The following is a 56,468-nucleotide window of genomic DNA, read 5'->3' on the forward strand; positions in this document are numbered from 1 at the left end:
TCGATCCCCTTCAGCACCTCGGCGGTGCCGAAGCGCTTCCACACGCCGCGCACGTCGATGATCGGGCGGGAGTTGGTCGCGTTGTCTGCGGTCATGTCCGCCCCTTCAGCTCTGGCTGCGCAGCATGAAGCGGCCGACCCGCTTCTCCAGCCGCCGCGCCGCCGCCGTGACGATTTCGAGGAAGGCCCAGTACACCAGCGCCAGGAACAGCAGCGTCTCGGCGAAGGCGAAGGTGGTGGAGCCGATCGACTGGATCACCGAGGTCAGCTCGTTCACGGTGATCACCGACAGCACCGCGGTTTCCTTCGACAGCAGCACCGTCATGTTGGCGAGCGCCGGCAGGATGATCACCAGCATCTGCGGCAATTGCACATGTCTGACGATATCGAGCCGGCCAATGCCCATCATCCGCGCCGCCTCGATCTGGCCGGGCGGCACCGAGAGGAAGCCGGCGCGGAATATCTCGGAGAAATAGGCGCCGCCATAGAGCGCCAGCCCGGCGATGCCGGCGGTGAGCGGCGTCAGATCGAGCCCGAAGAACGGCCCACCATAATAGATCACGAAGAGCTGGATCAGGAACGGCGTGCCGCGCATCACCGCGACATAGAGCGCCAGCGGCGCCGCCAGCCAGCGATTGGTGAACAGCTGCACCACCGCCACGGCGAGCCCGACCGCGAGGCCGATGGCCGTGCCCGCCGCCCAGATCAGGATGGTCAGCGCCATCCCGTCGAGGATCTCGCGCCAATTGTCGGTGAGGATGGCGAGGTTGAAGCTCATCGCGCCGTCTCCAGCCGGAAGCGGCTTTCGGCAAGCTGGCCGAGAAGGGTGATGGCGCCGTTGATCACGAAATAGATCGCCCCGGCGGTCAGGTAGATCTCCAGCGGCTGGAAGGTGGAGGTGGCGATGTTCTGGGCGAGCCGCGTCAGCTCCAGCACCCCGACCACCGAGATCAGCGACGAGGCCTTCACCATCATCGTCGTCTCGTTGACGAGGGCGGGCAGCGTGAGGCGCACTGCCAGCGGCACCTCGATGCGGGTCAGGATCTGCCGGCGCGAAAGCCCGACCATGCGCGCCGCCTCGATCAGCCCCGGCGAGATGCCGAGGAAGCCGCCGCGCAGGATCTCGGCGAGATAGGCGCCGGTGCACAAGGCCAGCGTGCCCACCGCCGCCACCGAGGAGGGCACGTTCACCCCGATCAGCGGCAGGCAGTAATAGGAGATCAGCAGCTGCACCAGCAGCGGCACGCCGCGGAAGAAGCTCACATAGAAGGCAGAGATGCCGCGGCCGAGGCGGGAAGCCGACAGGCCCGCCGCGCACATCAGCGTGCCGATGCAGAAGCCGATGGCGACCGAGGTCAGCGAATAGACCACCGTCCACACCGAGGCTTCGAGCAGCATCGGCAGCGATTTGATGATCAGGTTGAAATCGAACATTCAGTTTCTCGGACAGCGGCGGCCACGGACCGGGAGGCGCGGGGACGAGGAAGATCCCGCCCGTCCGCCGCCGGCGCCGCTGCTACGTAGCAAAATGCCCGCCAACTGGATATTCGTCCCTCGCCTCACCCGCGCACGGCTCCGCCAAGCTGGCGGCGCGCCCGGGCATGACGGTTCTCCGGCACCGGCAGGCCGAGGCTGTCGCGCAGCGTCGACCCTTCATAGTCCTCACGGAACAGCCCGCGCCGGCGCAGCTCCGGCACCACCAGCTCGGTGAAGTCCTCCAGCGCCGCCGGCAGCGTCGGGCACATCACGATGAAGCCGTCGGCAGCACGGCCCTGGAACCACTCCTCCATGAAATCGGCCACCACCGCCGGCGTGCCGGTGATGCCGTTGCCGGTGTGCTTCTCGCTGAACAGCTTGATCAGCTCGCCCACCGTGTGGCCCTTCATCACGAAGTCGGTCAGCTCGTCGAACAGCGCCTTGGAACCCTTGGGCGCCGCCGGCAGCCGGTCCTTCGGGAAGGGCTCGTCGAGCGGCACGCCGGAGAGATCGGCCTCGAGGAACTCGGCCAGCATCGCCCGGCCGACATCGGGGTGCATCTTGCCGGCGAGATACTCCACCTTCTCGCGCGCCTCCGCCTCGGTGCGCCCGACATTGATCACCACGCCCGGCATCACCTTCAGCTCGTCGGGATGGCGGCCGAACGCGCCCATCCGGTCCTTCAGCGTCGCGTAGAAATCCTGGCTGCGCTTGAGGTTGGAGGCCAGCGAGAACACCACTTCCGCCGTCTCGGCGGCGAGCTCGATGCCCGCCTCCGAGCCGCCGGCCTGGGCGATCACCGGCCGGCCCTGCGGGCTGGCTGCGATGTTCAGCGGCCCGCGCACCTGGAAGTGCTTGCCCTTGTGGTTGAGCGTATGGAGCTTGTCCTTGTCGTAATAGACGCCGGTCTCGCGATCGAGCTTCAGCGCGTCCGGCTCGTAGCTGTCCCACAGCCCGAACACCACGTCGACGAACTCCTTGCCGCGCTCGTAGCGCAGCGCGTGCGGATCGAGCCCCTCGCGGTTGAAATTGTAGCCGGTCTCGTCATGGTCGGAGGTGACGACGTTCCAGCAGGCCCGCCCGCCCGACAGATGGTCGATGGAGGCGAAGATGCGGGCAAGGTTGAACGGCTCGTAATAGGAGGTCGAGGCGGTGGCGACGAGGCCGAGCTTCGAGGTGGAGACCGCCAGCGCCGAGAGCAGCGACAAGGGCTCGAAACGGTTCATCTTGGTCGGGAGGCGGCACAGCGCCTCCGGGTCGCCAATGGCGGCGGCGGGCGAATCCGCCATGAACATGAAGTCGAACTTCGCCGCTTCCGAGATCTGCGCCACCTTGAGCAGATGGCGGAAATCGTTGGCTCCGTTGACGTCGCTACCGGGATGCAACCAGCCGGCCGGGTTGTAGCCGAAGGTGTAGACGAAGGTCCCGAGCTTCAACTTGTCCGAACGCGCCATGCCGGCCACCTCCCTGTGTGCCGCCATCTTATTTGTATAGACGTATTTGTCGAGATTGCAGGCGCCTTCCCCACAACCGCGCATCGGCCGGCTCCGCTCGCCGCGCCCCCCGGCGGCCGGGCGCGCCAGAAGAACCGGCGCGCTGCGATAGCATGCCGGCGCCCGGCGCTGGAAGTCGGGGTGTTTGCGCGACCACCCACGCCGGAAACGCAAAAGGGCGGCCCGGAGCCGCCCTCTCGCATCATCTCGGATATTGCGGGCGCCGGCCCCGTTCAGATCAGCTCGCCGAGTTTTGCGAGGCGCGCCTTCTCCACCGCGCGGGCGGCGAGCGCCTCGTCCAGCGTGACCGACTGGAAGCGCACCGGCTGGTGCGGCTGCAATTGGCCGATCAGGTCCATATCGGCGGAGATCACCGTGCCGATCATGAAATAGCCGCCGCCCGACACCGCGTCGCGATGCAGCACGATCGGCTCGGTGCCGCCCGGCACCTGGATCGAGCCATAGGGATAGCAGCTGTCGACGATGTTGGACGGGTCGGAGCCGGCGCCGAAGGGCTGCTGGCGGGGCACGAAGTCGAGCTTCTTGCCGCCGCGGAAGCGGTAGCCGATGCGGTCCGCCTCCGGCGCCACCTTCCAGGTGTCCTCGAAGAAGCCGGCCTGCGCCTCTTCGGTGATGCGATGCCAGTAGAGGCCGGGCACTACCCGGATCTCCACCCCACTCTCCTGCGCAGGGCGCCGGCCTTCCTTCGGCAGGCTCGCGCCCTCGCGGCCGGTACCGGTCGGGGCGCCGAGCGGCACCACGTCGCCGGCCTTCAGCGCCCGGCCCTCGAAGCCGCCCAGCGCGCCGAGTGCGTAGGTGGAGCGCGAGCCCAGCACTTCCGGCACGTCGATACCGCCGGCAATGGCGATATAGGCGCGGGCGCCGCCCTTGAGGAAGGCGAAGGACAGCACCTGCCCGGCCTTCACCGCGAAGGCGCTCCATAGCGGCTGCTCGACGCCGTCGAGCTTTGGCGGCAGCTCGGCGCCGGTGATCGCCACCAGTGCGTCGGCAGAAAAGCGCAGCTCCGGGCCGAGGAACACCGCCTCCAGCCCGGCGGCGCCGTCCGGGTTGCCGACCAGCCGGTTGGCGGCGATCAGCGCGAAGCGGTCCATGGCGCCGGAAAGCGGCAGGCCGAGATGGTAGTAGCCGGGACGGCCGAGGTCCTGCACGGTGGTGGCGAGGCCGGGCTTGACGACCTCGAAGGAGCGCTCAGCCATTGAGGGCCTCCAGCAGCTTGGCGTTGGTGCCGGCGGGATCGGCGGTGAAGGCGTCGAGCGAGAACGTCACCGGCACGATCTTCGGCACGAAGGTGCCGGCCTCGATCGCCGCGACGGTGGCGTCGTATTCCTCGCGCTCGATGGGTCGGAACTTCAGGATGTCGCCTGGGCGGAAGATCATCAGTTTCTTGAGATAGCTGATCTTTCCCGCCGGGTCGTAGATCGGCATCGGGGTGACGCCGAACATCTGGTAGCCGCCGGCGCCGCGCACCGAATAGATGCAGCCGAAGCAGCCGCCATGGCCGATGGTCAGGCGCGGCGTGTCGGTGCGCGGGCGAAGATATTTCGGTACCTCGATCTGCTTGTCGCGCTCCACCAGCTGGTAGGTGAAGGGCAGGCCGGCGACGAAGCCGACCATCGAGACGAACCACGGCGAGGCGGCGTGCGCGGCGATGAAGCTGGCGACGTCCGGGTAGTTGTTCACCCGCGCGGCATATTCGAGGTCGGTGGCGTCCGGGTCCTGGTGGCGCTCGCGGAAGCGCATCAGCGTCTCGCGCGTCCACGGATCGTCATAAAGTACGGGAATCTCGATGATCCGGGTCTCGATGGTCTTCTCGGCGCTCTCGGCCGCCGCCTCGAAGCCCTTCAGCCTGTCCATCAGCACCTGCGGCGCGATCACGTCCGGGTCGAACTTGATCTGGAACGAGGCGTTGGCAGGGCAGATCTCGGTGACGCCGGCGATGTCCGCCTCGCGCACCGCGGTGGTCATGGACAGGCTCTTGAAGAAGGCCTCCAGCGACATTTCCTCGTCGACCTCGACGAAGATGTGCTCGTCGCCGCCGAATGAATAGCGCGTCTGCATTCCGGGCGGTCCTCAGGCTGATGTGGCGGGTACGGGCGAAACGGGAGCGACGAGAGGCGTGGCGGCCAGCCACTCCTCCAGCCAGCGCGTATGCACGGCGCCGGCCAGCACCGCCGGATCGGCGGCGAGCGCGCGGTGCAGCGGCGCGGTGGTTGGCAGCCCCTCGACCTTGAGTTCGCCGAGCGCGCGGTCGAGCCTGACGATCGCCGCCGCGCGGGTCTCGTCATGGGCGATCAGCTTGCCGAGCAGCGAATCGTAGAAGGGCGGCACCGTGTAGCCGGCATAGAGCAGCGTATCGAAGCGCACACCGAAGCCGCCGGGCAGGGTCAGCCCCGTCACCGTGCCGGGGGACGGACGGAAATCCGCCGTCGGGTCCTCGGCGCAGATGCGCGCCTCCACCGCATGGCCGCGCAGCACGATGTCCTCCTGCCGTAGCGCCAGAGGTTCGCCCATGGCGATGCGGATCATCGCCCGCACCAGGTCGATGCCGGTCACCATCTCCGTCACCGGGTGCTCCACCTGGATGCGGGTGTTCATCTCGATGAAGAAGAACTCGCCGGTGACGTCGTCGAACAGATATTCCAGCGTGCCGGCGCCGCGATAGCCGACGCGTTCGGCCAGCCGCACCGCCGAGGCGCACAATTCCGCCCGTTGCTCATTCGTCAGGCAGGCGGCTGGCGCCTCCTCCCACACCTTCTGGCGGCGGCGCTGCAGCGAGCATTCGCGCTCGAACAGGTGCACCGCCCGCTCGCCGTCGCCGAGCACCTGCACCTCGATGTGGCGGGCGCGGCCGATGAAGCGCTCGAGATAGAGCCCGCCATCGCCGAAGGCGGCGCGGGCCTCGCCGCTCGCCTGCGGGAACAGCGTCGCGAGTTCGGCCTCGTCGCGGGCGACGCGGATGCCGCGCCCGCCGCCGCCGGCGGCCGCCTTGATCATCACCGGATAGCCGATGCGCGCCGCCTCGACCCTGGCGGTGTCGAGGTCGGCGACCACCCCCTCGGTGCCCGGCACGGTCGGCACGCCCGCCGCCTGCGCCTCCTGGCGGGCGCGGGCCTTGTCGCCCATCTGGCGGATGGTCTCCGGCTTCGGCCCGATGAAGACCAGGCCCGCCGCCTCCACCATCTCGGCGAATTCGGCATTCTCCGATAGGAAACCGTAGCCGGGATGCACGGCGTCGCAGCCCGCCTCCAGCGCCGCGCGCACCACCGCTTCCTTGTTGAGGTAGGACTTGGTGGCATGCGCCGGGCCGACCAGCGCCGTGGCGTCGGCCAGCCGCGCCGCCAGCATGTCGCCATCGGCGGCGCTCACCGCCTGCACGGTGCGCAGCCCCAGCTCGCGGGCGGCGCGGATCACCCGCACGGCGATCTCGCCGCGGTTGGCGATGAAGATCGACGTCACGCCCATGGTCAGGCGTCGAGGTCGTAGAGCGGCTGGCCGGCCATCACGGCGTCCTCGTTCTCCACATGGAAGGCGAGAAGCGTGCCGGCCTCCTCGGCCACCACCGGGGTGAACGACTTCATCACCTCGATCAGCCCGATGGTGTCGCCCACCGCCACCGCGTCGCCTTCCGATTTGAAGGGGGGCTCACCGGGGGCGGAGGACCGGTAGAAGGTGCCCGGAAGCGGTGCCTGTATCGTCTTCGCCATCACATGCCGTCCATCGAAGCTGCGGTCAAAAGCAGCGGGAAGAGTTGCAAAAGACGTTGCGGTCGAGAAATAGCATTAAGGAATTCGGGACATCAGAAAATCAGATAGCATGGTTGCGCGCTACCCGCCGGCCGCCCGCCCGAGGACCCGATGTCGATTTCGTTGAAGCAGATCCGCTATTTCGTCGCCGCCGCCGAGACCGGGCGGATCAGCCAGGCGGCGGTGGAGCTCAACGTGTCGCAATCGGCCGTCACCGCCGCCATCCAGCAATTGGAGGCGATGCTGGGCGCCCGGCTGCTCGACCGCACCCCCACCGGGGTCAGCGTCACACTGGAGGGCAGCCGCTTCCTGTTGCAGGGCCGGCAGATCCTCACCCAGGTGGCGGAGGCGGTGCGCGACGCCCGCCATTCCACCACGCGCATCGCCGGCACGGTACGGGTCGGCATCACCTATACGGTGTCCGGGTACTTTCTGCCGCGCCACCATATCCGCTTCCGCTCGAGCTTTCCCGGCATCACCGTCGAATTGTTCGAGGCGCCGCGCTCGGTGGTGGAGCAGGCGCTGGTCGACGGCGCGCTCGACGTCGCGGTGCTGCTGGTGTCGAACCTCAAGGACATCGACAACCTCGCCAGCCAGTTGCTGCTGCGCTCGGCGCGCCGGCTGTGGCTGGCGCCCTCGCACCCGCTCACCCGGCCGGAGCGGGTGCGGCTCGCCGACGTCGCGGCCTATCCCTATGTCATGCTCACCGTGGACGAGGCCAAGCACACCGCCCTGCGCTACTGGTCGACGCTGGGGCTCAGGCCCAACGCCGCCTTCCGCACCTCCTCGGTGGAGGCGGTGCGCTCCATGGTCGGCGGCGGCATGGGTGTCACCATCCTGTCGGACCTCGTCTACCGGCCCTGGTCTCTGGAAGGCCAGCGCATCGAGCTGCGCGAGCTGGCCGACGACATCCCCAGCATGGATGTCGGCCTCGCCTGGCGGCGCGACGCCGTCTTCACCCCGGCAACCCAGGCCTTTTGCGATTTCCTGCGCTTCGCGGTGGCCGGCGACAGCGGCGGGCGCGAGGAAAGCCGCGCCGCGGCGCAGGACATCGAAAATTGAGATATCGGCTTCCGCTTAATACGATTTGACGCCCGCCGCCCCGCTTGGCCACGCTCCCCACCCGTTGAAGGTCCATGAGGGAGCACGGCAATGGGCGTCGTCATCAATTGCGACATGGGCGAGGGTTACGGCCTGTATCGCTGCGGCGACGATGCCGGCATCATGCCGCATATCGACATCGGCAACGTCGCCTGCGGTTTCCACGCCGCCGACCCGGTGGTGATGCGCGAGACGGTGCGCCTCGCCGCCGCACATGGGGTGGCGGTCGGCGCCCACCCCTCCTTCCCGGACCTCCAGGGCTTCGGCCGCCGCGACATGGCGATGGGGCGCGAGGAGCTCGCCGCCTGCGTACTCTACCAGATCGGCGCGCTGAAGGGCTTCCTCGACGCCGCCGGGCTGAAGCTCAATCATCTGAAGCCGCATGGCGCCCTCTATGGCGCGGCGATGCGGCGGGAAGAGGTGGCGCAGGCCATCGCCGACGCCGCCACGGTCTACGGCCTGCCGGTGATCGGCATGGCCGGCACGCTGCACGAGGAGGTCTATGTCGCCCGCGGCCTCGCCTTCGTGTCGGAATATTACGCCGATCTCGACTACGATCCCTCGGGCGCGCTGATCATCACCCGCGAGCACCCGGCCCGCGATCCCGTCGAGGCGGCGCGCCGGGCGGTGCGGATGCTGAGCGAGGGCAAGGCCACCACCATAGACGGGCGCGACTTCGACCTGAAGGCGGAGACCATCTGCATCCATTCCGACACCCCGAACGCCGTCGAGCTGGCGCGGGTCCTGCAGGAGGCGGTGCGGCCCTGGCAGGGCTGACCGCCGGCGGGCGCCTCCGCGCGGTTGCCTTGGAACCGCGACGGGAGGACTGTTCCGCCGATGCCGTGACGAGGATGAAGCGGCGAGGACAAAGAGACAAGCTGCGAGACGTGCCCACAGACCCGTCCCGGCGCCGCGCCCCCAGCGGCCGCGCCGGTCCCGGGGGCGCCGCGAGGCCGCCCCGCCTGGATCGAAGGAGCGTGACATGCGTGCCAGCTATTCGACCAATCAGGTGGCGCCGGCCCAGCGGCGGCAATTCTGGCAGGACGCCGTCTCGAAGACCTATTTCCCGCTCGACCTGCGCTTCGGCGCCGGCAGCGAGTTCGCCGGCAGCCTCGGCGCCTGGTCGCTCGGCCCGGTCGCGGTGTCGCGCAATGTCTCGGACGGCCTGCTCTACCGCCGCCACCAGCGTCACCTCGTCGCGGAACGCGAGGAATCCTATCTCATCACCGTGCCCGAACTCGCCGAGATCCGCTTCGAGCAGGATGGCCGGCTGGTGCAATGCCGCCCCGGCGCCTTCCTCATCGAGCGCAGCCACCTGCCCTATGAGTTTAGCCACCGCGATCCCTCGGCGCTGTGGGTGCTGAAGGTGCCGAGCGCGGTGCTGCGCGCCCGCATCGCCCGGCCGGAGCGGCTCGCCACGCTGCAATTCGACGCCAGCCGCTCGGTCGGCGCCCTGTTCGTCGACATGCTCAGGCTTACCGGCGCGCGCATCGACGAGATGGACGAGCCGGCGCGCGCCCTGATGGGCAAGCAGCTCATCGACCTCCTCGCCATGGCGATCGAGGCGGACGAGCGGGTGCTGGCCGGCAATTCCTCCTCGGTGCGCAACGCGCATCTGCACCGCTGCGAGCACTTCATCCGCGCCCGGCTCGGCGATGTCCGGCTCTCGCCGCAGGCGGTGGCGGAGGGTTGCGGCATCTCGGTGCGCTACCTGCACCAGATCTTCGAAGCCGAAGGTATTACCGTCTGCGCCTATATACGCAACCAAAGGTTGCTCGCCTGCGAGACGATGTTGCGCGATCCTCTCTGCCGCAAGTCGATCTCCGAGATCGCCTATGAATGGGGCTTCGGCGACCAGGCCCAGTTCAGCCGCAACTACCGCGTCCGTTTCGGCTGCACGCCGAGCGAGGCGCGCTCCGCCTCCCGTTCCCCCGCGAGCTGATCGCGGGGGGTTCTCCCCGCCCCAGGGTATTCCGCCTCAAGGTTCCCAGCATGTCCGCCAATTCGCTCCACAGTCTGGACGTGGCCCACCACCTCCATCCCGTCACCAATCTGCGCCGGCACGAGCGCCAGGGCCCGATCGTCATCGATCGCGGCGACGGCATCTACGTCTATGACGACGAGGGCCGCGAATATATCGAGGCCATGGCCGGGCTGTGGAGCGTCGGCGTCGGCTTCGGCGAGCCGCGCCTCGTCGAGGCGGCCACCCGGCAGCTCTCCAAGCTGCCCTACTACCATGTGTTCTCGCAGAAGGCGCACGCGCCGTCGGCGCTGCTCGCCGCCAAGCTGATCGAGCTGGCCCCGGCCGGGCTCAGCCACGTCTTCTTCACCAATTCCGGCGCCGAGGCCAACGACAGCGTCATCAAGTTCGTCTGGTACTACAACAACGCGCTCGGCCGCACCGAGAAGAAGAAGTTCATCTCCCGCGAGGGCGCCTATCACGGCATCACCATCGCGGCGGGCAGCCTCACCGGCCTCGCCGGCAACCAGAAGGGCTTCGACCTGCCGCTGTCCTTCGCCCGCCACGTCTCGCGCCCGCACTACTACCGCAATGCCCTGCCGGGCGAGAGCGAGGCGGAGTTCGTCGAGCGCCTCGGCAAGGAGCTCGAGGACACCATCCTCGCCGAGGGGCCGGAGACGGTCGCCGCCTTCATCGGCGAGCCGCTGATGGGCGCCGGCGGCGTCATCGTGCCGCCCAAGGGCTACTGGCAGAAGGTGCAGGAGATCTGCCGCAAGTACGACGTGCTGGTGATCGCCGACGAGGTGATCAACGGCTTCGGCCGGCTCGGCACCATGTTCGGCTCGGAGACGCTCGGCATCCAGCCGGACATCCTGGTGTGTTCGAAGCAGATCACCTCCTCCTACCAGCCGCTCGCCGCCGTGCTGATCAAGGACGAGATCTACCAGGTGATCGCCGACCAGTCGGAGAAGCTCGGCGTGCTCGGCCACGGCTACACCACCGGCGCCCATCCGGTCGCCACCGCGGTGGCGCTGGAGAACCTCGCCATCATCGAGGAGCGCGGCCTCGTCGCCCGCGCCGCCGCCATGGGCGAGTACATGCGCGCCGGCCTCGCCCGCTTCGCCGATCACCCGCTGGTGGGCGAGGTGCGCGGCATGGGCCTGATCGCCGCCGTCGAGCTGGTGGCCGACAAGGCCACCAAGGCGCGCTTCGATCCGGTCGGCAAGGTCGGCCTCAAGCTGTTCGACCGCGCCCATGACCACGGGCTGATCATCCGCGCCATCGGCGATTCCATCGCCTTCTGCCCGCCGATGATCATCACCGAGGAGCAGATCGACGAGATGCTGCGCCGGTTCAAGATCACGCTGGACGAGGTCACCGACTGGGTGAATGCCGGCATGCCGGACGCCTGAATCTCCGCTTCTCTCCGAGAGACGACTGGTCCCGCCCCGGCTTCCGGGGCGGGATTTTCTTTGCCGGTGCCGGCCCGCCCGGAGTCGGGACAGGGCTGCTGACCATTTTGCGGGCACTCCCGCGGCAAGCCCAGAAATCGGGCCGAGAATGCTCTCAGACACAAATCTTCCTGCACGGAGCGTCAAGAGCGCTGTCACAAAACCACGTTTAATCCTTCCCGACACCTCCGACATCGCCTCCCCCGCCGCCCTGCCGCGACGACCGGATTCCCTCCGGCCGGCCCCGGCGCCTGCGCGGCCGGGAGCGGGCGGCGCCGGTCCAGGACAAGGAAGCGCAGCCCGTGCAGAATCTCCGCGTGGCCGTCGATGTGGGCGGCACCTTCACCGACATCTGCATCATGGACGAGGCCAGCGGCCTCATCCGCATCGAGAAGACCTCCTCCACCCGCGATCCCATCGACGGCATCCTCAGCGGCGTCGAGAAGGCCGGCATCGACCTCTCCAGGGTGGCGCTGTTCTCCCACGGCACCACGGTGGCCACCAACGCGCTGATCACCCGGCGGCTGCCGCGCACCGCCGTGGTCTCCACCAAGGGCTTCCGCGACGTGATCGAGATCCGCCGCGCCAACAAGGAAGATCTGTGGGACGTCTACAAGGACGTGGTGCCGCCCTATGTGCCGCGCCGCGACCGGCTCACCGTGCCCGAGCGCATCGATTCCACCGGCCGCGTCGTCGAGGCGCTGGACGAGGACGCCGCCCGCGAGGTGGCCCGCATCCTGAAGAAACGCGGCGTCGCCGCCGTCGCGGTGTGCTTCATGAATGCCTATCTCAACGGCGCCAATGAGCGGCGCATGCGCGAGATCCTCAAGGAGGCGATGCCGGACATCCCGGTGTCGATCTCCTCGCAGGTGCTGCCGGAGATCTTCGAGCACGAGCGCTTCTCCACCACGGTGGCCAACGCGGTGGTGAGCCCGGTGGTGGTCGACTACACCACGCGGCTCGGCGACCGGCTGGCGGAGGGCGGCTACACCCGCGACCTGCTGCTGCTGCACACAGGCGGCGGGGTGATGACCCCGGCGAGCGTCAAGGACTTCGCCGCCCGCCTCGCCGGCTCGGGCATCGCCGCCGGCGCCATCGCCAGCCGCACCATCGCCTCGCTGTGCGGCTTCCCCAATTCCATCGGCCTCGACATGGGCGGCACCTCCACCGACGTGTCGCTGGCCTATGAGGGCCAGTCGCGCGTCACCAAGGACTGGCACATCGAGTTCGGCTACCCGATCCGCTTCGCCTCCATCGAGGTGCTGACCATCGGCGCCGGCGGCGGCTCGCTCGCCTGGACCGATCCCGCCGGCGGCCTGCGCAACGGCCCGCAATCGGCCGGCGCCTATCCCGGCCCGGCCTGCTACGGCAACGGCAACCTGCAGCCCACCAACACCGACGCCAACGTCACCCTCGGCCGGCTCGGCACCTCGCTGGCCGGCGGCAAGGTGACGCTGGATCCCGCGCTCGCCCGCCAGGCGGTCGAGGAAGGCGTGGCCCAGCCCTTCGGCCTCGGCCTGCACGAGGCGGCCGACGCCATCCTCAAGGTCGCCAACGCCAACATGTCGGATGCGGTGCGGCTGATCTCCATCTCGCGCGGCTACGACCCGCGCGACTTCGCCCTCGTCGCCTTCGGCGGCGCCGGGGCGCTGCACGGGGTAGACGTCGCCCGCGAGCTCGCCATCCCGGTGGTGATCGTGCCGCCCAATCCCGGCGTCACCTCGGCGCTCGGCTGCCTGCTGGTCGACATGCAGCACGACTTCTCGCAGAGCTGCATGGTCGGCGCCGACGAGGCCGACCCGGCAGAGATCGAGGCGCTGTTCGCCGAGTTGGAGACGGAAGCGCTGGCCCGCCTCGCCCATGAGGGCGTCACTGAGGCCGACATCGTGCTGCAGCGCTCCATCGACATGATGTATCGCGGCCAGTGGCGCTCGATGGCGGTCAACGCCCCGCGCCCGATCGGCGCCATCGCCGACCTGGTCGCCAGCTTCCACGCCGAGCACCAGCGCGAATATAATTTCCGTCGCGACGACGCGCCGGTGAGCTTCTTTCGCCTGAACCTCAAGGCCATCGGCATAGTGCCCAAGGCCGAGCTCGCCGTGCACGCCCCGACCGGCGCCACCCCCGAGCCGGCCTCCCGCCGCCGGGTGTGGTTCGACGGCGAGGGCCTCGACACCCCCGTTTATGCCCGCGACGACCTGCCCTGCGGCTTCTCCTTCGAAGGCCCGGCGATCGTCGAGCAGCTGGATTCCACCACCGTCGTGCCACCCGGCGCCCGCGCCGAGGTCGACAGGTTCCTCAACATCGTCATCCGCGTGAAGGGCTGAGACCGATGGCCGAGCTCGACCCCGTGACCTTCGAGGTCCTCAAGAACTCCTTCATCACCAGCGTCGACCAGATGGGCGAGCAGATCCTGCGGACCTGCTATTCCTTCGTGATCTACAATCACGACTTCTCCAGCGCCCTGCACGATGCCAATGGCGAATGCGCCGCCCAGGGCAATGCCGACATCGCCGTCCATGTCGGCACGCTGCATTTCACCTGCAAGGAGGTGATGCGCCACTTCGAGGGCGACATGCATGAGGGCGACGTCTACGCCATCAACGACCCCTATGCCGGCGGCACGCATTTCTCCGACGTCCGCCTGATCCGCCCGGTCTTCGCCGACGGCAAGATCATCGCCTTCGCCCAGTCAAACGGCCACTGGTCGGATGTCGGCGGCTCGGTGCCGGGCTCCTTCGACGTCTCGGCCAAGGAGATGTTCAAGGAAGGCCTGCGCATCACCCCGGTGCGGCTGTTCGACAAGGGCCGCTTCTGCAAGGACGTCGCCCATCTCATCGCCTCCAACACCCGCGACCCCGCCTCGATCATCGGCGACATCCAGGCGCAGGCGCAGGCCACCGCGGTGTGCGAGCGCGAGATCCATCGCCTGGTCGGCAAATATGGCCGCGACACGGTGGAGACCGGACTGTCCGCGGTGCAGGACTATGTCGAGCGCTCCGCCCGCGCCCGCATCGCTGCGCTGCCGGACGGCGAATGGGAGACCGTCGACTTCATCGACCGCGATCCCGCCGGCGGCGAGGGCATGATCCCCATCCGCATCAAGCTGACCATCAAGGGCGACAAGGCGATCTACGACTTCACCGGCTCGCACCCGGTGATCGGCTCGATCTACAATTCCGCCTTCGGCACCACCTTCTCGGCGGTGGCGGCGGGGATGAAGACCTTCTTCCCCGATCTGCCGCTCAATTCCGGCTTCTACCGCTGCTTCGAGATCGTCGTCCCCGAGGGCTCGATCGTCGACGCCCAATGGCCGATCGCCGTCACCGGCTTCCTGATGCCGTTCGAGAAGATCATGAACGCCATCTACGAGATGTGGTCGAAGCTGATGCCGGAGCGGGCGCTCGCCTGCGCCTTCAACCTCGAATACCTGCTCACCGGCGGCCGTGACGCCCGCACCCCGGACAAGCCGATCTTCATGTTCTACGACTGGCTGCCCGGCGGCTGGGGCGGGCGCAACGGTCGCGACGGCGCCAACGTCACCACCGCCTGCTTCGGCACCGGCATGATGGCCCAGCCGGTGGAGGGGCAGGAGCGCGCCAACCCGATCCTCACCACCGAGTGCGAGATCCTGCGTGACTCACCCGGCCCCGGCAAATGGCGCGGCGGCGCCGGGGTGGTGAAGACCTCGGTGATGCTGGAGGCCGAGAAGACCGTCATCTCCTATATTTGCGACCGCGAGCGCGCGGTGGTGTGGGGCATCGAGGGCGGCCTGCCCTCCATGCCGCACGGCCTCACCCTGAAGCGCGCCGGCGCCAATGAGGAGGAGCGGCTCGGCTCGATCTTCTCCGACGTGCCGATCAGCGAGGGCGACGTGTTCTCGCGGCCCACCGCCGGTGGCGGCGGCTTCGGCGACCCGCTGGAACGCGATCCCGCTTTGGTACTGGAAGACGTCAAGGACGATTACGTCTCGGTCGAGCGCGCCGCCAAGGATTACGGCGTCGTCATCGAGACCCTCGACGCCGAGCTGTGCGACTACCGCATCGACGAGGCCGCCACGGCGGCGCGGCGCGAGGACATCCGTGCCCGCCGCGTCACCGAGGCCCGCCTCGACCCGGCGCTGGTCGCGGAGCGCTACCAGGCCGGCGAGATCGACGCCCTCGACGCCATCCGCCAGCATGCGGTGATCCTCGATTGGGGCACCGGCGAGCTGCTGCCGGAATCCACCCGCCAGTTCCGCGAGGTGTTCGAGCGCCGCTCGGTCGCCGGCTGGGCCGGCTGAACCACCTTCCGCGCCCGAGCGGCGCGCCGCAGTGCGTTCGGAGAGGGAGCGGCGAGGCAAGCCTGCCGCCTCCTCCCGCCAAAACCAACCAGAGGAAAGAAAGCCATGCCTGCGTTTCCCGCCTCCGCGCGCCCCGCGCGCAGATCCGTCCTCCCGCCGCTGACGCGCAGCGCCCTTGCCGGCGCCGCCCTTCTCGCCGTCGCCGCCGCCTCGCTCTCCCCCGCCGCGGCGCAGGAGAAGTGGTTCCCGATGAAGATCTACGACAGCTCCTCGGGCAAGCCGGTGGCGGCGGAATACACCCCGCTCCCCAAGGCCGAGAAGCCCTACAATATCTGCGTGCTGTTCCCGCACATGAAGGACAGCTTCTGGGTCGCGGTGGCCTATGGCGTGGTCAAGCAGGCCGAGGCCTCCAACGTCAACATGACCCTCTACGAGGCCGGCGGTTACGAGAACCTGCCCAAGCAACTCTCGCAGTTCGACGACTGCATGGCGGCCAAGGCCGACGCCATCATCGTCGGCGCCATTTCCGGCGCTGGCCTGATGAAGAAGTTCGAGGAGGCCAAGGCCAAGGGCATCCCGGTGGTCGGCGTCACCAATCCGCTGCCGCCCAACGCGCTGCCGGCCGCCAACTATGTCGACTTCACCGCCATGGGCGAAGTCACCGGCGAGGGCCTGCTCGCCCAGTCGAAGCCCGACGAGGAGCTCAACATCGTCACCTTCCCCGGCCCGGCGGGCTCGGGCTGGGCGGAAGCCTTCAATGACGGCTTCAAGAAGGCGGTGTCGAAGAACCCCAAGGCCAAGATCCTCGGCGAGAAATTCGGCGATTCCGGCGTCGCGGTGCAGCTGCAACTGATCCAGGACGCGCTACAGGCCTATCCGAACATGAACGTAATCTGGGGCAGCGCGCCCACCGCCGAGGCCGCCATCGGCGCCGTCGCCGAGGCCGGCCGCTCCGACATCAAGGTGATCTCCTCCTATGAAAACCAGGCGATGCTCGACGCGCTGAACCGCGGCGACATCCTCGCCTTCGCCACCCAGTACCCGGTCGGCGAGGGCGCCATCGCCATCGACCAGGCGATCCGGCTGATCGAGAAGAAGCCGGTGACCGCCCTCGTCCAGCCCATCGCGGCGGTGATCGACAAGACCACCGTGCCGAAGCTGCAGATGGATCTCGTGCTCGCCCCGGCGAGCTGGAGCCCGGTCTACTCCGTCAAGGCGAAGTAGGACCCCCACGGGCACCGCGTCGAGGATCCGTGCGCCCTCCCACGCACGGATCCTCGCGTGGCCCGGGAACGGCATCGGCCCGCCATGGGCGGCGGTCATTCGGTGGCCATCGCCTTTCTTGCCCTCTCCCCACCCCTCTCCCCGACGGGGAGAGGGAGAAGGGGCCGCTCTGGAGCAAAGCCGCGCCCGGCACGCGGGACGATGAAGGTGGCATGCCCCCTGCAACGAAGGAGGCCAAAGGAGACCATATGGACACCAGCACCGAGCTGGCGCGGCAGGCGCCCACCGCCGCCCCCCTGCTGGAACTGACCGGCATATCCAAGCGCTTCACCGGCGTGCGCGCCCTCGATCACGTCGACCTCGACGTGCGGGCGGGCGAATTGCATGTGCTGTTCGGCGAGAACGGCGCCGGCAAGTCGACGCTGATCAACGTCATCTCCGGCACCTTCCCGCCGGACGAGGGCACGTTCCGCTTCGATGGCGAGGAGATCCGCCACCTCTCGCCGCAGCGGGCGCGCGCCATCGGCATCAGTCCGGTGTTCCAGGAATTCTCGCTGGTGCCGAGCCTCACCGTGGAGGAAAACCTGTTCCTCGGGCGCGAGGTCTCCACCGGCGGCGTGCTGCGCGCCGGCGCGATGCGCAGGAAGGCCCGCGCGCTGATCGACGAGCTCGGCTTCGACCTCGATCCCGGCCGGCGGGTCGACGACCTCTCGCGCGCCCACCAGCAGATGGCGGAAATCGCCAAGGCCCTGCTCGGCAAGGTGCGCCTGCTCATCCTCGACGAGCCGACCGCCTCGCTCACCGAGCGCGAGACCGGCCGACTGTTCGAACTGATCGCCAAATTGAAGGCACAGGGCGTCGGCCTGATCTATGTCTCGCATCGCATGCGCGAGATCCGCGCGCTGGCCGACCGGGTGACGGTGCTGCGCGACGGCCGCCACATCCGCACCCTCGACGCCGCACGCGTCACCGATGGCGAGTTGGTCGAGCTGATGACCGGCCGCCGCATCGACGTGCTGTTCCCCGCCATCCCGCACGCCCCCGCCGAGGTGGCCGTCGATGTCGAGGACCTCACCCTCGCCGACGGTTCGGTGCGGGAGGTGAATTTCCATGCCCGCGCCGGCGAGATCACCGGCATTGCCGGGCTGGTCGGCTGCGGCAAGTCGGAGCTGGTCCGGGCGATCTACGGGCTGGAGCCGGTCGCCGCCGGCACGGTCCGCATCGACGGCACGCCCTATGACGCGCCGGCCCCGCGCGCCAGCCTGAAGCGCGGCATCGCCTATTTCCCCGCCAACCGGGTGGCGGAAGGCCTCGCCCTCTCCCGCCCCATCCGCGAGAACGCCTCGCTCACCGCGCTCGACCTGCCCGGCTTCGCCCGCTTCGGCCTGCTCAGGCAAGGCAGCGAGCGCGGCCTCGTCGCCGCCGCCATGGAGCGGCTCAAGCTGCGCCCGCCCGATATCGAGCGGCCGGCCGGCGCGCTCTCCGGCGGCAACCGCCAGAAGGTGATGCTCGGCCGGGCGCTGACCCGCGACCTCAAGGTCTTCCTGTTCGACGAACCGAGCGTCGGCATCGATGTCGGCGCCAAGCTCGAGGTCTACGAGTTCATGAAACAATTGGTGGAGGCGGGCGCGGCGGTGATCGTCGTCTCCTCGGAACTGCCGGAGGTGCTGGCGCTCTCCAACCGCCTCTATGTCATGCATCACGGCCGCATCGCCGCCGAGCTCGCCGGCAGCGAGAAGACCGAGCAGAACGTGCTCGCCTCCTTCTTCAAGGAGCATCTGGCGACGACGGAGGCGGCATGAACGCGCAAGCCTCGGTTCCCGGCGCCTCCGCGTCCCACGCCCCTGCCCTCGCCGCCCGCCCCGGCGTCGCCGCCTCCGCGCGCGGCTTCATCGGCCGTATCGGCTTCCTGCCGGCGCTGCTGGTGCTGGTGGTGGTCGGCATGGCGGCCGCCGATCCGCAATTCTACGGGCCGATCAACATCCTCAACATCCTGCGCAACGCCGCCTTCCTCACCATCGTCGCCTGCGGGCAGGCGCTGGTGATCATCGCCGGCGGCTTCGATCTGTCGGTCGGCGCGGTGGTGGCGCTGGCCAGCGTGGTGACGGCCAAGGCCATGGCCCTCACCGCGGCCGCCTTCCCCGGAAATGACGGGCTCGCTATCGCCGCCGGCGTCGCCGCCGGGCTCGGCAGCGGCGCGGCGGTGGGCGTCGTCAACGGCCTGTGCGTCGCCCGGCTGAAAGTGTCCGGCTTCGTGGTCACGCTCGGCACCATGTCGGCCACCGCCGGCATCGCCCTGATGATCACCTCGGGCATCCCGGTCTACGGCATGCCGCAGAGCTTCGTGCGCGATTTCGGCCGCGCGCAGTTCCTCGGCCTGCCGACCGCCATCTATGTGGCGCTCATCGTGCTGGCGGCGATGATCTTCGTGCAGCGCCGCACCTTGTTCGGCCGCTATGTCTACGCCATCGGCGGCAATGCCGAAGCCGCCATCGTCTCCGGCGTCGCAATCCGCCGGCATGTCGTCGGCACCTATGTGCTGTCGGGCGTGCTCGCCGCGCTCGCCGGCATCCTGCTCACCGCCCAGGTCGGCTCCGGGCAGGCGAGCTTCGGCGGCGACCGCATGATGCTGCAATCCATCGCCGCCGCCGTCATCGGCGGGGTCAGCCTGCGCGGCGGCATCGGGCGGGTGGAGATCGTCGCGGTCAGCGCGCTGTTCCTCACCATTCTCGGCAACGCCCTGAACCTGCTCCACATCGATTCGCGCCTGCAACCGGTGTTCCTCGGCGTCATCATGGTGGCGGCGGTGGCGCTGGACGAACTCGGCCGGCGGAGGAAAGCCCGTGTCTGACCTTTCCCCTTCCCTGCCCTCCGCCGCCGAACGGCGCGCCGCCGTCTCGGCCCTGCTGTGGCAGGCGGCGCTGCCGCTCGCCCTGGTGGCTCTGCTGCTCGGCTTCGCCCTGGTGGATTCCGCCGTGCTCAGCGCCGGCAACCTCGTCAACATCGCGCAGCAGGCGAGCTACCTGGCTCTGTTCGCCATGGCGCAGACGGTGGTGATCCTCACCCGCGGCTTCGATCTCGCGCTCGGGCCGACGGTGTCGATGGTCAGCGTCGGCGCCGCGCTCGCCATGGCGGCCGGCGTCGCCGCCGGACAGGGGTCGGGCACCATCCTGCTGATGGGGCTTGCCGCCGGCTTCGCGCTCGGCGCCGCCTGCGGCCTCTTCAACGGCGTGGTCATCGCCTATCTCGGGGTCAGCCCCTTCGTGGCGACGCTGGGCAGCTACAATATCGCCATCGGCATCGCCACCACCATTTCGGCCGGCCGGCCGGTGCAGGGCGTGCCGGACCTGTTCTCCTGGCTGCTCTATGGCGGCAGCCTGTTCGGCGTGCCCGCGGCGATCGTCATCGCGGTACTGGTCGGCATCGGGCTGCATCTGGTGCTCACCCGCACCGTCTATGGCCGCGCGCTCTACGTCATCGGCACCAATCCCCGCGCGGCGGCGGTGGCCGGCCTGCCGGTGAAGCGGCTCCTGGTCGCCACCTATGTGCTGTGCTCCTGCCTCGCGGCGCTGGGAGCGCTGATGATGACGGCGCGCACCGGCTCCGGCGAGCCCAACCTCGGCGGCTCGCTGTCGCTGCAGGCCATCGCCGCGGCGGTGGTGGGCGGCACCAGCCTCGCCGGCGGGCGCGGCGGGGTCGGCACGGCGGTGATCGGCGCGCTGTTCGTCACCATCCTGTCCAACGGCATGAACCTCGCCCGCATCGACGGCTATGTGCAGATGGTGGTGCTAGGCGCCATCGTCATCGCCGGCGTGGTGCTCGACCGGCTGCGGCTGGAGCGACGCTGATGACGGCCCCCTCGCTCTATCTCGCCCCCACCCTCGATGCCGCGCTCGACGCCCTCGCCGAGCGTGGAACGGAAGGCACGCCGCTCGCCGGCGGCACCTGGATCATGCGCGCGCCGATCCGCCATGAGCGGCTGCGGCCGGCCTATGTCGGCCTCGGCCGCATCGCCGAGCTGACCCGCATCGCGCCGGACGGCGACAAGCTGTCCATCGGCGCCGGCGCCACTCACGCCCAGCTCGCCGGCGCGCTTGCCGGCCGGGCCGGGCTGCGCGCGCTCGCCGACGCCGCCGGCCGCTCTGCCAATCCGGCGATACGCCGGGCCGCCACGCTCGGCGGCAATCTCTGCACCGCGGATTTTGCCGCCGCCGACCTGGTGCCGGCGCTGCTCTGCCTCGACGCCGAGGTGGAGATCCGCTCGCGTGACGGCTCGGAACGGCTGCCTCTGGAACGTTTCCTCGCCCTCCGCCCCTCGCTCGGGCCCGGCCGGCTGCTGACCCGCGTGCTGCTGCCGCCCGCCGGCGGCGCGAGCGCGCATGTGCGCCTGCCGCTGCGCAAGGCCGGCGACTATCCGACCGCCATCGTCAGCCTGTGGGCGGCGCGCGACGAGGCCGGCCACGTCACGCAGGCGCGCATCGCCGTCGGCGCGGTGGAAGCGGTCGCCCGGCGCTGGACCCGGCTGGAGGCCGCGCTCGCCGGGAGGCCGCTGGATGCCGGCGACGCGCACCGCCTCGCCACCGAGCTTGCCGACGACTTCACCGGCCGCGACAGCATCGAAGCCCCCGGCTGGTACCGCGTCGGCGTGCTGCCCGCCCTCATCCGGCGCGCCGTGGCGGCGCTGCACTGAACGAGAGGAGATCGTCATGGCCATCGAGATGACGGTGAATGGCGACGTCAGGCGCTCCATGGCCGAGCCGATGACGCCGCTGATCGACGTGTTGCGCGACGAGTTCCACCTTACCGGCGCCAAGCCGGTGTGCCGCGAAGGCTTTTGCGGCGCCTGCACCGTGCAGGTCGACGGCGCGCCCCTCGTCGCCTGCCTCACCCCGGCGGGACTGGCGGAAGGCTGCGAGATCCGCACCATCGAGGGCCTGTCTGCCGGCAACGGGCTCAATCCGCTGCAGGCCAAGCTCGCCGAGCACGACGCCGTGCAATGCGGCATGTGCTTTCCCGGCATGGTGGTCACGCTGACGCATTTCCTCGCCCACACCCCGCATCCGAGCCGCGACGAGGTCCGGGCGGCCCTTACCGGCAATGCCTGCCGCTGCACCGGCTATGAGCGCATCGTCGCCGCGGCGCTGGACGCCGCCGGCGGCTGAAGGAGCCTGCGATGAGCCTCGACGCCGTGATGGACTTCCGCCGCCGCGATGCCGGCGACAAGCTCATGGGCCGCACCCGCTACACCATCGACCGTGCGAGCCCGGGCATGCTGCACGCCGCCGTGCTGCGCGCGCCGCTGGCTTCGGGACGCATCGTGCGGCTCGACGTGACGAAGGCGGCGGCCCTGCCGGGCGTGCGCGCGGTGGCGACGGCGGCCGACGCGCCCGGCCGCGTCGGCATCGGCATCGCCGACCATTCGCTGTTCGCCGAGGATGTGGTCCGCTATGTCGGCGAGCCGCTCGCCGCCGTGGCCGCCGACACGCCGGAACAGGCGCAGGCGGCGCTGCAGGCGATCGAGGTCGAGATCGCGCCGTTGCCGGCGGTGTTCACCATGGAGCAATCGCTCGCGCCCGGCGCCCCGCTGGTGCATCCCGGATGGCGGGATTACGAGATCCTGCTGGAAGGCGGCGCCCGCGCCGGCAATGTCGCCTGGGAGGCGACGGTGGTGCGCGGCGACGTCGAGGCCGCCTTCGCCCGGCCGGACGTGACGGTGGTCGAGAGCACGTTCCGCGTCGGCCGGCAGAACCACATGGCGTTCGAGCCGCGCGCCGCGGTGGCGCATTACGAGGAAGGCCGCTTCCACATCGAGACCTCGACCCAGGTGCCGTGGACGGTGCGCAACGCCACCGCGCGCTTCCTCGGCGTGCCGGCTTCACAGGTGCGGGTGACGGTGCCGCCGGTGGGCGGCGCCTTCGGGCTGAAATTCGACATCGCCATCGAGCCCTTCGCCGCGCTGCTGGCGAAGCTCTCGGGACGCTCGGTGCGGCTGGTCAATTCCCGCGAGGAGGAGATGCTCACCTGCCTGTTCCGCGAGAATGCCGAGATCCGCATCCGCTCCGCCGTGACCAGGGAGGGCGAGATCGCCGGCCGCGAGGCGGTGGTGCTGATGGATTGCGGCGCCTATGGCGGCGAGCAGGTCTTCCTCACCACCATGACCGCCCATACGCTGGGCGGCAACTACAAGCTCGGCGCGGTCCGCCTCGCCTCCCGCGCCGTCTATACCCACACCGCGCCGAACGGCGCCTTCCGCGCCTGCAACGGCGTGTACAACACCTTCGCGCTGGAGCGGCACACCGACGAGATCGCCGGGGTGCTGGGCATGGACCCGCTGGACTTCCGCCGGCGCAACGTGCTCGGCGACGGCGATCTCGGCGCCACCGGGCAGGTCTATGAGGGCGAGGTGCTGCGCCCGATGCTCGCCCGCATGGACGCGCTGTGCGCCGCCACGCCGCCGCGCCGGCCCGACGACGGCCGGCTCTACGGCCGCGCCACCACGGTCGGCACCTGGTTCGTCTTCACCGGCCCCTCGGCTGCGACGGTGAACATGAACGCCGACGGCAGCGCCACCCTCGTCACCTCCGGCGTCGAGATCGGCTCCGGCTCGATGATGCAGGGCCTGCCGCAGATCGTCGCCGCCACCCTCGGCATAAGGCCGGAGGAAGTGGTGGTGCGCCAGGCCGATACCGACGCCGCCGGCTACGATGTCGGGGTCGGCGGCGGCCGGCAGACCGTCTCGCTCGGCGCCGCCAGCCTGGAAGCGGCACAGGAGGTGCGCGGCAAGCTCCTGCAGGTCGCCGCGCAGATGCTCGACGCCGCGCCCGACGACCTGACGATGCAGAACGGACGGATCGAGATCGCCGGCCCCAACGGCGCCGGCTTCACCATTGCCGAGGTGGCGGCGCGCGCCCAGGCGCTGACGGGCCCCGTCGCCGGCACCGGCGCCTTCACCCGCAAGGGCGTGCCCTCCCTGCCCGGCTGTGTCGCCGGCCACTTCATCGACGCGCTGGATATCCCGGTCTTCGCCGTCCATGACTGTGAGGTGGCCGTCGACCCGGAGACCGGCCATGTCGAGGTGCTCGCCTATCGCGTGGTGCAGGATGTGGGGCGGGCGCTCAACCGCAGCGCCATCGGCGGCCAGATCCAGGGCGGGGTGGTGCAGGGCCTCGGCTATGCGCTGCATGAGGAAGTGTCGATCGACGCGGAAGGCCGGATCCGCCAGAGCGGTTTCGAGACCTATCGCGTCCCGCTCGCCGGCGACGTGGTGCCGGTGGAGATCGATCTGTTCGAGGGCGCTCCCTCGCTCGGGCCGTTCGGCATCAAGGGCGCGGGCGAGGTGCCCATCCTCAATGTCGGGGCCAGCGTCGCCTGCGCGGTGGCGAACGCGACCGGCCGGCGCGTGCAGGAACTGCCGCTGACGCCGCCGCATGTGCTCGCGCTGCTGCTGGACCGGCGGCCGGCCGTCCGCCTCCCGCATATATTGCCGGCTTGGGACGACAATCTGGTGCGCCCGCACGGCGACCCCGCCGGCTGACCGGCCGTCGCCCGTCATTTTGCCGGCTGTCGATGCCAGAGCGTTGACAACGTTATGGAAGCTTGCGGAATCGCCGCATGGATTGATAGGCTCCGGCCGTCCCGGCGGCCATGCTCATCGGCCCGCCTCCTCCCGCTCCCGGAGATTGCTGGCCGCGGCTGCCAACCGCGGAAGCCGTTTTTCCGCAGGTGATTCCATGATCGAAGTGCTGATGCTGCTGATCGGAGCCCGTGCCATTCGGCACAAATGGTGGGTCGTCGGCATCATCGGGCTGGTCTGGCTGGCGATGGGGGTCGTCATCCTCGTCAACGCCCTGAGCGACGAGTGGCGGATACCGACCCACTGGTTCACCGTGCCGCTGCTGCTCGATGCCGTCGCCTCGCTGGCCGCCGGCCTCGGCAGCACCGGCACCCGGCGGGCGCTGCGCTTCAGCAAGGCGGGCATCATGGTCGCCATCTCCCTGCTCATCATCCTCCGTCCGTGGGGAAGCGACATGTTCATCGGCTTCCTCGTCGGCACGTTCCTCGTCGCGGATGCGAGCTTCCGGGCGGCCAGCGCCTGGGTGGTGCGCTTTCCGCGCTGGCGGCGCTCGCTCGTCGCCGCCGGCATCGAGTTCCTGCTCGGCGTCTGGTCCTTCCTTCCCTGGCCGACCGGCTGGCGGGGGGAAGTCGGCGAGGATGTCGGCACGCTGCTGATCGTCACCGCCTACGGGCTGCTGGTCACGGCGCTGCGGATCCGCCGCCTGCCCAGGGGCATGCCGATCGCCCGGATCATCAATGATGGCTGGCCGCGCGGGCGCCATGTGCCCGAGGCCTCGGAGCCGGCGCCGGCCCTCCCCGCGGCGGGGGGCGTCACCGTGCATGTCTGGACGCCGACCGGCAACCTCGTCGGGCTCAATCGCGGCATCGCGCGCTATGTGGCGGCGCTGGACGAGCATGGGGTGGTCTCCACCGGCCATGCGGCGCTGGAAGCCGGGCCGCACATCTATATCAGCCACTACCCGGCGGTGGAGATCGACCGCGACGGCTCGCAATTCACCCGCGTGCTGCGGGCGACGCGGGAAAACGACGTGCCTGGCAAGTTCCAGCCGAGCTATGCCTTCGAGAGCGCCGAATGGTGCCCCTCGAGCTGGCAGGTCCAGCTGCCGGGGCTGGACGTGTCGGCGCTGCATGCCTTCTGGTCGGTCTATCGCCGGGACACCACCTACAATCTCACCAGCCGCAACTGCTCCAGCTCGGTGGCCAAGGCGCTCGACGCCGCCCTCGAAGGCCTGTTCGCGAAGGAGATTCGGTCGCCGTGGTTTCTCGCCCGGCTGCTGATGCTGCCAGAATTCTGGGCGGCGGGGGTGATCCGGCGGCGGGCCGAGCTGATGGCCTGGACACCGGGCCTCGTGCTGGACTATGCGCGTGCCCTGTCCGCGATCATCGAACTGCCGGAGCGCATGGGCCGGGGGCCCCGTCGCGCCGAAGCGCGGGAAGCCATGTGAGGGAAAATCCGGGTCGCCGCGCGGCCCGGAGGGGGAGTAGGCGGACATGCAGCCGGCGGACGGCAACACCATTCTGGCGCGCGTCGCCATCATCGCCACGGCGACGGTCTTCGGGCTGACCTACAGCCTGAGCGCCGCGCTGATCGCCCTCGATCTCGCGGAACGCGGCCTGGGCGAAGGGCTGATCGGCGCCAACGCCGCCATGCATGCGGTGGGCGTCCTCGCCATGGCCTTCCTGCTGCCGCGCCTGACCGCGTTTTTCGGCCTGCGGCGCTCGGTCATCGGCTCGCTGGCGCTGGCGGCGCTGCTGCTCTGCCTGTTCCCCGCCATGCCGATCGTCTGGCTGTGGTTCCCGCTGCGCATCCTGCTCGGCGCCGCCTCCGAAGTGCTGTTCGTGCTATCGGAAACCTGGCTGAACGCCCTGAGCACGGAATCCTCGCGCGCCCGCACCATGGGCGCCTATACCGCCGCCATGTCGGTCGGCTTCGCCCTCGGCCCGCTGATCCTCTCCGTCGCCGGCTCGCAGGGCTTCCTTCCCTACGGGATCGGGGCCGGCCTCGCCCTGTGCGCCGCGGCCTTCGTGGTGTCGCCCTCGATCACCGCGCCGGTCATCGAGCAGCCGCACCACAGCAACCCGTTCCGCTACATCCGCCTGGCGCCGGTGGCGATGGCCGCCACGGCGCTGAACGCCGCGGTGGAGACCGCCGGCCTCACCTTCCTGACGCTCTATGCGATGTCGGTCGGCTGGGTGGAATCGGACGCGACGCAGCTGATGACCGTGATGATGTTCGGCGCCATCGTGCTGCAGCTGCCCATCGGCTGGCTGGGCGACAAGATGGACCGCCAGAAGCTCATCATCGGCCTCGCCGTGCTTTCCGCCGTCGGTGCGGCGGCCTGGCCGTGGGCGCTCGCGGCGCAATGGGCGATCTACCCGCTGCTCTTCGTCTGGGGCGGCCTGTTCGTCGGCATCTACACCATGATGCTCACCATCATCGGCAGCCGCTTCTCCGGCAGCGAGATCGTCGGCATCTACGCGGCGATGGGCCTGTTCTGGGGCGTGGGCGCCCTTGTCGGCCCCACCCTCGCGGGCTTCGCCATGCAGGTGACCACCCATGGGCTGGTCGCCTTCGTGGCGCTCGCCTGCGCCCTGTTCGCCGGCGCCGCGCTGAAGCTCCGCTCGCCGCCGGCCGACGACGGCGCGGCGACGCTGCGCACCGAGCCGTGACCTTCGCCTGACCATAAGCTGGGTTCTGGAGTTCCATCGTGAATGTGAGTGATCTGTTCGAGACATACGACGCGGTCGGGCTGGCCGAGCTTGTGCGGCGGCGGGAAGTGACCCCGACAGAACTGCTCGACGAGGCGCTGCGGCGGGTCGAGGCCCTCAACCCGCAGCTCAACGCCGCGGTGCTGCTGCAGGAAGGCGTCGCGCGCCGCCTCATCGCCGAGGGATTGCCGGAGGGGCCGCTGAAGGGCGTTCCCTTCCTCCTCAAGGATCTCGGCGCCGAGGCGATCGACTTTCCCTCCAATAACGGCTCGCGGCTGTTCGCCAATACCCGCTACGGCCAGGATTCGGCGATCTATGCCCGGCTGAAGATGGCGGGGCTGGTCACTTTCGGCCGCACCACCTCGCCCGAAGGCGGCGTCGGCCCCACCACCGAGGCCGCGGTCTATGGCGGGCCGACCCGCAACCCGTGGAATCCCGGGCACACGCCCGGCGGCTCCTCCGGCGGCGCGGCGGCGGCGGTCGCCTCCGGCATGGTGCCGGTGGCGCATGGCTCGGATGGCGGCGGCTCGGTGCGCATCCCGGCGTCGAGCTGCGGCCTGTTCGGCTTCAAGGCAACCCGCGCCCGGCTGCCGGATGGCCCCTATGTCGGCGAAGGCTGGGGCGGCATGGCGATCGACGGTTTCCTCACCCGCTCGGTGCGGGACACCGCCGTGCTGCTCGACGCCACCCACGGTTCCGACCTCGGAGCCCCCTATGCCGCCCCGCCGCTCGAAGAGAACTTCGGCGCCGCCCTCGGCCGCCGCGACAAGCCGCTGCGCGTCGCCCTCTGCACGACCACGCTGACCGGCGAGCCGATCCACCCCGCCTGTCGCTCGGCGGTGGAGAAGGCCGCGCGCCTGCTGGAGGATCTCGGTCATCAGGTCGAGGAGGCCCGCCCCGAGGCCGACACCTCCGGCATGATGGCGGCGTGGACCAAGGTGGTCGCCTGCGGCACCGCCCTGTCGGTGGAGGGCGCGGTGCGCCGGCGCGGCCGGCCGCTGGCCGAGGACGAGATCGAGAACGTCGCCCGTACCGCCATCACCTATGCCCGCACCGTCAGCGGCGCCGATTATCTCGAGGCGATCAACAAGGTGCACGCCTATGGCCGCGAGATGGCCGGCTTCTTCCAGCGCTGGGACCTGTTGCTGACCGCCACGCTGGCCGAGCCCCCGGCGCCGCTCGGCCGCTTCAACCATGTCGGCAGGGAATATGTCGACTACCGCATGGGCCCGGGCATGGTGTTCGCCTATTCGCCCTTCACGGCGGCGTTCAACGCCTCCGGCCAGCCGGCGGCCTCGCTGCCGCTGCACTGGACGGATGACGGCCTGCCTGTCGGCGTGCATCTCGCCGCCGGCTTCGGCCGCGACGAGCTGCTGCTCGGGCTCTGCGCCCGCATCGAGGAGGCGGCGCCCTGGTTCCAGCGCCGCCCGCCGATCAGCTATGCGGCGCTGCGCTCGTAAGTGATCTGGCCGCCGCAGATGGTGGCGGCCACCTTCATCGCGTCGATCCCGTCGGACGCGGTCGCCTCGATGTCGCCGTCGAGAATAACCGCATCGGCCACCGCACCGGCCTGCAAAACGCCCTTGTTCGCCTCGGTGAATTCGGTATAGGCGCCGTCGCGGGTGAAGCCTGCGATGGCATCGGCGAGGCTCTGGCGCTCGTCCGGCGCGCCCGCGAATACCGGGCCGCGCGTCACCGCCGTCATGATGCCGAGCAGCGGGTCGAGCGGCGCCACCGGCCAGTCGCTGGCGAAGACCAGCCGCGCCCCGGTGTTGCGGATGGTCTGCCAGGGATAGGCGAGCTTCATCCGCTCGCGACCGATCATGGAAAGGATCGGCTCGGGCGGGTAATAGCCGCCCGGGGCATGGGTCGGCTGGATCGAGGCGATGACGCCCAGCTCGGCGAAGCGGTTGAGGTCGCGGGGCGCCAGAACCTCGATATGCTCGATGCGGTGGCGGCTGTCGCGGGCGCCATTGGCCCGCCGCGCCGCCTCGTAGCCGTTCAGCGTGCGATGCACCGCGAGGTCGCCGATGGCGTGGACGGCGATCTGGAAGCCGAGCCGATCCACCGCGGTGGCGATGGCGGCGAATTCCTCCTCCTCGAAATAGGAGGCGCCGACCACGCCCGGAGCGGTGCAATATTCCTCGAACATGTGAGCGGTGGTGGATTCCACCACGCCATCCATGAAGATCTTCACGAAATCGGCCTTCAACCGGTCGGAGTGCCAGCGCCGGCGCATCTCCACGGCCTTTTCCAGCTCGGAAAGCGCCATGCCCGGCGTGAAGCGGAACGGCACGCGGCCGCGCACGATCAGCTCGCCCGCCGCTTCGATCTCTCCCAGCAGCTCGAGCTGGTAGAAATTGCCGTCCATGTTGTGGAAGCTGGTGATGCCGAGCGAGGCGCAATAGGCGAGCCCCTGCTTGATGATCTGCTTGTCGACGGCACGCTCGGCGGCCGTCGGCGGGGCCTTGGGCTCATGGCCGGCGAGGCCGAGCATTTCGCGCCCGCCGGTCGGCGTCAGCGACGTGATCGGCGCCATCGCCTCGAACTCGCGCAGCTCGCCGGTGGCGAGCCCGTCGGCCCCCATGACGATCTCGTTGCCGGGCGGCACCTGCCGGCCGTGCAGGATGCCCGCGAGTTCGAGCGCCTTGGTGTTCGCCCACATGGTGTGGTGATCGCTCGCGAACAGGGCGAGCGGACGGTCCGGCAGCACGCGGTCGAGCAGATGGCGGGTGATCGGCTCGTCGTCGCCGAACATGGAATAAGCCGCCTGCTCGACGATCATCACCTGAGACGTATCCACCTGCGCCCGCTGACGAATCGCCGCCGCGATCCGCTCGAAGCCTGTGAAGCCCGCCACCGACAGGCTGGCCAGCTGCGCGCCGCCGGTGAACAGGTGGATATGGCTGTCGATGAAACCCGGCAGAACGCTGGCGCCGCCGGCATCGATCCGACGGCTCGCCGTGCCGGCCGCCTCGGCCACCTCCGCGCGCGATCCGACGGCGAGAACGACGCCATCCTTCAGGGCGATCGCCTCGGCGGAGGGCTGCGCAGGGTCCATGGTAAGGATGCGGGCGTTCTCGATGATGAGGTCGGCGCTCGGCACGGGATGCTCCCCAATTTGGCTGGCCAAAAATTTGATCACATTCTTAGCCGCCCTCCTTGCCCGCCGCCAAGCGCTCACATAGGCTCCTTCAAACAAGAAACGGACGTGCGGGACCTCCCGCTTCTTCCAGAGCATGACAACAGACTAACGGGTGATTGATGCCGGAGCCTGCCGCGGCACAGGACAAGCGCGTCGCAATCGAAGCACGGAACATCGTCAAGCAATTCGGGGAGGGGCCGAGCGCGCTGCGCGCTCTCGACAACGTCTCCATCGCCATCCGCGAGAACGAGTTCTTCACCCTGCTCGGCCCCTCGGGCTGCGGCAAGACCACGCTGCTGCGGCTGATCGCCGGCTTCGAATATCCCACCGAAGGCGCGATCCTGCTCGACGGCGCGGATATAGCGGGGCTGCCGCCGTTCAAGCGGCCGATCAACACCGTCTTCCAGAGCTATGCTCTCTTCCCCCACCTCACCGTGTCGGAAAACATCGCCTTCGGCCTGCAGATGCTCGGGCGTCCGAAGGGCGAGATCGCCGGCCGGGTGGCCGAGATGCTCAAGCTCGTCCACATGGACGAGATGGCCCATCGCCGCACCGACCAGATCTCCGGCGGCCAGGCCCAGCGCGTCGCGCTCGCCCGGGCACTCGCGCCGGCGCCGAAGGTGCTTCTGCTCGACGAGCCGCTCTCTGCGCTGGACTACAAGCTGCGCAAGGAGATGCAGATCGAACTGAAGCGCCTGCAGCACGAGACCGGCATTACCTTCGTCTTCGTCACCCATGACCAGGAAGAAGCGCTGACCATGTCCGATCGCATCGCGGTGATGTCGAAGGGCAAGGTGCGGCAGGTGGGCTCGCCCTGGGACATCTACGACAAGCCGGCCGAGCGCTTCGTCGCCGACTTCATCGGCGAGACCAATTTCCTCACCGCCGCCGTCACCGGCCTCTCCAACGGCGTCGCCCATGTGACGCTGAAGTCGGGTGCGCAGATCGTCGCCACCGTCGCCGAAGGTTTCCAGCCCAAGGCCGAGGCCACCATCGTGGTGCGGCCGGAGCACGCCCGGGCGGTGCCGCAGGGCGGCCAGCTTTCGGGCACGGTCGAGAACGTCGTCTATTTCGGCACCGACACCCACATCCATGTCCGCCTCGCCGAGGACGGCCTGTTCACCGTGCGCCAGCAGAACAGCCGCGCCCAGTCCTGCGGCTTTGCGGTCGGCGACCGTGTCGGCATCGAGATCGCGGCGGACGCCGCGCAAGTGCTGCGGGATTGACGATGGCAACCGCGGCAGAAATCGCCAAGCAGGCCGAGCGCGACAGTATCCGGCGGCGCTGGCTGCTGTCGGCACCGGCGCTAATCATCGTCTTCGTGGCCGCCATCGGCCCGCTCTTCGTCATGCTCGCCTATTCCTTCATGGTGAAGGGTGACTATGGCGACGTGAAGTTCGGCCAGTACTCGCTCGACGGCTGGTTCTCGGTGCTGTTCCAGCGGGACATGTTCGACGACACCGTCACGCTGGCGGACGCGCATCTGTCGATCCTGTGGCGATCGCTGAAGCTGTCGATCATCACCACCGCCTGCACCCTGCTGCTCGGCTTCCCCACCGCCTATTTCATCGCCACGCGGCCGCGCCATACCCGGGAAATCTGGGTGTTCCTCATCACCATCCCGTTCTGGACCAACCTGCTCATCCGCACCTTCGCCATGCAGCAGGTCATCCGCAACGAGGGCCTCATCAACACGCTGCTGCGGGCCGTCGGGATCATCGATCAGCCGCTGCAGATCATGTACACCGACTGGGCGATCCTGTTCGGCATGGTCTATGTCTACCTGCCGCTGATGGTGCTGCCGCTCTATGCCAGCATGGAGAAGCTCGACTTCCGGCTGATCGAGGCCGGCTACGACCTCTATGCCAGCCGCTGGGCGGTGCTGCGGCGGATCATCATTCCGCTGGTGAAGCCCGGCATCGTCGCCGGCTCGATCCTGGTCTTCGTTCCCTCGCTCGGCGCCTATGTCATCCCGCGGGTGCTGGGCGGCGGCAAGAACCTGATGCTCGGCAACCTCATCGAATTGCAGTTCGGCGCCGGCCGCAACTGGCCGCTCGGCGCCGCCATCTCCATCACCCTGATGGTTCTCGTCATGGTCGCCATGCTGGTCTATGTGCGCAACGCCTCGCGCTCGGGGGCGGGACATGGCTAGGCCCACCTTCGACATCAAGGCCCAGCCCGGCTTCGCCCTGGTGGCGCTGTTCACCTTCGCGGCGCTCTACCTGCCGATCGTCACCCTGGTCGTCTACGCCTTCAACGGCTCGGAATCGCTCACCGCCTGGGGCGGGTTCTCGCTGCGCTGGTTCGGCGACGCCGCCGCCAACACCGCCGTGCAGGATGCCGCCTGGCGCTCGCTGGTGCTCGCGCTCAGCGCCGCCACCCTTGCCACCGGCGCCGCGACCATGGCCGCCATCGCCACCACGCGCACCGCGCCCTATCGCGGCCTCGGCGCCAAATATGCCTTCATCAACCTGCCGCTGATGGTGCCGGAGATCGTGACCGCGGTGGCGCTGCTGATCGTGTTCTCGCGCATCAAGGTGTGGACCGGCTATTCCGGGCTCGGCTACCTGATCCTCGCCCATACCGCCTTCTGCATTCCCTTCGCCTATCTGCCCATTCGCGCGCGGCTCGAAGGCATGGACAGCACCCTGGAACGTGCCGCGGCGGACCTCTATGCGACGCCGTGGAACGTCTTCCGCCGCGTGACGCTGCCATTGCTCCGGCCCGGCATCATCGCCGGCTTCATGCTCGCCTTCGTCATCTCGCTCGACGACGTCGTCATCACCGAGTTCGTCAAGTCCGGCGGGCAGGACACGCTGCCGACCTACATGCTCGGGCAGATCCGTCGCACCGTGACCCCCGAGGTCAACGCCATCGCCACCGCGTTCCTGGCGCTGTCCATCCTGCTGGTGACGGCCTTCTTCTTCATCAACCGCAAGAAGACCTGACAAAACCGGGTCGAACGACAACCTGACGGAGACGGGAACCATGAACTGGAAGATGACGGCGGCGGGCGCGATGGTTGCGTTCCTCGGCCTCGCCGGCAGCGCCGCGGCGGAAGGCGCGCTCAATATCTACAATTGGGGTGACTATACCAGCCCCGAACTCATCAAGAAGTTCGAGGACAAGTACAAGGTCAAGGTGACCGTCACCGATTACGATTCCAACGACACCGCGCTTGCCAAGGTACGCGCCGGTGGCCATGGCTACGACATCGTCGTGCCCTCGGCGAACTACGTGCCGATCTGGGTCAAGGAAGGCCTGCTGCTCGAGGCGCGGCCCGACCAGATGTCCAACTTCAAGAATGTCGACGAGCGCTGGGTGAACGTGCCGTGGGATCCGGGCCGCCACTACACCACGCCCTGGCAGTGGGGCCTGTCCGGCATCGGCGTCAACAAGAAGGTCTATTCCGGCGACATCAACACCTCGGCGATCTTCCTCGATCCGCCGAAGGAACTGATCGGCAAGATCAATGTCGAGCCGGAGATGAGCGACGTCCTCTTCGCGACCATCAAGTATCTCGGCGGCGACTGGTGCACGACCGACAAGGAAGTCCTGAAGAAGGCGCGTGACACACTGGTCGCGGCCAAGCCGAAATGGCTTGCCATGGACTACAGCGTCACCGAGAAGCTGCCCTCGGGCGATTATGCCGGCGTGTACTACTGGAACGGCGCCATCCTGCGCTCGCGCCTGAAGAACCCGGACATCGCCTTCGGCTACCCCAAGGAAGGCTATCCGCTGTTCATGGACAGCGTCGCGATCCTGAAGGACGCCAAGAATGTCGAGAACGCCAAGCTGTTCATGAACTTCATCATGGAGCCGGAGAACGCTGCGCTGATTTCGGCCTTCGCCAAATATGCGAATGGAATCAAGGGGTCCGACCAGTTCCTGCCGGCCGACATGAAGGACGCGCCCGAACTCGTCATCCCCGAGCAGTTCAAGAAGGCCGGCGAGTTCCTCGCCGCCTGCGCGCCGGAGGTGAACGAGCTCTATACGCGCATCTGGACCGATGTGAACAAGTGACGTGATGCGAGGGGCCGGGCAATGCCCGGCCTCTCCTTTCCGGCGCGGCGCTATTGCTTGCCGCCGGCCTCCGCATAGGCCTTCTGCAGCTTGTCGAGCTCCGGGCAGCCATTCCGGCAGAAGATCTTCAAGGTGACGAGGTTCTCCTTCGCCTTGTCGAGCCTGCCGGTGGCGATGAACAATTCTCCTTGATATTCAATGGCCTGGCGATGGGTGGGGTCGTAGTAGATCGCCTCGCGGTACCAGCGGTCGGCCTCGTCATAGCGCTTCAGCTGCCGCAGGCTGTAGCCCAGCAGGTTGAACACGTCGGCATGGCGCACCCGGGTGGCGAGACCGCCGAGCTCGGCGGCCGCTTTTTCGTAGTCCCCGGAATAGATTAGCGCGCGAATAGAGGCGAGATCCGGCAGCGCGTCGGAGGGCGGGGTGTCGACCGCCCCCGCCGTCGTCGCCGCCCCCAGAATCAGCGCGAGGACCCCCGCCCGGACGTGCCCGCCCCAGCCCCGCCGCGCGGTATGATGAGGTGTACGATGAGGCCGAATGCCGGGCCAAGGCGTCCGATCAGTGCGGAACGCCCCCCGCTCGGCATCGACGGGCATGGCAGGACCGCTCATGCCGCCGCCACATGCACGGCGTAGTCGCCCATTTCGCGCAGGATCTCCCGCTTGATCCCCGCAAAGGCGGGGCTGCCGCGATCGCGCGGATGCGGCAGGTCGACGGCGATCTCCTTCACGATGCGGCCGGGATTGGCGGTCATCACCAGCACCCGGTCGCTGAGATAGATCGCCTCGTCGACGTCATGGGTGACGAGGATCATGGTGGTCTTCTCCACCCGCCAGATGCTGAGCAGTTCCTCCTGCAGCCGCAGCCGCGTCAGCGCGTCGAGGGCGCCGAGCGGTTCGTCGAGCAAGAGGATCTCCGGCCGGCCGACCAGGCCGCGGGCGATGGCGGCGCGCTGCGCCATGCCGCCGGACAGCTGGTAGGGATAGACCTTCTCGAAGCCGCGCAGCCCGACCAGCGCGATGTGCTCGGCGATGGTGCGCTTCTTCTCCTCGGCGGAGAGGCCGGCATTCTCCAGCCCGAGGCCGATATTCTGCTCCAGCGTCAGCCAGGGAAGCAGGCGATGGTCCTGGAAGACGATGCCGCGGTCGAGGCTGGTGCCGCGCACCGGTTCGCCATGCAGGCGAATGCTGCCGGAATAGTCGTCGTCGAGCCCGACGATGAGCCGCAATATGGTCGACTTGCCGCAGCCCGACGGCCCGACGATCGACACGAACTCGCCGGCGGCGACGTCGATGTCGATATGGTCGAGGATCTTCAGCGGGCGACCGTCGACGTCGTAGTGCTTCTCGACGCCGCGGATTTCGAGATTGCCGCGTTGGGTCATGAGGACAGGGACTCCAGGGCTTCGTCGAGATAGGAGGCGTCGGCCCAGGCGCGGCTGTCGAAATCGCGGCTGATGTAGCCGTGCTCGACGAGGAAGCGCTTCTGCAGGTCGATGCCGGCGAGCTTGCGCGGCGTCAGCGCCGGCAGGAAATCGGTGCCGGCGATGGCCGCCGCCGTATCGGCGACGTTCGGGTGATAGGTGACGCGGTGCAGGATCGCCGCGCCGGCCTCGCGATTGGCGTCGAGCCAGCGCGCCGCCCGCACCGCCGCCCGCAGGAAGGCGACGACGATGTCGCGGTTGGCCTTGGCGAAATCGGTGTTCACGGTAAGTGCATAGGGGCTGTTGGAGACCTGCAGCGACCAGTCGGGATGGCGGGAGAAATCCTCCACCTGCTTGAACCTGCCGGTCCGCTCCAGCCCCAGCGCCCGGCCATGGCTGGCGAAGATGGCGTCGACCTCGCCGGCTTCCAGCGCCCGCGCCTCCGGCGTGAAGACGAGGTCGCCGCGCCGCTTCGCCCACAGCGCCGAGGGACGCGACGCCTCTCCGAAGCCGCGGTCCTCATTGGCGATATCGTCGATCTCGACATCCGCTCGGGACAGGCCGGCCAATGCCAGCGCCTTCAGGATGCCCTGCTCGGAGGTGGCCCGCCACCAGTCGATCTTGGCCGGGTTGGCGCTCTTCGACAGGCCGAAGCGCCGCCCCTTCAGCGCCGCGACGCTGCGGGCGGCATCGTCGGCCCGCACCACGATGGTGCCGCCGTGATGGGTTTCGGTGAGCCCGACCAGCGTGGTGTCGACATTGTCGGCCTTCGCCCAGATGGAGGGGATGTTGCCGCCGTCGCGGAACAGATGCGCGAAGCGATGGCTGAAATGCGGGAGATAGCCCTGCTCGACGGGGAGCGCGCGCAGATAGGACAGCGAGGCGCCGACCCGGCGCAGCTCTTCCTCGATCCAGCCGAACTCCTGCGCGACATTGGACGCCACGAAGGTGGGGCAGATGGTGTACCAGGCCTCGCGGGCGCCGACGGTGATCGGGGCGAGCGCGGACGGGGTGGGGCGTTCGAGAAGATCGACCATGGTTTCCGTTCCCCGCATCAGCCGCGCCGCAGCGAGGCAGAGGCCTCTTCCAGATAGGACGCATCCGCCCATTCATTCACGTCGACATCATTGGCGATGTAGCCGTGCGCGCGCAGGAAATCGGTCTCGAGCCGCAGGCCGGCGAGGTTCTGCGCCGACAGGTTCGGGATGAGGTCGTAGTCCGGCAGCGTGCGGGCGACGGCGTCGCGGTCGGCATAGATGGTGGTGCGGTAGAAGATGTCGGCCGCCGCCTCGGGATGGGCGTTGATCCAGCGCCCGGCGCGGATCGACGCACGCAGCCACGCCACCACGATATCGCGGTTCGCCTCGGCGAATTCGCGGCTCACGGTGAGGGTGCGCGGGGCGTTGGCGATGCGCAGCGTCCAATCGGGATAGCGGTCGAGATCCTCGATGACGCGGAAGCGGCCGGTCTGCGTCAGGCGGACATCGACGCCGATGGAGTAGTCGTAGATGGCGTCGATGGTGCCGGCGTCGAGCGCGCGGGCTTCCAGCGTCAGCTCGTCCTGCCGCGAGGCGCGACGCTGCGCCCAGATGCCCGCGGGGGTCTCGGCCAGGCTTTCGGCATGGGCGTCGGCGTCCTCGATATCGACGATCTCGACATCGTTGCGGCCAAGGCCGTGCAGGGCGAGGGCGGCGAGGATGCCATGCTCGCCGGTGGCGCGGCGATGATCGATCTTCTCGTTGCGCAGGCTCCTGTAGAGGCCGAAGCGGCGGCCCTTGAGGTCCTCGACGCGGTGAATGTCGGAATCGGTGCGCACCAGCACCTTGCCGGCCGGCTGCGCCTGGGTGAGGCCGAGCAGCACGGTGGGCCGCAGATCGGCCTTCGACCAGATGGCCGGGCTGTTGCCGCCGTCGCGGATGAGGCGGTCGGAATCGTGATTGTAGTGAGCCGGCCAGGCGACATCGGAGGCCGCCGAGCGCAGATAGGTGGGCTTCGCCCCGACGCGGGCGAGCTCGTCATGGATCCAGCCGAGCTCCAGCGCCACGTTGGACGCCACCAGCACCGGGCAGATGGTGTAGATGAGCTCGCGCAGCACCGGGGTGGCGTTGGCCTCTATCGAACGGTCGACGGCGATGGTCATGGCGGGGATCCTGAATGGGTGGGAGGAATGTTCGACGGTCGGGAGCCGCGCCGCCCCCTCACCCCACCCCTCTCCCCGACGGGGAGAGGGAGAAGAAGGGGGACGGTCGGCAGGCAGGGCGACGAACCACCGTGAGAGCCTCCCTCTCCCCGACGGGGAGAGGGCTGGGGTGAGGGGTCTTCGACGCCTCCCAATGGCGTCTCCCCTCACCGACCCGCTGCGCGGGCCACCTCTCCGTCGAAACCGGATGTTTCCGGTTTCGACCTTGCCGGAACCGAACCCGGCAACAGCCGGGTTCGGGCGGGGAGAGGATAAGTAAGAAGGGCGTGTGCCTTCCCTCACCCCTCGAAGCCCTGCTTCCAGCGCAGCACGAAGCGTTGCAGCCAGAGCATCAGCCGGTCGATGGCGAAGCCGACGAGGCCGATGATCACCATGCAGACGATGAGCTGGTCGGTGATGAGCAGGTTCTGGGCGCGGAAGATCAGGTAGCCGAGGCCCTCCTGCCCGCTCAAGCCTTCCGCCGTGACCACCAGCGCCCAGGCGACGCCGGCGGCGTAACGCAGGCTGACCATGATGCTGGGCACCGCGCTCGGGATCACCACCCGGCGGATCAGCTGCGAGCGGGTCAGCGTCAGCACCTTGGCGAGCTCGATATGGCTCTTCTCGACGTTGCGGATGCCCTGCAGCGTGTTGAGGAACACCGGGAAGAACACCGACTTGGCGATGACCAGGATCTGCGCGGGAGCGCCGAGGCCGAGCCACAGCACAATGAGCGGCAGCCAGGCGACGCCGGGGATGTGGCGGATGCTGTCGAAGGTCGGCCCGAAGAAGCGCTCGACATTCGAGGACAGCCCCGCCGCCACGCCGAGCACCACCGCGGCGATCGAGCCATAGACGAAGGCCTGGCTGACGATGTTGATCGAGCGCAGGAAATCGACATGCAGCGACTGGCGCGTGACCATGGCGACGAAGGCCTCGACCGTGGCGATCGGCGAGGGCAGGAACACCGCCGGCACCAGCACGTAATAGGTCGCCAGCGACCAGACGGCCAGCAGCCCGAGCGGCAGCACGGCGCCGATGTAGCGGCGCCCGGAGGCAGGACGGCGCGCCGCGCGGGTCGGGGACGGTGCCCGCGCCCCGGCCAGCGGGCGGACGGCGAAGGTGGAGTTGGTTGCGTCGGTCATGATGCCGGCTCGCCTCTGGCGGCCGTCCCGGCGCGGGCACGCGGCCCCCGCCGGGACGGATCCGCGCTGTGTCAGTAGATGGAGTACGGACCGCCCTTGAAGAACTTGCCGTCCACGAAGGCGGTGATGTCCTGCTGGCTCAGCTTGCGGTCGGTGAACACGTCGTCGCCATGGGCGATGTACCAGTCCTGGAACTCGCTGATGGCGTGGCGGACATTGTCGGCCGAGGTGTCGCCGGCGATGAACTCGTAGCCCGAGGGATCGACGATCTGGAACTTCGCGATCTCCAGCGGCACGCGGGTGCCCTTGGAGATGATCTGCGCCGCCTCGTCCACATTGGCCTGGATCCAGGCGGTGGCGCGGCGATAGGAGATGAGGAACGCCTTCACCGCCTCGGGATATTTCTCGGCGAAATCGCGCATGGCGAAGAAGGAGACGCGGCCGGCGCCGTTCTCGTAGACGCCCTTCTCCACCGTGCGGCCGACGATCTTCACCTTGCCGGACAGATAGAGCGCGGCGCCGGAATTGTTGCCGATATGGGTGGCGAGGCCGTCCACCGCGCCGGATAGCAGCGCGGCGTTGCGGGCGCCGTTGTTCTCCACGCCCTCGTAGCGGATCTTGCCCTGCTTCAGGCGGGTGTCGAGCGGCAGGCCGGCGGCCTCGAAGGATTCGAACACCGAGGTGTAGGAGCAGCCGATGCGGTTGGAGCCGTAGACCTTGCCCTCCATGTCGGCGATGGAGTTGATCTCGTTATTGTCGGCGCGGGCCAGCAGCGGCGTGCGGTACTTGTTCGACGCCTCCGACACCCACACCACCACCGCGTCGAGGCCGTTGGCCCGGTGGGCGGTGGCGGGATAGAGCATGCGCTGGGCGATGGCGATGGAGCCGCGGTTGAGGCCGGCGGATTCGGCGCCCGACAGCTCGGCGGCGCCGGAGGCGATCAGATTGACCTCCTTCACGCCGACCTTGTCGAACTCCTCCTTGAAGATGCCCTTCTCCTGCGCCACCACCGACCAGGGGTTCAGCTGCAGGTTGATGAAGTCGAGCTGCTCCCCGGCGCTTGCCGGCGCCAGCGGGGCGGTGAGCGCCAGCGCGGCGGCAACCAGCGCCGCCCGGCCGAAATTCCTGCCAACGACCTTGCCGGGACCCCGCCCGACCGCCGCATCCGACACGTTTTCCACGTCCGTCTCCGTATTGAAACATCAGATCAACGATGATGACCTGACGTTACGCAGAACGGACGCAAGCGAGAACGCGTCTTTATCCAATGTCTCCGACGGATACGGAAATTTATACTCAATAATATGGGACGGATGGATATATATTCCGGCCACTCAGGGTAGATTTTCGTGAAAACAAGTACCTGCCCGTGAAAGTAAGAATCTACCCTTGCGGGATGCGGCGCGAGCCGCGCCCCTGCCGGCAGGCGGCGGCGTCCTAGGGGGCGCCGGCGAGTTCCGCGACCGGCTCGGCCTCGAGGCCGGCGGCGGCGGCGATGAGCTCGAAGGAGCGCAGGCGCAGGGCGTGCTCATAGACATCCGAGACGACGATGAGCTCATCCGCGCCGGTCTCGGCGACCAGCGCCTCGAGGCCGGCGCGCACCGTCTCCGGCGAGCCGACGATGGAGCGGGCCAGCATGCGCATCGCCTGCGCCTTCTCCATCGGCGACCAGTACGTCTCGATGTCGTCGATCGGCGGCCGGCTGAGGCCGCGCGCGCCGCGGAAGATGTCGGCGAAGGACATTTGCTGCGTGGTCGCCAGCCGGCGCGCCTCGGCGTCGGTGGGGGCGGCGATGACATTGACGCCGACCATCGCATAGGGACGGTCGAGCTGCGCCGAGGGCTTGAAGCGCTCGCGGTAGATGTCGAGCGCGGAGAGCAGCATTTCCGGCGCGAAATGCGAGGCGAAGGCATAGGGCAGGCCGAGCTCGGCGGCGAGCATGGCGCCGAAATTGCTGGAGCCGAGGATCCAGAGCGGCACCTCGGTGCCCGCCGCCGGCACCGCCTGGATGCGCTGGCCGGGCACGGTCGGCGCCAGGAAGGCCTGCAGCTCCAGCACGTCCTGCGGGAAGTTCTCGGCGGATTCATTGGTGCGGCGCAGGGCGCGCAACGTCGTCTGGTCGGTGCCCGGCGCCCGGCCGAGCCCGAGATCGACGCGGCCGGGGAACAGCCGCGCCAGCGTGCCGAACTGCTCGGCGATCACATAGGGCGAATGGTTGGGCAGCATGATGCCGCCGGCGCCCACCCGGATGCGCGACGCGCCGGCGGCGATGTGGGCGAGCACCACCGAGGTCGCGGCGCTGGCGATGCCCGGCATGTTGTGATGCTCGGCCACCCAGATGCGGTTGTAGCCCCAGTGCTCGGCGTGGCCCGCCAGGTCGCGGGCGTTGTCGAGCGCGCCCCGCGCATCGGTCGCCTCGGTGATGCGGACGAGGTCGAGAATGGACAATGGCGTCATGGGTTGCTCCCCGAGAACCGACTGCGGACGGCAGAGCGCGACGCCCCTTGCCTTCCAGATCATGCCTTCCAAAAACGGAGATTGCCTCCATTTACATGGATGCTATATGGAGACTGTCTCCACATTCCGTCAACAGGGGCGAGCGGCGAAAGCGCATGGATACCGATGTCGTGAGCGGCGAACCGTCCCGGCTGCGCGCCGATGCGCGGCGCAACCGTGAGCGCATCCTGCGCGCGGCGATGCGGCGCTTCGCGGCTGAGGGTATCGACGCCTCGCTCGACGACATCGCCCGCGAGGCGGAGGTCGGGGCGGGCACGCTCTACCGCCATTTCCCCTCCCGCGAGGCGCTGCTGGCCGCAGCGCTGCAGGACCGGCAGAAGGAGCTGCTGGCGCAGGCGCAGCAGGCGCGGGCGATCGCCGATTCCGGCGCCGCGCTCGGTGCCTGGCTCACGGCGCTGCAGGACTATCTGCGCAGCTTCAACGGCCTGCCGGCGCCGGTGCTGGCGGCGGTGAAGGAGCAGGAATCGCCGCTCTGCCTCTCCTGCAACGCGCTGGTGTCGCTGACCGACGAGTTCCTCCGCCGCGCGCAGCGGGACGGGCATGCCCGGCCGACGGTATCGGCGAACGAATTGTTCCTGAGCGCGCTGGGCCTCGCCTGGGTGCTGAACCGGGCGGAGGCCTGCGGCACCACGCGGCAGGCGCTGGAGAAGGTGCTGGCGCATGGCTATCTGGCGCCGGCCGGCGAAGGCGCCGCACCGGGCTGAACGCGGCGCTCAGCCGTCCCGCCCGATATAGGCCGCCGGCGGCGCGCCGAGGATGCGCTTGAACATCGCGGTGAAGGCCGCCGGGTTGTCATAGCCGAGATCGATGGCCACCGCCGTCACCGGATGCCCGGCCGCGAGGCGCGGCAAGGCCGCCATCACGCAGGCCTGCTGGCGCCAGGCGACGAAGCTGAGGCCGGTTTCCCGGCGGAACAGCCGGGTGAAGGTACGCCGGCTCATGCCGACCGCCTCGCTCCAGCTATCGATGCGCGCATGCGGCGTCGGCGCATGCAGGAAGGCGCGGCAGAGGCCGGCCAGCGCCTTGCTGCCGGGAAGCGGCAGCGACAGCGGCAAGGCCGGCAGGCGCGGAATCTCGTGCTGGACCAAGGCCATCAGCGCGCCATCGCGTCCTCGCGGGTCATATTCCGCCGGCACGAATACCGCCTCGGCCAGAAGGCTGCGCATCAGGGGCGTGATGCCCAGCACCTGACAGTGCCCGGGCATGCCGGTGATGACGCCCGGCTCGACATAGAGGCTGCGCATCCGCACCATGCCCATGATGCGCACATCGTGCACCACGCCGGCCGGAATCCACATGCCTCGCTCCGCCGGCATCACCCAGGCGCCGCCGGCGGTGGCCAGCAGCACCACCCCGGTGGAGCCGTAGAGAAGCTGGTCGCGCCGGTGCCAGTGCGGCTCGATGACATGCCCGTCCGGGTAATCGCGCCCCAGCGCGATCACCGGGCGCGCCACCTCCGTGAAGGCGCGTTCGACGCCATCGCTCGATCTCATTGGCCCACTCGCGTAAGAATTTGACCTTAACGCAGTAGCGGGCCGCATTCCATCGGCTAAGACAGCGGCAGCGCCCCTGCCGCCCGCGGCGCGAACCAGAGTGAGCGTTTCGCCATGTCCGACATCACCGCCGACCGCACGCCGCAAAGCCGCGCCGCCTATCTGGTGCTCGGCGCCGCCGGCCTGTGCCACCTGCTGAACGACATGCTGCAATCGCTCTTCATCGCGGCCTATCCGCTGTTCAAGAGCAATTTCGACCTCAACTACGCGCAGATCGGCCTGCTGACGCTGGTGTACAACGTCACCGCCTCGCTGCTGCAGCCGATGGTGGGGCTCTACACCGACCGGCGGCCGCAGCCCTATTCGCTGCCCTTCGGCATGGGCATGTCGCTGCTGGGGCTGCTGGTGCTCGCCTTCGCCGGCTCGTTCGCCGCGCTGATGGTGGGGGCGGTGCTGCTCGGCATCGGCTCCTCGATCTTCCACCCGGAATCCTCGCGCATCGCCCGGCTCGCCTCCGGCGGCGCCTATGGGCTGGCGCAATCGACCTTCCAGGTCGGCGGCAATATCGGCAGCGCGCTCGGGCCGCTGCTGCTCGCCGCCTTCGTGCTGCCGCGCGGGCAGACCAGCCTCGCCTGGTTCACCCTGGCGGCGCTGGGCGGCATCATCCTGCTGACCGGCCTCGGCAGCTGGTACAAGGCCAACGGGCATGCGCGCCCGCATGGCGGCCCCTCCACCCTCATTCCTCGCTTCAGCCGGCGCAAGGTCGGCGGCGCCATCACGATCCTGGTCTGCCTGCTGCTGTCGAAATGGTTCTATCTCGCCAGCTTCACCAGCTTCTACGTCTTCTACCTGATGCAGCATTTCGGGGCGTCGGAGGAGCAGGCGCAGTTCTACCTGTTCGTCTTCCTCGCCGCCGTCGCGGTGGGCACGCTGATCGGCGGCCCGCTGGGCGACCGCATCGGCCGCAAGGCGATCATCTGGGCCTCGATCTTCGGCGTGCTGCCCTTCTCGCTGGTGCTGCCGCATGTGGGGCTGACGGCGACGCTGGCGCTGAGCGTGGTGATCGGCCTCATCCTGGCGTCGGCCTTCTCCGCCATCGTCGTCTATGCGCAGGAGTTGATGCCGGGCCGCGTCGGCATGGTGTCGGGCCTGTTCTTCGGCCTGGCCTTCGGGCTCGGCGGCATCGGCGCCGCGCTGCTGGGGGTGCTGGCCGACTGGACCAGCATCGGCTTCGTCTTCCAGGCCTGCGCCTTCCTGCCGGCGATCGGCATCCTCGCCGCCTTCCTGCCCAACATCGAGGCGCGCAAATAGGCGCCGGCCGCGTCGCGCGGCACCGTCAGAACGGCAGGACGGTCCGCGACGATAGCACCTCCATCGAGAAACGGGAGGTCACGTTCTTGGGCGAGGCGCCCTCGATGAGGCGGTTGTAGAAATCGTCATAGGCCTGCATGTCCGGCACCACGACCCGCAGCAGGTAATCGATGTCGCCGGCCATGCGGTAGGAATCCATCACCTCCGGCATGGACTGCACGAGGCGGCGGAAATTCGCCGCCCATTCGCGGCTGTGGTTGACCGCTTCCACCGCCACGAAGGCGGTGAGGCCGAGGCCGACCTTGCGCGAATCCACCAGCGCCACCCGGCCCTTGATGATGCCTTCCGCCTCCATCTTGCGGATGCGGTTCCAGCACGGCGTCTGCGACAGGTTCACCAGCCGCGCGATCTCGGCGATCGGCTTGGAGGCGTCGGCCTGCAGGATACGCAGGATCTTGTGGTCGATCTTGTCCATCAGCCATTCCGGCCCGCCCCGGCGATCCGCAGGGGTGGTCTTGTCATTTGAACGGGAAGCCCAGCGTCTCGAGCTGGCGGCGCAATATGTGGCGGCCCTTGAGCGAGGCGACCGCATGCAGGCGCTGCAGCGCCAGCCGCGTCCAGGGCGTGGCGTCGAGCCCCTGCTCGGCGCGGAAGGCGAGCGCGTGGGCATCGGCGCGGGCGAGCACATCCTCCTCGCCGGCGGTGGAATAGACGTCGCGATGCAGGATGCCGGGCTGCGGGAGGCGCGGCTTGACGTCGCTCGCCACCGCCGGTTCCGGCCGGCCGATGGCGAGGCCCACCACGGCATAGGAGCGCGGCGGCAGCTTCAGGAGATGCGCGACCGCCGCGGCGTCGTTGCGCAGCGCGCCGATATAGACCGCGCCGAGGCCGAGCGATTCCGCCGCGGTGAGCGCGTTCTGCGCCGCGAAGGCGGCGTCGAGCGAGGCGATGAGGAAGCTTTCGGTATAGTCCAGCCCCTCGGTGGTCAGCCCCTCGCGCTCGGCAAGGCGCTGCACCCGCGACAGGTCGGCAACGAAGACCAGGAACAGGCCGGCGGTCTCGATGTGCTTCTGCCCGCCGGCGATCTGCGCGAGCTTCGCCCGCAGCGCCGGGTCCTCCACGGAGACGAGGCTCCAGGCCTGGACGTTGGACGAGGACGGCGCCGACTGCGCCGCCGCCAGCAGCACCTCCAGCGTGCCTTCCGCCAGCGGCTCCGCCGAGAAGGCGCGCACCGAGCGGTGGCCGAGCAGCACCGACAGCGTCTCGCTCCAGGGCAGCGCGGCGGGACTGGAGGCGACCGGCTCGCGATAGCGCTTGTCCAGCGCCGCCGGGGCGGCCTCGGCGTCGCGGAAGCGGCCGGCAGGTGTGATCTCGTTCATCTATCCGTCTCCGAAGAATGCATCACGCGACCTGGCGGACCGCCGCCATGTCCGCCCGCACGAGGACCGCGGCCAGCCGGGTCGCCTGGGCGATCTGCTCGTTGAGCGAGCTGGCCTCGAAAAATTCGCCCCGCAGCGGATGGCCGACCGCGAACAGCGTATCGGAAATGCGGCCGTCCATGTCGATCAGCGCCTGCGTCGCGCGGTCGGCGCGGATGCCGGCACCCACCGGATGAGGCACGGCGAGGCCGCGGCGCAGCAGGTTCTTCACCAGCGGGTCGTCGATACGCGTCCAGTCGAACTCGAAGCCGAGGCTGCCCACCGCCAGATCGGCCTCGATGGGAAACGGCGCACCGCCGCCGCGCGGGCGCAGCGTCGCGCGCAGGCCGTCACCCGCCTCGTCAAGCCGGGTGACGGAGCCGGCGAGGCTGTGCACCCGCCCCTCGGCCCGCGCCCGCGCGAGGAAGGCGAAGGACGGCGCCGCCGCCCGGTGCATGGCGAGGTTCCAGAACGGCAGCAGGCGATGCAGCAGCCTGGCGCGGTCACGGTCGGCGAGACCGGCCCAGATCGCCCCCACATGCTGGCGGAACAGCGGCGGCAGGCTCTGCCAGTCGCGGCCCGCCGCGGCGGCGGCCCGGCGCTCGCGGCGGATCCAGCCGAGCACCTCGCCGGCATTGCGCGGCAATTCGGCCGCCTGCGGCGTGCCCGGCCACGGCGCCACCTCGCGGCGCAGCGGCACCAGGAGGCCGCTGCGGGAGACGAGGGTGTAGCGGCCGCGAAAGCCCCGCTTCTCCAGGCTGACCACCGCATCGAGCATCGACAGGCCGGCGCCGAGCAGCAGCACATGGCCGGCCCGCTCCGCCCCCTCGAAAGCACCGGGAGCGAACGGGTCCGCCACAAAGGCGGGATGGGCGGCGAGGCCGGCCCCGAGCGCCGGCCGCCGGCGATGCAGCCCGGTGGCCAGCACCACCCGCCCGGCGGCGAGCGAGGCGCCGGAGGCCAGCGTCACCACGCGGCCGTCGAAATCCACCGCCCGGTCGCGGCGATGGACGAGGCGCACCCGCTCGCCGGCGCGGGCGGCGGCGTTGAGGAGCTCCCGCTCGACATAGGCGCCGTAGAGCGCGCGTGGCGGCGAGGCCTGCGCGAGGTCGTCGACCGACGGCGCCCAGCGCCCCGCTTCCGCCTCGGCCGCCAGCCATTCGAGGAAGTGCTCCGGCCGGTCCGCATGCAGGGCGAAGCCGCCGGCGAAGCCGTTGACCGTATGGTCGGGCTCGCCGGTGGCATAGGCGATGCCGCGGCCGAGCCGCGCGGGATCGACGAGGGTGAGATCGAGCTGCCCGGTGCTGGCGGCGATGAGCCGCAGCGCCGTCACCGCCCCGGCGAAGCCACCGCCGAGTATGGCGACGCTCTGGATATGCGCGGTCGTCATCGATCAGGCGCTGGCGCGCAGGGAGCGGCCGGCGAAGCGGCTCTCGGGACGCGGCAGACCGTAATGGTCGCGTAGCGTGGTCCCGCTGTATTCGGTACGGAACAGGCCGCGCTTGCGCAGCAGCGGCACGACCTCCTGCGCGAAGGCGTCGAAGCCGCCGGTCAGCCAGGGCGGCATGATGTTGAAGCCGTCGGCGGCGCCGTTCTCGAACCAGAGCTGGATCTCGTCGGCGATGCGCTCCGGCGTGCCGGCGAGGACGAAATGCCCGCGCCCGCCGGCCAGCCGGTTGATGAGCTGGCGGATGCTCGGATTTTCGCGATCGAGAATGCCGACGATGAGCTGGAAGCGGCTCGCCGCGCCGATGTTGCCGTCAATGTCGAGCAGATGGCGCGGGAACGGGCCGTCGAGATCGTAGCCGGACAGGTCGATGCCGGTCATGCGCTTCAGCTGGCCCAGCGAATATTCCGGCTGGATGAGATCGTTGAACTCCTCCTCCAGCGCCTTCGCCTCCGCCTCGGTGGAGCCGATGAACGGGCTGAGGCCGGGCAGCACCTTGATGTGCTCCGGCCGGCGGCCGAGCGCGACGGCGCGCGACTTGATGTCGGCGTAGAAGGCCTGCGCGCTGCCGAGCGTCTGGTGCGCGGTGAAGATCGCCTCGGCATATTGCGCGGCGAAGGAGCGGCCATCCTCCGAGGAGCCGGCCTGCACATAGACCGGGCGCCCCTGCGGCGTGCGCGGGGCGTTGAGTGGGCCCTTCACCTTGAAGTGCTTGCCGATATGCTCGATGGCGTGGATGCGGTCGGTATCGGCGAACAGGCCGGACGCCTGGTCGGCGAGGACGGCCCCGTCCTCCCAGCTGTCCCACAGCTTGGTGACCACCTCGACGAATTCGCGGCTCTTCTCGTAGCGCTCGGCATGCACGGGATGCTCGACGAGGCCGAAATTCTGCGAGGCGGCGGCCTGCGAGGTGGTGACGATGTTCCAGCCGGCGCGGCCATGGCTGAGATGGTCCAGCGAGGCGAACAGCCGGGCGAGGTTGTAGGGCTCGTTATAGGTGGTCGAGGCGGTGGCGATCAGCCCGATATGCGACGTCACCGCGCCGATGGCGGCGAGCCAGGTGATCGGCTCCACCCGGTAGCGGGCGGCGTAGCGGATATTGTCGGCGAGCACCGGGCCGTCGGCGAAGAACAGCGAGTCGATGGTGGCCGCCTCGGCCCGCTTCGCGAGGTCCTGGTAATAGGCGATGTCGTTGAGACGGGCGATGTCGGTGCCCTTGTAGCGCCAGGCGGCCTCATGATGCCCGCCGGGATAGACGAAGAGGTTGAGGGACAATTGGCGGCGCTGGCTCATGGAACTTCACCCTGTGAGACGATGGCGGCCCCGAGGGCGCGTTTCGGCATAGCTCTCCACTGAACGGAGCCATTGTCAATATATTCTATCATTTTTATCTACTATAGGGCACGCAAAAAGGCGACGAGGGCGGCGCGCTCGGCGGCGTCGAGGACAAGCGGGCGCAGCAGCGGATCGCGCCGGGCCGCGGCGGCGTGCAGCGGATGTCCGGCTTCCGCCTCGTTGCGCACCCACACCTCTCCGCCCCCGCGGGCATAGAGATTCACCACGCCGTCGAGGGTCGGGAACAGGCCGTCATGCATATAGGGCGCGGTGCGCCCGACATGGCGCAGGCTCGGCGTGCGGAAGCGGCCGGCATCCTCCGCCCGGCCGGTGACGCGGTAGCGCCCGAGATCCTCGCGCGGCTCGCCGAAGGCGGACAGGCCGAGATTGTGGAAGCCGTGATCGGTGAGGTCCGCCCCCGAGTGGCAATTGGCGCAGCCGGCCCGGGTGCGGAACAGGTGCAGGCCGCGTATCTCCTCGTCGGTGAGCCGCCGGTAGTCGCCGGCGAGGAACGCCTCGAAGCGGGCCGGCTCGTCGAGGCCGGCGACATAGGCGGCCAGCGCGGCGCCGAGACGGCCGGCATCGAGCCCGTCCTCCCCGAAGGCCTCGCGGATCAGGGGGCGGTACTCCGGCAGCGCCGCCACCCGGGCGGCGACGGCGGGCAGGTCCGCATTCGCCATCTCGTCGGGGTGGGTCAGCGGGCGCAGCGACTGGGCGGCGAGGTCGCGGCCGGCGCCATCCCAGCCAAGCGCCGGGCGGCGAGCGACGCCAAGCAGCGCCGGCGCCTCGCGCGCCAGCGCCACCCCGCTGGCCGCCGGACGCGGCGGGCGCGGATCGGCGAAGCCGCGGGCGGGATCGTGGCAGCCGGCACAGCCGATCGCGCCCGACGCCGATAGCCGCGGATCGGCGAACAGCACCGCCCCCAGCCGGGCGAGCGCCGGCGCGGATCGCGACACCGGCGGCGGCAGGGCGAACTCGGTGAAATGCGCGCCCGGCTGGAGGTCCGGCGCCGGCCATTGCGACGGCGGGCGGGCATAGAGCGCGCGCAGCGACGCCAGGCCGCCACTCTCGGGAGCATCGGCCACCGTGGCGAAGGCGCCCGCGACGGCGCCGGCGAGCCCGAGCAGCAGGCCGGCCAGCAGGTTGGCCGCCAAACCCCGGCGGATCCGCCTCACGAAGTGCCGAGGAGCCGCCGCAGCCGCGCCAGCTGCGCCGCATGCGGGGCGCGATAGTCGATGGCATCGGCGATCCGCCCCTCGCCATCGACCAGGAACAGCACGGCGGTGTGCTCCATCGTGTAGCTGCCGTCCGGCTGCGGCACCCGGCGATAGGTCGCCTTGAAGGCGGCGGCGGCAGCGGCCGTCGCCTCCTCGCTGCCGTGCAGGCCGGTGATGCGCGGATCGAAGGCGCCGAGATAGGAGGCGAGCTGGTCCGGCGTGTCGCGCGCCGGATCGACGGTGACGAACAGCACCTTCAGCCGGTCCGCCTCCGGTCCGAGCTCCGCCAGCACCTGCGACAGCTCGTAGAGCGCGGTGGGGCACACTTCCGGGCAGGAGGTGAAGCCGAAGAACAGCACATAGGGCCGGCCGCGCAAGGCGCTCTCGTCGAGAGGCCGCCCGTCCTGCGTGACGAGCGAGAAGCGCGACGGCACCTGCTGCGCCATGGCGGGCGCCAGCCACGCCAGCAGGCAGCTCGCCAGCAGCACGCCGGCGGCGATCAGTGGCAGTCGGGCGCGTCCTGCTCGAGATAGACCTCCAGCGCCACGTTCTTCGCCCATTCCTCGGTCTTCCTGTCCCAGAAGGGCGAATCCGCCAGCCCGGCGAGCGTCGCGCGGACCTCCCCGGCCCAAGGCGGGTTGCCGGGCGGCAGCAGCACCGCCAGCGAGGTAGAGGCCCGCGCTGGCAGGGTGGCAGAAAATTTCTTCCATTCGGCTTCTCCGAACAGGCGGTGCAGCACCGCCGCGTCATGGATGGCGGCGTCGCACTCGCCGGTGCGCACCTTCATCAGGGCGAGGGCCGGCACCGGCTGGACGATCTCGAGCCCGCCCGCGGCGCGCACCAGCCGGCGGGCCCGCTCGTTCGAGGCGACCACGCAGACCTTGCGGCCGGCGAGGTTCTCCCAGCTGCGGATATCGGTATCGGTGCGCATGGCCACCGTGAGCCCGGTGGCGTAGCCGCTCGGCACGACGTCGAGACCGGCACCGGCGACCGGCGCATCGGGCTGCACCACCGCGAGATCGACGCGGCCGGCCGCCAGCGCCTCTCCCGCCTCGCCGCCGATGGCGACCGTCTCGACCTTGCGGCCGAGGCGGCGGCCGATCTCGGCCGCCAGATCGAGATCGAAGCCGTCCGGCGTATAGAGCCGCGCGGCCGGGATGTCGGCCTTGGGCGGCACCTGCGCGACGCCGATCCTGAGCGGCGGCGGCTCGGCCTCCGCGGCGGCTCCCCCCGCAAGGACGAGCGCCGCCAGCAGCAGCGCCGCCCCCCGGCATGACAGAGCTTTGCCGACCATCCCTCTCGCCATCCCCCAAGGTTCCCTTCGCAAGGCCGACAGCCTGCCCTCTCCCGGCGAGAAAAATCCTCTCTCTCGCCGCCCGCCCGCGAGGGAGTGATCCAAATCGGCCGGCGGATTGCAGAAACGCCTTCTCGCGGCCGCGCGCCGGGCGGGGAATCCGCCCTCGCCCGGAACACCGGCGCGCTCCCCACGTTTAGGATCGAGTGGCAGATCGGGCAGGAGAAGCGACGATGGCGCCCCGGGCCGTGTGGAAGGGCTATCTGCAGATCGGCGAGCTGAGCCTGCCGGTGGCGCTGCACACCGCGGTCTCGACCGCCGAGCGCGTGAGCTTCCACGGCTTCAACCGCAAGACCGGCAACCGGCTGCGGCGCGCCTTCGTCGACCGCGAGACCGGCGAGGAAGTCGCCCGCGACGACCAGGTTAAGGGCTACGAGGTCGCCCCCGAGCGCTATGTCACCTTCGAGCCGGACGAGATCGCCGCCGCGGTGCCGGAAGGCGACAAGACGCTCGCGGTGAGCGCCTTCATTCCCTGCGCCGAGATCGACGACCTCTATTTCGACCGGCCCTATTACCTGACCCCCGCGGGCGCCGAGGCGCAGGAAGCCTATGCGCTGCTGCACGAGGCGCTGCAACGCCGCCATGTCGCGGCGCTGGCGGGCGCGCTGCTGTTCCGCCGCGCCCGCACGGTGCTGGTGCGCGCCCAGGAGGACATGCTAACCGCGACGCTGCTCAGCTTCGACTATGAGGTGCGCGACGCCGACGACACCTTCGCCGGCATCGCGCCGATCCGCATCGACAAGGAAATGCTGAAGCTGGCCCGGCACATCATCGCCACCAAGGAAGGGCGCTTCGACCCGGCCGGCTTCGACGACCGCTACGAGGCGGCGGTGGTGGAGCTGGTGCGGGCCAAGGCGGCCGGGCGCACCGTGAAGCCGCCCAAGGCGCGGAAGCCGGAGAAGGTGACCGACCTGATGGAGGCGCTGCGCCGCAGCGCCGGTGTGGAGGACAAGCCCGCCGCTACCGGCAAATCCGCCGCCAAGCCGGCGCACGGGCCGACGCGCCGGGCCGCGTCCCGCAAGGCGGGCACGGCGCCGCGCAGGAAGGCGGGATAGGCGCTCCATGGCTCTCGACACCTATCGCCGCAAGCGCCGTTTCGACGTCACCCCCGAGCCGCGCGGGCGCGCCTCGCGGCAGGTCGGGCACGCCTATCTGATCCAGAAACATGCCGCCCGCCGGCTGCATTACGATCTCCGGCTCGAACTCGACGGGGTGCTGAAGAGCTGGGCGGTCACGCGCGGGCCCAGCCTGGTGCCGGGGGAGAAGCGCCTCGCGGTGGAGGTCGAGGACCATCCGCTCGACTATGGCAGCTTCGAGGGCACCATCCCCAAGGGGGAATATGGCGGCGGCACGGTGCTGCTGTGGGACACCGGCAGCTGGACGCCGATCGGCGACCCGCACAAGGGGCTGAAGAAGGGGCATCTCGAATTCGCGCTCGACGGCCGCAAGCTCGGCGGCCGCTGGCATCTCGTCCGCATGCACCGGAAGCCGGGCGAGAGCCGCACCAACTGGCTGCTCATCAAGGGCGAGGACGAGGCCGCCCGCCCGCTCGACGCCCCCGACATATTGGAGGAGCGGCCGGAATCGGTGAAGACCGGCCGCGACATCGACGCCATCGCCGGCGAGGCGCCGGGCTGGTCGTCCAAGGCGGGGCGGCTGAAGCCCGAGGCGTCCGACGGCTCCGGCACGCCGGCGAAGGCGAAATCAGCCGGAACGGAGCGCACGCCGGACAAGGCGCCGGACAAGACGACGGGGACGACGGCGAGGCCAAGGGGCGCGACGTCGGCCCGCAAGGGCCGGAAAGCGCTGCCCGATTTCCTGGCGCCGCAGCTCGCCACGCTGGTGGCGCGGGCGCCGACCGGCGAGAACTGGCTGCACGAGATCAAGTTCGACGGCTACCGGCTGCAGGCTCGGATCGACGGCGGACAGGTGACGCTGCTGACCCGCGGCGGGCTGGACTGGACCGGGCGCTTCGGCCCGGCGCTCGCCGACGCCCTGGCCCGGCTGCCGGCCGAGACGGCGCTGATCGACGGCGAGGTGGTGGTGGAGACGGGCACCGGCGCCTCCAGCTTCCCGGCGCTGCAGCAGGACCTCGCCGAGGGACGCAGCGAGCGCATGCGCTTCTACGCCTTCGACCTGATGCATCTCGATGGCCGCGACCTCACCGGCGAACCGCTGACCGACCGCAAGGCGGCGCTGCACAAGCTGTTCGCCGGGGCCGGCGATCCGCTGCGCTTCAGCGAGCATTTCGAGGAGGACGGCGCCACGCTGCTGCGCCATGCCTGCCGCCTCAGCCTGGAAGGGCTGGTCTCCAAGCGCCGCGACAGCCGCTACCGCTCCGGCCGCTCGAAGGACTGGGTGAAGTCGAAATGCGCCGAGCGGCAGGAATTCGTGATCGGCGGCTACGTGCCCTCCTCCGTCTCTCCCCGCGCCATCGGCTCGCTGGTGCTGGGCGTGTTCGAAAAGGGCGGGCTGCGCCATGTCGGGCGGGTGGGCACCGGCTATTCCCAGCGCATGGCGCAAGAACTGTTCCGCACCCTGCAGCCGCTGATCCGCGACACCAGCCCCTTTGCCGGGCGGCTGACGGCGGAGGAGCGGCGCGACGCCGTCTTCGTCGAGCCCTCGCTGGTGGCCGAGGTCGAGTTTCGCGGCTGGACCGGCGACCGGCATCTGCGCCATGCTTCCAATCGCGGCCTGCGCGAGGACAAGCCGGCCGCCGAGGTGGTGCGGGAAGAGGCGGGCACGGGAGGCAAGCCGATGGCCGACAGGGCGACGCCGGCGTCGGCGGTGACGCTCACCCATCCCGACCGGCTCTACTGGCCGGAGGACGGCGTCACCAAGCAGGGGCTGGCGGACTATTACGCGCAGGTCTGGCGCTTCATCGCCCCCTTCGTGGTGGCGCGGCCGCTGGCGCTGCTGCGCTGCCCGGACGGCATCGCGCAGGCCTGCTTCTTCCAGAAGCACGCCTGGCGCGGCATCAACAAGGCCATCCGCCAGGTGGCCGATCCCAAGGACAAGGGCGGCGAGAAGCTGCTCGCGCTAGGCGATCTCGACGGGCTGATCGCACTGGTGCAGGCCGGCACGCTGGAGATCCACCCCTGGGGCGCCCCGCTGGGCGGGCTGGAAAGGCCGGACATGCTGATCTTCGACCTCGACCCCGGCGAGGGGGTGGGATGGCCGCACATGGTGGCGGGCGCGCGCGAGGTGCGGGCGCGGCTGGAGGCGGACGGCCTCGCGGCCTTCGTGAAGACGTCGGGCGGCAAGGGACTGCATGTGGTGGCGCCGCTGGCGCCCAAGGCGGGCTGGCCGGCGGCCAAGGCCTATGCCAAGGCGCTCGCCGACGCCATGGCCGCCGACGATCCCGACCGCTTCCTCTCCGTCGCCACCAAGGCGAAGCGCGGCGGGCGGATTTTCGTCGACTATCTGCGCAATGCGCGCGGCGCCACCGCCGTGGCGCCCTTCTCCACCCGCGCCCGCGCCGGGGCGGCGGTCTCCATGCCGGTGGCGTGGGAAGAACTCGACCAGATCACCGGCGCCGCGCAGTTCACGCTCGACAACGCCCCGACGCGGCTGGCCGAGCTCGCGACCGATCCCTGGGAGGATTTCCGCCCGGCCGCGGCGGCGCTGCCGGCCGCGAAGCGGGGGCGATGAGCCGGCGGCGAACGCTCAGCCGCGGCGCGCGGCCTTCTCGGCGGCGAGGCTGCGCTTCAGCGCCTCGGTGATGCTGATGACATTGCCCCCCGTCGGCGCCGGTTCGCCGGCCGGCTCCTCCCTCCGCTTGGCGGGAGCCCGGCGCTTGCTCTTGCGGGCGGCGATCAGCTTGCGCAGGTTTTCCTGCACGGGGTCGCCGACCATGGAGGGATCCCAGTCGCGCATGCGGGCCTCGATGAGCTCGAAGATCAGCTCCAGGGCGGCCGGGTCGGGCTTGCGGGCGGGCCGGTCGCCCACATAGTCGGCCGCCGGCCGGACCTCGTCGCCATAATGCAGCGTCCACAGCACGATGCCGCGCTCGCGGGGCTCCAGCATCACCGCCCGCTCGCGCCGATATAGCACCAGCCGGGCGATGCCGTTCATCCGCGACGCCGCCATCGCCTCGCGGATCACCGCGAAGGCCTCGGCGCCGACCTCGTCGGCCGGGGCGAGGAAATGCGGCTTGTCGAACCAGATGGAGCCGATCGAATCCGCCGGCACGAACATGTCGATGTCGATGGTGCGCGTGCTTTCCAGCGCCACCGCGTCGAGTTCGTCGTCCTCCAGGTAGACGATGCGGCCGGGCTCCAGCTCATAGCCCCTCGCCTCGTCCTCCTCGCGCACCTCGCGGCCGCTGACGGCATCGACATAGCGCGCCTCGACACGGTTGCCGGTGGCGCGGTTGAGGGTGTGGAAGCGGATCTTCCCGCCCTCGCCAGTCGCCGGCTCCATGGTCACCGCACAGGTGACCAGCGACAGCTTGAGATAGCCCTTCCAGAAGCTACGCCGCGCCATCGCCCCACCTCAATCGATCCAGGCCACCACGAGGCCACCCAATACCATGATAGCGGCCAGCCAGAAGATGACGCGCGCGACGAAGGGAAGCGGCGAGGCGCCGCCGCGATTGTCGTCATAGCCGCGCGGCGCTTCATGGGTGACGCCCGGCGCCTCGCCGGAGGGCGGGCGAAGCTCCTGTGCGCGGGCCCTCGCCACCGCCGGCCGGGAAGGGGGCGTTCCGGCCGCCTCGTCATCGGTGCCGAGCGGCGCGGCGGCGGGATCGGGAAACGGCACCTTGTCGCCGCCGCGGCCGCGATCAATATCCTCGCGCAGGCGGTCGGCATGGAGCAGGGACGTGTTCGACATGGGGATCGGCCTCCTTCGATCCGTTCGGCAACAACGATCCGCCGCCGCCTTCGTTCCATGCCTCCGGCGATGCCGGGCGGATCGTTTTCGCGCTCACCCATGCCGCGGGCCACGCAAGCGGTCTGTTCGGAAACGACGCTTTTGCCGGCAATGCCCGCTGCCGTGACGGGCCCTGCCCCCGGCCCATGTCCGGCACGGCGGTGGCGGACGGCATCAATCACCGCGGAACCGGGCCGAATTCATGAACGGCGGACATAAGTCCATGCCGTTTGCGCCGGCTAATGCCCCAACGGCACATGCCCTATGATGCCGGTCATGGATCAGGGACAGCACGGATAGCGGACATGAACACCCAGCCCATGACGATCGACGGCCTCGAATTCGGCCAGCCGCACTCTCGCGCCGTACACGCCGAGGCCCGCGTGGGCGCCCGCGTGGACCTCGGGCCGCGCTTCGTGGCCTGCCTGATGCTCGGGCTGTCGCTGTCGGGGGCGGCCTTCCTCTCGCAGGCCCTGTGCTCCTACAACCGGCTGACCGCCTCGGCGGCCGTCGCCGCGCCGGTGTCGGCCGGCGCCTCCCTGGCCCGCGCCGGGG

51 protein-coding genes (2 of these 51 only partly in view) are annotated in these 56,468 nt (G+C 69.5%); 25 read left to right on the forward strand and 26 right to left on the reverse strand.

Features of this window, described 5'->3' with window-relative positions; translation table 11 throughout:
* From KHC19_RS14040 to KHC19_RS14075, 8 genes are all read right to left on the reverse strand, one after another.
* A protein-coding gene (locus KHC19_RS14040) for an amino acid ABC transporter ATP-binding protein (RefSeq protein ID WP_246548882.1) crosses the window boundary here: on the reverse strand, nucleotides 1-95 show its start. The gene continues 733 nt to the left of window position 1, outside the view; the window shows 95 of its 828 coding nt (coding positions 1-95); it begins with the start codon at nucleotides 93-95; the stop codon falls past the left edge of the window.
* A 10-nt stretch (nucleotides 96-105) separates the two neighbouring features.
* Nucleotides 106-777, reverse strand: a complete 672-nt coding sequence (locus tag KHC19_RS14045; protein WP_213352995.1) for an amino acid ABC transporter permease — start codon at nucleotides 775-777, stop codon at nucleotides 106-108.
* Nucleotides 774-1,418: an amino acid ABC transporter permease gene (locus KHC19_RS14050; protein WP_378297083.1), complete on the reverse strand. Its 645-nt coding sequence runs from the start codon at nucleotides 1,416-1,418 to the stop codon at nucleotides 774-776. The genes KHC19_RS14045 and KHC19_RS14050 overlap by 4 nt, the downstream gene beginning before the upstream one ends.
* A 140-nt stretch (nucleotides 1,419-1,558) precedes the next feature.
* Complete coding sequence (locus tag KHC19_RS14055) at nucleotides 1,559-2,929, reverse strand: LLM class flavin-dependent oxidoreductase (protein ID WP_213352999.1); 1,371 nt, start codon at nucleotides 2,927-2,929, stop codon at nucleotides 1,559-1,561.
* A gap of 272 nt (nucleotides 2,930-3,201) precedes the next feature.
* Nucleotides 3,202-4,185: a 5-oxoprolinase subunit C family protein gene (locus tag KHC19_RS14060; protein WP_213353000.1), complete on the reverse strand. Its 984-nt coding sequence runs from the start codon at nucleotides 4,183-4,185 to the stop codon at nucleotides 3,202-3,204.
* Entirely contained in the window at nucleotides 4,178-5,047 is an 870-nt protein-coding gene (locus KHC19_RS14065; RefSeq protein WP_213353002.1) for a 5-oxoprolinase subunit B family protein, read from the reverse strand. Before KHC19_RS14065 ends, KHC19_RS14060 begins: the two co-directional genes overlap by 8 nt.
* Before the next feature lie 12 nt (nucleotides 5,048-5,059).
* Nucleotides 5,060-6,451: an acetyl-CoA carboxylase biotin carboxylase subunit gene (locus KHC19_RS14070; protein ID WP_213353003.1), complete on the reverse strand. Its 1,392-nt coding sequence runs from the start codon at nucleotides 6,449-6,451 to the stop codon at nucleotides 5,060-5,062.
* Between the two features lie 2 nt (nucleotides 6,452-6,453).
* Entirely contained in the window at nucleotides 6,454-6,693 is a 240-nt protein-coding gene (locus KHC19_RS14075; RefSeq protein WP_213353005.1) for an acetyl-CoA carboxylase, read from the reverse strand.
* Between the two features lie 150 nt (nucleotides 6,694-6,843).
* Here KHC19_RS14075 and KHC19_RS14080 point away from each other — a divergent pair, with 150 nt between their 5' ends.
* The 16 genes from KHC19_RS14080 (at nucleotide 6,844) to KHC19_RS14155 (ending at nucleotide 28,494) form a co-directional block, all read left to right on the forward strand.
* On the forward strand, nucleotides 6,844-7,794 hold the full coding sequence (locus KHC19_RS14080; RefSeq protein ID WP_213353007.1) for a LysR family transcriptional regulator: 951 nt from the start codon (nucleotides 6,844-6,846) through the stop codon (nucleotides 7,792-7,794).
* Between the two features lie 90 nt (nucleotides 7,795-7,884).
* Complete coding sequence (pxpA, locus tag KHC19_RS14085; protein WP_213353009.1) at nucleotides 7,885-8,610, forward strand: 5-oxoprolinase subunit PxpA; 726 nt, start codon at nucleotides 7,885-7,887, stop codon at nucleotides 8,608-8,610.
* A 205-nt stretch (nucleotides 8,611-8,815) separates the two neighbouring features.
* Nucleotides 8,816-9,775 carry an AraC-like ligand-binding domain-containing protein gene (locus tag KHC19_RS14090; protein WP_213353010.1) on the forward strand — a complete coding sequence of 320 codons (960 nt, stop codon included), beginning with the start codon at nucleotides 8,816-8,818 and terminating at the stop codon, nucleotides 9,773-9,775.
* Nucleotides 9,776-9,825: 50 nt separating this feature from the next.
* On the forward strand, nucleotides 9,826-11,205 hold the full coding sequence (locus tag KHC19_RS14095) for an aspartate aminotransferase family protein (protein ID WP_213353011.1): 1,380 nt from the start codon (nucleotides 9,826-9,828) through the stop codon (nucleotides 11,203-11,205).
* Nucleotides 11,206-11,546: 341 nt separating this feature from the next.
* Nucleotides 11,547-13,571 carry a hydantoinase/oxoprolinase family protein gene (locus KHC19_RS14100; protein ID WP_213353012.1) on the forward strand — a complete coding sequence of 675 codons (2,025 nt, stop codon included), beginning with the start codon at nucleotides 11,547-11,549 and terminating at the stop codon, nucleotides 13,569-13,571.
* Nucleotides 13,572-13,576: 5 nt separating this feature from the next.
* On the forward strand, nucleotides 13,577-15,526 hold the full coding sequence (locus tag KHC19_RS14105; protein ID WP_213353013.1) for a hydantoinase B/oxoprolinase family protein: 1,950 nt from the start codon (nucleotides 13,577-13,579) through the stop codon (nucleotides 15,524-15,526).
* A 105-nt stretch (nucleotides 15,527-15,631) separates the two neighbouring features.
* Nucleotides 15,632-16,750: a TMAO reductase system periplasmic protein TorT gene (gene torT / locus KHC19_RS14110; RefSeq protein ID WP_213353014.1), complete on the forward strand. Its 1,119-nt coding sequence runs from the start codon at nucleotides 15,632-15,634 to the stop codon at nucleotides 16,748-16,750.
* A gap of 248 nt (nucleotides 16,751-16,998) precedes the next feature.
* A complete protein-coding gene (locus KHC19_RS14115) occupies nucleotides 16,999-18,552 on the forward strand; it encodes a sugar ABC transporter ATP-binding protein (protein WP_213353015.1) in 1,554 nt (517 codons plus the stop codon).
* Nucleotides 18,549-19,601 carry an ABC transporter permease gene (locus tag KHC19_RS14120; RefSeq protein WP_213353016.1) on the forward strand — a complete coding sequence of 351 codons (1,053 nt, stop codon included), beginning with the start codon at nucleotides 18,549-18,551 and terminating at the stop codon, nucleotides 19,599-19,601. The genes KHC19_RS14115 and KHC19_RS14120 overlap by 4 nt, the downstream gene beginning before the upstream one ends.
* Nucleotides 19,594-20,598 (forward strand): ABC transporter permease, encoded by a 1,005-nt coding sequence (locus KHC19_RS14125; protein ID WP_213353017.1) that lies wholly within the window; start codon nucleotides 19,594-19,596, stop codon nucleotides 20,596-20,598. Before KHC19_RS14120 ends, KHC19_RS14125 begins: the two co-directional genes overlap by 8 nt.
* Nucleotides 20,598-21,440 (forward strand): FAD binding domain-containing protein, encoded by an 843-nt coding sequence (locus KHC19_RS14130; RefSeq protein WP_213353018.1) that lies wholly within the window; start codon nucleotides 20,598-20,600, stop codon nucleotides 21,438-21,440. The genes KHC19_RS14125 and KHC19_RS14130 overlap by 1 nt, the downstream gene beginning before the upstream one ends.
* 16 nt (nucleotides 21,441-21,456) lie before the next feature.
* Nucleotides 21,457-21,912: a (2Fe-2S)-binding protein gene (locus tag KHC19_RS14135; protein WP_213353019.1), complete on the forward strand. Its 456-nt coding sequence runs from the start codon at nucleotides 21,457-21,459 to the stop codon at nucleotides 21,910-21,912.
* A gap of 11 nt (nucleotides 21,913-21,923) precedes the next feature.
* Nucleotides 21,924-24,284 (forward strand): xanthine dehydrogenase family protein molybdopterin-binding subunit, encoded by a 2,361-nt coding sequence (locus KHC19_RS14140; RefSeq protein WP_213353020.1) that lies wholly within the window; start codon nucleotides 21,924-21,926, stop codon nucleotides 24,282-24,284.
* Between the two features lie 196 nt (nucleotides 24,285-24,480).
* Nucleotides 24,481-25,770, forward strand: a complete 1,290-nt coding sequence (locus KHC19_RS14145) for an HdeD family acid-resistance protein (RefSeq protein WP_213353021.1) — start codon at nucleotides 24,481-24,483, stop codon at nucleotides 25,768-25,770.
* Between the two features lie 46 nt (nucleotides 25,771-25,816).
* On the forward strand, nucleotides 25,817-26,995 hold the full coding sequence (locus tag KHC19_RS14150) for an MFS transporter (protein WP_213353022.1): 1,179 nt from the start codon (nucleotides 25,817-25,819) through the stop codon (nucleotides 26,993-26,995).
* A 38-nt stretch (nucleotides 26,996-27,033) separates the two neighbouring features.
* Nucleotides 27,034-28,494: an amidase gene (locus KHC19_RS14155; protein WP_213353023.1), complete on the forward strand. Its 1,461-nt coding sequence runs from the start codon at nucleotides 27,034-27,036 to the stop codon at nucleotides 28,492-28,494.
* On the opposite strand, the gene KHC19_RS14160 is transcribed toward KHC19_RS14155, so the two are convergent.
* Nucleotides 28,473-30,140, reverse strand: a complete 1,668-nt coding sequence (locus tag KHC19_RS14160; RefSeq protein WP_343207724.1) for an amidohydrolase — start codon at nucleotides 30,138-30,140, stop codon at nucleotides 28,473-28,475. The genes KHC19_RS14155 and KHC19_RS14160 overlap by 22 nt on opposite strands.
* A gap of 158 nt (nucleotides 30,141-30,298) precedes the next feature.
* Here KHC19_RS14160 and KHC19_RS14165 point away from each other — a divergent pair, with 158 nt between their 5' ends.
* From KHC19_RS14165 to KHC19_RS14180, 4 genes are read left to right on the forward strand one after another with little or no spacing between them, the layout of a single operon-like run.
* Entirely contained in the window at nucleotides 30,299-31,405 is a 1,107-nt protein-coding gene (locus KHC19_RS14165) for an ABC transporter ATP-binding protein (protein WP_213353025.1), read from the forward strand.
* Nucleotides 31,406-31,407: 2 nt separating this feature from the next.
* Nucleotides 31,408-32,331 (forward strand): ABC transporter permease, encoded by a 924-nt coding sequence (locus KHC19_RS14170; RefSeq protein ID WP_213353026.1) that lies wholly within the window; start codon nucleotides 31,408-31,410, stop codon nucleotides 32,329-32,331.
* The gene (locus KHC19_RS14175) at nucleotides 32,324-33,127 is read left to right on the forward strand and encodes an ABC transporter permease (protein WP_213353027.1); all 804 of its coding nucleotides are present in this window, start codon (nucleotides 32,324-32,326) and stop codon (nucleotides 33,125-33,127) included. The genes KHC19_RS14170 and KHC19_RS14175 overlap by 8 nt, the downstream gene beginning before the upstream one ends.
* Nucleotides 33,128-33,167: 40 nt before the next feature.
* A complete protein-coding gene (locus KHC19_RS14180) occupies nucleotides 33,168-34,202 on the forward strand; it encodes an extracellular solute-binding protein (protein WP_213353028.1) in 1,035 nt (344 codons plus the stop codon).
* A gap of 50 nt (nucleotides 34,203-34,252) precedes the next feature.
* On the opposite strand, the gene KHC19_RS14185 is transcribed toward KHC19_RS14180, so the two are convergent.
* The 7 genes from KHC19_RS14185 to KHC19_RS14215 form a co-directional block, all read right to left on the reverse strand.
* Nucleotides 34,253-34,798 carry a tetratricopeptide repeat protein gene (locus tag KHC19_RS14185; protein WP_213353029.1) on the reverse strand — a complete coding sequence of 182 codons (546 nt, stop codon included), beginning with the start codon at nucleotides 34,796-34,798 and terminating at the stop codon, nucleotides 34,253-34,255.
* 11 nt (nucleotides 34,799-34,809) lie between these two features.
* Nucleotides 34,810-35,586: an ABC transporter ATP-binding protein gene (locus tag KHC19_RS14190; RefSeq protein ID WP_213353030.1), complete on the reverse strand. Its 777-nt coding sequence runs from the start codon at nucleotides 35,584-35,586 to the stop codon at nucleotides 34,810-34,812.
* Nucleotides 35,583-36,662, reverse strand: coding sequence for an ABC transporter substrate-binding protein (locus tag KHC19_RS14195; protein ID WP_213353031.1), 1,080 nt, complete (start codon nucleotides 36,660-36,662; stop codon nucleotides 35,583-35,585). The genes KHC19_RS14190 and KHC19_RS14195 overlap by 4 nt, the downstream gene beginning before the upstream one ends.
* 17 nt (nucleotides 36,663-36,679) lie before the next feature.
* Nucleotides 36,680-37,765: an ABC transporter substrate-binding protein gene (locus KHC19_RS14200; protein WP_213353032.1), complete on the reverse strand. Its 1,086-nt coding sequence runs from the start codon at nucleotides 37,763-37,765 to the stop codon at nucleotides 36,680-36,682.
* A gap of 338 nt (nucleotides 37,766-38,103) precedes the next feature.
* On the reverse strand, nucleotides 38,104-38,949 hold the full coding sequence (locus KHC19_RS14205; protein ID WP_213353033.1) for an ABC transporter permease: 846 nt from the start codon (nucleotides 38,947-38,949) through the stop codon (nucleotides 38,104-38,106).
* 71 nt (nucleotides 38,950-39,020) lie between these two features.
* A complete protein-coding gene (locus KHC19_RS14210) occupies nucleotides 39,021-40,130 on the reverse strand; it encodes an ABC transporter substrate-binding protein (RefSeq protein ID WP_343207725.1) in 1,110 nt (369 codons plus the stop codon).
* Between the two features lie 256 nt (nucleotides 40,131-40,386).
* Nucleotides 40,387-41,406 carry an LLM class flavin-dependent oxidoreductase gene (locus tag KHC19_RS14215; RefSeq protein ID WP_213353034.1) on the reverse strand — a complete coding sequence of 340 codons (1,020 nt, stop codon included), beginning with the start codon at nucleotides 41,404-41,406 and terminating at the stop codon, nucleotides 40,387-40,389.
* 155 nt (nucleotides 41,407-41,561) lie between these two features.
* Here KHC19_RS14215 and KHC19_RS14220 point away from each other — a divergent pair, with 155 nt between their 5' ends.
* Nucleotides 41,562-42,170: a TetR/AcrR family transcriptional regulator gene (locus KHC19_RS14220; RefSeq protein ID WP_213353035.1), complete on the forward strand. Its 609-nt coding sequence runs from the start codon at nucleotides 41,562-41,564 to the stop codon at nucleotides 42,168-42,170.
* 9 nt (nucleotides 42,171-42,179) lie between these two features.
* Here the strand turns inward: KHC19_RS14220 and KHC19_RS14225 are convergent, their stop codons facing one another.
* Entirely contained in the window at nucleotides 42,180-42,959 is a 780-nt protein-coding gene (locus KHC19_RS14225) for an AraC family transcriptional regulator (protein ID WP_213353036.1), read from the reverse strand.
* Nucleotides 42,960-43,073: 114 nt separating this feature from the next.
* On the opposite strand from KHC19_RS14225, the gene KHC19_RS14230 reads away from it, so the two are divergent.
* A complete protein-coding gene (locus tag KHC19_RS14230) occupies nucleotides 43,074-44,270 on the forward strand; it encodes an MFS transporter (RefSeq protein ID WP_213353037.1) in 1,197 nt (398 codons plus the stop codon).
* 25 nt (nucleotides 44,271-44,295) lie between these two features.
* Here the strand turns inward: KHC19_RS14230 and KHC19_RS14235 are convergent, their stop codons facing one another.
* The 7 genes from KHC19_RS14235 to KHC19_RS14265 form a co-directional block, all read right to left on the reverse strand.
* Nucleotides 44,296-44,745 (reverse strand): Lrp/AsnC family transcriptional regulator, encoded by a 450-nt coding sequence (locus tag KHC19_RS14235; RefSeq protein ID WP_213353038.1) that lies wholly within the window; start codon nucleotides 44,743-44,745, stop codon nucleotides 44,296-44,298.
* Between the two features lie 43 nt (nucleotides 44,746-44,788).
* On the reverse strand, nucleotides 44,789-45,649 hold the full coding sequence (locus tag KHC19_RS14240; RefSeq protein ID WP_246548883.1) for an NADPH-dependent oxidoreductase: 861 nt from the start codon (nucleotides 45,647-45,649) through the stop codon (nucleotides 44,789-44,791).
* Nucleotides 45,650-45,671: 22 nt separating this feature from the next.
* Nucleotides 45,672-47,078 carry an FAD/NAD(P)-binding protein gene (locus KHC19_RS14245; protein WP_213353039.1) on the reverse strand — a complete coding sequence of 469 codons (1,407 nt, stop codon included), beginning with the start codon at nucleotides 47,076-47,078 and terminating at the stop codon, nucleotides 45,672-45,674.
* Between the two features lie 3 nt (nucleotides 47,079-47,081).
* The gene (locus KHC19_RS14250; protein WP_213353040.1) at nucleotides 47,082-48,428 is read right to left on the reverse strand and encodes an LLM class flavin-dependent oxidoreductase; all 1,347 of its coding nucleotides are present in this window, start codon (nucleotides 48,426-48,428) and stop codon (nucleotides 47,082-47,084) included.
* A 101-nt stretch (nucleotides 48,429-48,529) separates the two neighbouring features.
* The gene (locus tag KHC19_RS14255) at nucleotides 48,530-49,624 is read right to left on the reverse strand and encodes a cytochrome-c peroxidase (protein ID WP_246548884.1); all 1,095 of its coding nucleotides are present in this window, start codon (nucleotides 49,622-49,624) and stop codon (nucleotides 48,530-48,532) included.
* 17 nt (nucleotides 49,625-49,641) lie between these two features.
* Nucleotides 49,642-50,247, reverse strand: a complete 606-nt coding sequence (locus KHC19_RS14260; protein WP_213353042.1) for an SCO family protein — start codon at nucleotides 50,245-50,247, stop codon at nucleotides 49,642-49,644.
* A complete protein-coding gene (locus tag KHC19_RS14265) occupies nucleotides 50,187-50,981 on the reverse strand; it encodes a substrate-binding periplasmic protein (RefSeq protein WP_213353043.1) in 795 nt (264 codons plus the stop codon). Before KHC19_RS14265 ends, KHC19_RS14260 begins: the two co-directional genes overlap by 61 nt.
* 233 nt (nucleotides 50,982-51,214) lie before the next feature.
* Between KHC19_RS14265 and ku (KHC19_RS14270) the strand changes: the two genes are divergently transcribed.
* Nucleotides 51,215-52,096 (forward strand): non-homologous end joining protein Ku, encoded by an 882-nt coding sequence (gene ku, locus KHC19_RS14270; protein WP_213353044.1) that lies wholly within the window; start codon nucleotides 51,215-51,217, stop codon nucleotides 52,094-52,096.
* Between the two features lie 7 nt (nucleotides 52,097-52,103).
* Complete coding sequence (ligD, locus tag KHC19_RS14275; RefSeq protein WP_213353045.1) at nucleotides 52,104-54,692, forward strand: DNA ligase D; 2,589 nt, start codon at nucleotides 52,104-52,106, stop codon at nucleotides 54,690-54,692.
* Nucleotides 54,693-54,707: 15 nt separating this feature from the next.
* Here the strand turns inward: ligD and ku (KHC19_RS14280) are convergent, their stop codons facing one another.
* Both ku (KHC19_RS14280) and KHC19_RS14285 read right to left on the reverse strand, forming a co-directional pair.
* A complete protein-coding gene (gene ku, locus KHC19_RS14280) occupies nucleotides 54,708-55,526 on the reverse strand; it encodes a non-homologous end joining protein Ku (protein ID WP_213353046.1) in 819 nt (272 codons plus the stop codon).
* 9 nt (nucleotides 55,527-55,535) lie between these two features.
* Nucleotides 55,536-55,874, reverse strand: coding sequence for a hypothetical protein (locus tag KHC19_RS14285; RefSeq protein WP_213353087.1), 339 nt, complete (start codon nucleotides 55,872-55,874; stop codon nucleotides 55,536-55,538).
* Between the two features lie 344 nt (nucleotides 55,875-56,218).
* Between KHC19_RS14285 and KHC19_RS14290 the strand changes: the two genes are divergently transcribed.
* Nucleotides 56,219-56,468, forward strand: the 5' portion of a protein-coding gene (locus KHC19_RS14290) for a hypothetical protein (protein ID WP_213353047.1). The gene runs 89 nt beyond the window's last position; 250 of the gene's 339 nt are visible here — the first part of the coding sequence; it begins with the start codon at nucleotides 56,219-56,221; the stop codon falls past the right edge of the window.

This window comes from Ancylobacter oerskovii (assembly GCF_018390555.1).
Classification (GTDB): domain Bacteria; phylum Pseudomonadota; class Alphaproteobacteria; order Rhizobiales; family Xanthobacteraceae; genus Ancylobacter; species Ancylobacter oerskovii.

Excerpts from the sequence above, each read along its gene's own strand:
- KHC19_RS14190 (WP_213353030.1), bottom strand. The coding sequence starts at position 35,586 with ATGACCCAACGCGGCAATCTCGAAATCCGCGGCGTCGAGAAGCACTAC.
- KHC19_RS14220 (WP_213353035.1), top strand. The coding sequence starts at position 41,562 with ATGGATACCGATGTCGTGAGCGGCGAACCGTCCCGGCTGCGCGCCGAT.
- KHC19_RS14090 (WP_213353010.1), top strand. The coding sequence starts at position 8,816 with ATGCGTGCCAGCTATTCGACCAATCAGGTGGCGCCGGCCCAGCGGCGG.
- KHC19_RS14145 (WP_213353021.1), top strand. The coding sequence starts at position 24,481 with ATGATCGAAGTGCTGATGCTGCTGATCGGAGCCCGTGCCATTCGGCAC.
- KHC19_RS14165 (WP_213353025.1), top strand. The coding sequence starts at position 30,299 with ATGCCGGAGCCTGCCGCGGCACAGGACAAGCGCGTCGCAATCGAAGCA.
- KHC19_RS14185 (WP_213353029.1), bottom strand. The coding sequence starts at position 34,798 with ATGCCCGTCGATGCCGAGCGGGGGGCGTTCCGCACTGATCGGACGCCT.
- ligD (WP_213353045.1), top strand. The coding sequence starts at position 52,104 with ATGGCTCTCGACACCTATCGCCGCAAGCGCCGTTTCGACGTCACCCCC.
- KHC19_RS14175 (WP_213353027.1), top strand. The coding sequence starts at position 32,324 with ATGGCTAGGCCCACCTTCGACATCAAGGCCCAGCCCGGCTTCGCCCTG.
- KHC19_RS14235 (WP_213353038.1), bottom strand. The coding sequence starts at position 44,745 with ATGGACAAGATCGACCACAAGATCCTGCGTATCCTGCAGGCCGACGCC.
- KHC19_RS14135 (WP_213353019.1), top strand. The coding sequence starts at position 21,457 with ATGGCCATCGAGATGACGGTGAATGGCGACGTCAGGCGCTCCATGGCC.
- KHC19_RS14065 (WP_213353002.1), bottom strand. The coding sequence starts at position 5,047 with ATGCAGACGCGCTATTCATTCGGCGGCGACGAGCACATCTTCGTCGAG.
- KHC19_RS14055 (WP_213352999.1), bottom strand. The coding sequence starts at position 2,929 with ATGGCGCGTTCGGACAAGTTGAAGCTCGGGACCTTCGTCTACACCTTC.
- KHC19_RS14150 (WP_213353022.1), top strand. The coding sequence starts at position 25,817 with ATGCAGCCGGCGGACGGCAACACCATTCTGGCGCGCGTCGCCATCATC.
- KHC19_RS14250 (WP_213353040.1), bottom strand. The coding sequence starts at position 48,428 with ATGAGCCAGCGCCGCCAATTGTCCCTCAACCTCTTCGTCTATCCCGGC.
- KHC19_RS14170 (WP_213353026.1), top strand. The coding sequence starts at position 31,408 with ATGGCAACCGCGGCAGAAATCGCCAAGCAGGCCGAGCGCGACAGTATC.
- KHC19_RS14115 (WP_213353015.1), top strand. The coding sequence starts at position 16,999 with ATGGACACCAGCACCGAGCTGGCGCGGCAGGCGCCCACCGCCGCCCCC.
- KHC19_RS14200 (WP_213353032.1), bottom strand. The coding sequence starts at position 37,765 with ATGACCATCGCCGTCGACCGTTCGATAGAGGCCAACGCCACCCCGGTG.
- torT (WP_213353014.1), top strand. The coding sequence starts at position 15,632 with ATGCCTGCGTTTCCCGCCTCCGCGCGCCCCGCGCGCAGATCCGTCCTC.
- KHC19_RS14195 (WP_213353031.1), bottom strand. The coding sequence starts at position 36,662 with ATGGTCGATCTTCTCGAACGCCCCACCCCGTCCGCGCTCGCCCCGATC.
- KHC19_RS14240 (WP_246548883.1), bottom strand. The coding sequence starts at position 45,649 with ATGAACGAGATCACACCTGCCGGCCGCTTCCGCGACGCCGAGGCCGCC.
- KHC19_RS14230 (WP_213353037.1), top strand. The coding sequence starts at position 43,074 with ATGTCCGACATCACCGCCGACCGCACGCCGCAAAGCCGCGCCGCCTAT.
- KHC19_RS14080 (WP_213353007.1), top strand. The coding sequence starts at position 6,844 with ATGTCGATTTCGTTGAAGCAGATCCGCTATTTCGTCGCCGCCGCCGAG.
- KHC19_RS14215 (WP_213353034.1), bottom strand. The coding sequence starts at position 41,406 with ATGACGCCATTGTCCATTCTCGACCTCGTCCGCATCACCGAGGCGACC.
- KHC19_RS14140 (WP_213353020.1), top strand. The coding sequence starts at position 21,924 with ATGAGCCTCGACGCCGTGATGGACTTCCGCCGCCGCGATGCCGGCGAC.
- ku (WP_213353044.1), top strand. The coding sequence starts at position 51,215 with ATGGCGCCCCGGGCCGTGTGGAAGGGCTATCTGCAGATCGGCGAGCTG.
- KHC19_RS14095 (WP_213353011.1), top strand. The coding sequence starts at position 9,826 with ATGTCCGCCAATTCGCTCCACAGTCTGGACGTGGCCCACCACCTCCAT.
- KHC19_RS14105 (WP_213353013.1), top strand. The coding sequence starts at position 13,577 with ATGGCCGAGCTCGACCCCGTGACCTTCGAGGTCCTCAAGAACTCCTTC.
- KHC19_RS14205 (WP_213353033.1), bottom strand. The coding sequence starts at position 38,949 with ATGACCGACGCAACCAACTCCACCTTCGCCGTCCGCCCGCTGGCCGGG.
- KHC19_RS14285 (WP_213353087.1), bottom strand. The coding sequence starts at position 55,874 with ATGTCGAACACGTCCCTGCTCCATGCCGACCGCCTGCGCGAGGATATT.
- KHC19_RS14045 (WP_213352995.1), bottom strand. The coding sequence starts at position 777 with ATGAGCTTCAACCTCGCCATCCTCACCGACAATTGGCGCGAGATCCTC.
- KHC19_RS14260 (WP_213353042.1), bottom strand. The coding sequence starts at position 50,247 with ATGGGCGAAGAACGTGGCGCTGGAGGTCTATCTCGAGCAGGACGCGCC.
- ku (WP_213353046.1), bottom strand. The coding sequence starts at position 55,526 with ATGGCGCGGCGTAGCTTCTGGAAGGGCTATCTCAAGCTGTCGCTGGTC.
- pxpA (WP_213353009.1), top strand. The coding sequence starts at position 7,885 with ATGGGCGTCGTCATCAATTGCGACATGGGCGAGGGTTACGGCCTGTAT.
- KHC19_RS14075 (WP_213353005.1), bottom strand. The coding sequence starts at position 6,693 with ATGGCGAAGACGATACAGGCACCGCTTCCGGGCACCTTCTACCGGTCC.
- KHC19_RS14180 (WP_213353028.1), top strand. The coding sequence starts at position 33,168 with ATGAACTGGAAGATGACGGCGGCGGGCGCGATGGTTGCGTTCCTCGGC.
- KHC19_RS14130 (WP_213353018.1), top strand. The coding sequence starts at position 20,598 with ATGACGGCCCCCTCGCTCTATCTCGCCCCCACCCTCGATGCCGCGCTC.
- KHC19_RS14225 (WP_213353036.1), bottom strand. The coding sequence starts at position 42,959 with ATGAGATCGAGCGATGGCGTCGAACGCGCCTTCACGGAGGTGGCGCGC.
- KHC19_RS14070 (WP_213353003.1), bottom strand. The coding sequence starts at position 6,451 with ATGGGCGTGACGTCGATCTTCATCGCCAACCGCGGCGAGATCGCCGTG.
- KHC19_RS14265 (WP_213353043.1), bottom strand. The coding sequence starts at position 50,981 with ATGGTCGGCAAAGCTCTGTCATGCCGGGGGGCGGCGCTGCTGCTGGCG.
- KHC19_RS14060 (WP_213353000.1), bottom strand. The coding sequence starts at position 4,185 with ATGGCTGAGCGCTCCTTCGAGGTCGTCAAGCCCGGCCTCGCCACCACC.
- KHC19_RS14245 (WP_213353039.1), bottom strand. The coding sequence starts at position 47,078 with ATGACGACCGCGCATATCCAGAGCGTCGCCATACTCGGCGGTGGCTTC.
- KHC19_RS14120 (WP_213353016.1), top strand. The coding sequence starts at position 18,549 with ATGAACGCGCAAGCCTCGGTTCCCGGCGCCTCCGCGTCCCACGCCCCT.